Here is a 57,671-nt window from a genome sequence, read left to right on the forward strand (position 1 = left end):
TAAAAGCCTGTTCTTTAAGAACAGGCTTTAAAAAAACAGAAAGTAGGTTGATTTATGGATATAAGCAGAAGTGTAGATAATAGTTTAAATAGAACAGTAGAATTCCTAAAAGAATTAATAAAAATTGATACACAACAAGGTGAACCTATTTCACAATGTCCTTTTGGTATCGGACCTAAAAAATCTTTAGATAAAACTTTAGATTACTGCACTAGTTTGGGTTTTAGCGTTAAAAATATTGATAATTATATTGGATATGCAGAAATTGGAGAGGGAGAAGAATTAATAGGAATTCCAATGCATTTAGATGTAGTTCCCCCAGGAGATGGTTGGAGTGTAGATCCATTTTCGGGAGCAGTAATTGACAATGTTATTTATGGAAGAGGTGCCATAGATAATAAGGGGGCTGTATCTATGCTTATACATGTATTGAAAAACATAAAGGATATGTACCCTACAATTAATAAAAGAATAAGATTAATTTTTGGTACAAATGAGGAAACAGGTATGAAGTGTATCAAATATTATTTAGATAAAGGTGAAGAAATTCCAAGTATGGGCTTTACTCCAGATGCTATGTATCCAGTGGTTAATGGAGAAAAAGGAAGAGTTCATGTAAGGATAGAAAAAGAGATTAAAATTGATAAAAGTAAACCTTACATAATAGTAAGTGGAGGAACTAAAGAAAATGTTGTTCCGTCTTATTGTACTGCAAAGATTATTAATGGAATTATTTCAGAATTAACTACTAAAGGAGTAGCTGTGCATGCAAGTAATCCTGAAAAGGGAGAAAATGCTATATCTAAAATGATAATAAAGATAGTTAAAGATAATATGGATTTTCAGTATAGAGAAGATATAGAATTAGTTTCAAAATACCTTTGTAGTGACTATTATGGAGATGCATTGGGAATTAATCAATATGATGAGGTGTTCAAAAGCACTACTTTAAATTTAGGAATATTAAAAGTGAATGAAGAAAAAATCATATGTGAGTTAGATATAAGGTATGGTAAAAATATAGTTTTAAACAATATAATAGATAGATTCAAAAAGTTTTTTTGTAATGGTTGGAAAATAAAGATTATTGATCATAAAGACTTACATTATGTGGATGAGAGTAGTTTAGTACTTAAAAAGTTATTAGAAGCCTATGAAAAAGTAACAGATGAAAATGGATATACAATTGCTATGGGTGGTGGCACATATGCAAGTTGGTTTAAAGATATGGTGGCGTTTGGACCTAAGTTCTTAGAGTATAAAACTGGTGGTCATGGAGCAGATGAAAGAGTACCAATAGAGCATATACGAAAGAATATGGAGATATATACCTTGGCTTTAATAAAACTATTAGAATTGTAAAAGGAAAATAGAACTTATGTGCAAATATAATTAAGAATACATTAAAGGTAGGTATACCTGGAACTGGGAAAATAGGAATAAAAATAGCAGCTGGACTTGGTGGTGTTATTAAAACAATAAGGTTTTTGAGTTTGGAAATATTTATGTGTATTCTTTAAATAAAAGTTTATCTTTTAAGTGATAATTAAATATTTATTGATAAGGCTATGGCTTTAAAAATCATAGGCTTATTTTGATATTTTTTCCATTTTTGCAAAAATTATTATCCCTTTAAGAAAATTTCTTGAATTTTTTGAAATATTTCTTTATTAACTTAAAGTTAAAATTCTTTCTTCAAAGTAAATACTTAAATGAGCTAAAATTTGAGTCCAATTTCTAATTACCTTTGGTTCAAAATCTCCATTTCGGTCTCTTGGAATATTTAAAGTTATTTCTCCAAAATCTGATTTAACATTTTTATTTCTATATCCATTTCTAGAGTTTTAGTATTTTTATTCTTATTATCATACCTATCATAACCTAGATGCTCATCAAGCTCCGCTTCTAACATTTGATGAATTGTACTTGCAAATAAATCCTTTAACATGTCTTGAACATCTGTAGTTGTTTTAACATCATATTCTTCAATAAGTTTTTTTAATATTTTGTTTTTGTTAAACATAAAAAGTGTGCACCTTCATTTATATAGTGATATTTAATATTTTAATTATCATTACTTTTTAGAAGAATACACACTTTATTTTAAAGACCAAGTTAATATTAATTAATTTTATATTATAGAAATAAATTTTTCTAATGCTGGATTTGTATTGTTTTTATTCCATACAACTACAACCTCGATTCTATTTTGTACTTCATTTATAGGTACAATTGCAATATCCTGTTTTATCATAGTATCTACAACACAAAATGAAGGTAAAATGGATATACCCATGTTAGAGGCTACTAGTGACTCAATAGTATTAAAATCATTTGAACGTTGTACAACATTAGGTACAAATCCCGCTTCACGATATCTATTCTGTATCATGGATTTTTGCCCATACTCATCTCCTGTTTCCTTTACAAAAATAAACTTCTCATGTTGTAGCTCAATTAAATCAATAGAATCCTCATTGCAAAGTGGATGACCATGAGGCAAAAGAGCTACCAAAGAATATCTTTCTACAGTTTTATATTCAAAATCTTTTAATGGTTGATTCTCTGGATTAATAACAAAGGCAAGATCCATAAAATTATTTTTTACTAAGTTTAAAAGTTCAGTTATCTCGTTAGTACAAATTTCCATAGATATATTAGGGTATGTATTAGAAAATTCTTTTAAATATTGTTGGAATTTGTTTTTTTCATATCCTATTAAGATTCCAATACTCAAAGTTCCAAAAGAACCATGTGCAAATTGTTGTGTCTTTTCAATAGCGTCATTGATATTTTTTATTATAGTACGAGCCTCAGATAAAAAAACTTTTCCAGCTGGTGTTAGCTCAACATGTCGTTTACTTCTTGTAAATAGAGTCACATTTATTTTTTCTTCTAAAGCTTTTATTTGTTGTGTAACAGCAGTTTGGGAAATATAAAACTTTTCTGCTGTTTTGGTAAAACTTAGATTTTCTGCTACAGATATAAAATATTCCAATTGCTTAGTATTCAAATAATCACCCCTATTTAAACTTTATTGTTTGTAGACCTTATTCATATATAATTAAAACTTATTATAGTATAAGAAAATTTACTTTTAAATAATATTGGAAAATATTTGTATAAAAATATATGTTTTAGACATATTTCTATATTAGGTTTTATAAAATTATCAAAGATAGACTAACTACTCCATCCTCAACATAAGTAGGCTGGAAAGGTAGTTAACATGGAGTAGCTCAATAATAAGAATAACTTATATATTCCCATGAAAACGATATTGGATTTAAGTAAGTTTGTCTCATAAAATGAAAGTATAGCAATTAATAATATTTTAAATGAGAAGGGAGAAAAAATGGAAGATAAATTTTATGCAAAAGGAAAAGGAAATAACGGATATGTTAAAAATCTTGAAGTTTGTTCCTTTAATGACTTAGATGGAACTTGTGGAATGTTTCAGATGGCTCTGTACAAAAGAGATGAAAAATACTATTTATATGGATGTTGTTTTGGGGGAAGTAAAAAAAATGGAGTAATGATTAGTGATGTGACAGATCCTTATAATCCACAATTTATAAAACATTTTCAAATGTTAAATCTAAAAGAGTATCCTACAACAACTACTCCAAAAATTCAAATAGCAGATGATTTAATGATAGTAGCTATGAGTTGTGGAAGTGGACCAGGAGCACTTGTAGATCAAGCTAAATTAGCAAGTATTAAGTGTGAAGCAGGAATCAGAATATATAGTTTAAAAGAAGACCCTTTAAATCCTAAGTTTTTAGGTTACTGGGATTGTGGATTAAAGCATGTAATGGGTGTTCATAGATTTATGTACAATGGTGGAAGATATGTACATTTATCAAGTGATTGTGTTGGATTTGAAGGTCTGATTTATAGAGTTATAGATATAATAGATCCAACTAATCCAGTGGAAATAGGTAAGTGGTGGAGACCAGACCAATATGCAGATGGATATCCAGATAGAACTTTTGATGCAGGAGCACCTCATTGTCCAGAATTTATGGATAAAGGATGGCTTCATGGACCACCATTTGTAAGAGATGGAAAAGCATATTGTGGTTATGGAGGAGCTGGTTTAGTTGTATTAGATGTTGAAGATTTAACAAGACCAAGATGCTTAGGTGAATTACCATTTATGCCTGCATTTTCTAGTAAACTCGCAGGAGCAAGAACTCATACAGCACTACCATTACCAGGAAGAGATTTAGTTGTTGTGCAAAATGAGGGAGAACGTTTCCAGTTTTTTAAGCCAGAGAGTATTACAGATGTTCAAGCTATGAATAATATACATATGGTTGATGTTAGTAATCCAACAAGACCAACATTAATTGCTCAATTCCCATATCCTGAAGTACCAAAGGATTTCCCATATCCTAACTTTAATGTTGCAGGGCTAGGAAAACCAGGGCCATTTGGTCCACATAACCTTCATGAGCCAATGGATAATAAACCATGGCTAGAGCAAAGAGGAGATAGAGTATATTGCTGTTATTTCCATGCAGGATTAAGGGTTTATGATGTATCAGATCCATATTACATCAAAGAGTTAGCATATTTTATACCACCAAATCCAAATAAAACGCCAGAAGAATCTTATTTCCCAGGATTCCCTGGACCACGCTTGGCAGTAACAGAAGATCTTATTGTTGACGATAGAGGTTACATCATTATAGATGCCCTAGATGATGGATTCTATATATTAAAAATGAAAGAAGATTAATAAACACTAAAGAGGGAGAGTTAAAAATGAAAATACTAGGTATTTCTTTTGGAACAAAAAATGGAAATAATGACACCATGTGTAAAGTGGCACTTAAAGGTGCTCAAGAAGCAGGAGCTGAAGTAGAATTTATTCAAATGTCATCTCTTAACATTAAACATTGTACTGGATGTTGTGCATGTGTTAAGACTTTATTATCTGGAAAAGGTAGTATGTGTGTATTAAAGGATGATTTTGAATGGTTACTTGACAAAATGAAAGATGCAGATGGGATAGTAGTTTCAGACCCTATATTTGAGGAAGGAGCATCAGGTCTATTCCATACTATAATGGACCGTTTTGGACCAAGAGCAGATAGAGGAAATAATATTATAGGAATAAAAGTTGCAGAAGCTACAGGAGGAAAAACTCCAGACCCAAGAATGCTTAATGATAAAGTAATATCATTCATGGGAATAGGAGGGTCAGACTGGGGTACAAGAGTTCAATGTGAGCATGCTATGTTAGCATTAATACCAATGTGGAAAGTTATAGATAATGCTTGGTTCCCATGGGCAAAGGAATTAGTAATGGATGGCTCAAAACTTGCTCAAGTTCATCAAATAGGTTTAAACATAGTTGAAGCAGCAGAAGATTTTGAAAAAGCTTTATACAAAGGAGAAGAAGGAGTCTGTCCACATTGTAATAATAGATTATTCTACCTTGAGCCAGGTACTAAAAAATCAATATGTGCTCTATGTGGTATAGTTGGAGAATTAGATACTGCAAGTGGAAAAACTGTATTTAGTTTCCCAGAAGAGCAATTAGGTCATGCTCATGATACTTTAGCAGGTAAGTTTATACATGGTGATGATATTAAGAAAATGGAAGGTCATTATGCAGAAGTTCGTAAAACACCAGAATTTAAAGAAAGAAAAGCCGCTTACAATTTTATAGAACCATTAACCAAAGAAAAGCATGCTGAACTTTCATTAGGAGAATAATTAAAATATGAAGATTCATATTTTAATTAGTGTTGTAGGAGATTTATTATATGAATGAAAAGCCACACTTTAAACAAATTGGAATTATTAATATAGTAAATAATATCCAAATAGCACTTATCATATCGACTATAGAAGCAATTATTGCTTTAGTACCTGCATATTACAATGTTAGATTAGCTCCAGTGTTCATTGCTATGTTTATACCACTACACTTAATTTGTTTTGTAGTATCTATGATTGCAAATCCAATAACAATAAGGTTAGTGGGAATGAATCAAGCTATAGAAACTACTAATTATAATATAGGAAATGGATAGAAAGAAAAAAGAAATATTAACACTATCCATAGGGATTGCTTTACTACCTCCTTTATGGGCAGTGCTAGCACCTTATATAGGAATAAAAACTGGAGCAGTAGCATTAATTTGTGCAGGATTATATGTAACAAATGGTAATAAACGAAAAGATGGATTAAAAATAATGTTTGGTTTTTGGTGTGGAGATTTATGGGCAGTGTTGGCTATTATAATTATGGAATACATAAATCTCAACCCAAATCTAGAATTATTTTTAACACTTGGTATATTAGGTTTTTTTGCAGTTATAATTGCATCCTTATTTGAAAAAGTAATTTTCTTACCATCATGGCTTTGTGGTTGGGCCATAGGGCTAACTATTATGACAGGTGAAAGTATTATTAACTTACAAAGTCTTTGTATTCAAGTTGCTGTGGCTATGGCAGTAGGAGTATGGTATGTAGGAGCAGGCGTAGATTTATTTACTGTATGTATTTTGGAGAAAGATAAAAAAACGGGAAATTGAAAGCATATGAATATAATTTGATTATAGGAGAATGTTTATGGGATTTGAATTTAAAATAATGAGAAGTTTAATATATGTAGGACTTGCTAAGGAAGAGTATAGACCTAAATTAATGGACTGGTTATATCGCTACCATATTCCAGATAGTATTAGTAATTTTGGGCCATATTGTACTAAATATGCTTTTTATCAAGCATATCCTACACCAGATGAAGGCGAACGTTTTGGTGTACGTAAGATGCAATTAACAGAGCATTATTGGATTGTAGATGAACATATGCCTGAAATGGCAAATAGAATTATGACAGAATACATGCCTATGGATGTTCTCCGTTGGCAAGGGTGTATACCAGATGTGGAGAATAAAAAAGTTCATGAGAATGCAGAAAGTGGAGATGCAGGACGTGCAGTAGGTGGGGATAATGGATGTCCACCATTTATATTTGCTTTTATTCCAATAAACTGGGAAGAAGATTTTAGAGGAAAAGGACGTACTGTACAAGATGGACCAAACTATCGTTGGCAATTTATGATTAAGTACCCAGATGGAATTTCTAAAGAAGAAGGAGAAGGATGGTTCTATGATGAGGTAGTTCCATACTTTACAAACTGCTGTTATGTTAATCGTTTTGTAAGTAGTAAAATCATGATTAACTATGGAGCAACTGCCTTTGATCGTGTAGTAGAACTATGGTTTGAAGGAGAAGAAGAATGGTATAAAGCTGTGGTTGAGGGGACAAAATCATTTATCAAAAAGCCAGAATGGGCACAAGAAGAAGAGTTCCCATATTTAAAACCACAATTTAATATTGCCTCAGTATTCTTAGGCGATATAGCAACTATGGACGCATATTCACAGTATCGTGGATATATTCCAATGAGATAAAATCAAGAAGTTCCTTTTATGATGACAAATAGTTAAAATAATAAAACTGTTATCATGAAGGGAACATTTTTGTGTCTAGAAAAACTTTTGAAGTAAAAGTTAAATATGTGAGAGTGTATCTTAAAGGTAAAGAATCATTGTTAGATACATGTAGATAATATAATATTTACAACGTATCATATTAATAAGTTTATACTTGAGTTATGAAGTAAAAAGAGTAATTCCAAAGATTACAAATGGTATGATGATTGTGATACTTCAAGTTTTAGAAGGTGTTGGAATTGTTAATAGGAAGAAATTTAATGAACATGAAGAACTTATATAACAGTAGGAGGATACAATGTATACAATTGGACAGTATCTAAATTTTTAGGAATATCTAGAGACACGCTAAAATTTTATGAGGATAAAGGATTAGTAAATCCTAAGAAAAATGATGAAAATGGATATAGAAAATATAATCAGTTTGATATATATGATATTACAACAATAAATTTTTATAGAGAGATTGATATCGAAATTAAAAAAATTCAAGAAATAAGAAAAAGCAAGAGTATAAGCAATTTAGAACTTTTACTATAAGAGAAAGAACAAACTCTTTAAGAATGTAAGGGATAATCATATGCTAAGTGAGTGATATGATTATCTCTTATTTATTAATTGAATTTAAGTAAAAATTACTTGTAGATATTCTCTTAAGCTGGAGCCTAGTTTTAATAGGTTTTTCACAATAAAAATTTATAGGCTAATATTTACTTTTATAGTAAAATATAAAGAAATTATTAGAGTAACATTCAAGGAGGAATAGGTATGGTTTTATTAATTGTTGATACACAAAAACTAATAACAAATGAAAAATTATATAAATTTCATGAATTTGTAGTAAATATAGAAAGCTTAATTGATACAGCAAGAAAAAATAATATAGAAGTAATCTATGTCCGTCATGATGATGGAGTTGAAAATGAGTTGACTAAAGGTAAAAACGGATTTGAAATATATGAAAAATTTAAACCATGTGATGAAGAAAAAATCTTTGATAAAGAAGTAAATAGTGCTTTTAAGGGAACAGGCTTATTAGAATACTTAAAAAGTACTAGTGAAAAAAATATAATTATTGCTGGACTTCAAACAGATTACTGTATTGATGCTACTATAAAATGTGGATTTGAACATGGGTTTAATATAATAGTCCCAGCTTATGCAAATACAACTGTTGATAATTCATTTATGTCAGCAGAACAATCATATAAATACTACAATGAATTTATCTGGAATGAAAGATATGCAGAATGTATTTCAGTAGACGAAACACTTAGAAGGATGAAATAAATATAGATTATTACATAAGAAAAAACTTAACTTACTTAGTCTAAAATATTAAAATCATAAGGAACATAGACTGTGACATTTATATTTACATAAGTTGATTTCAAATTTAAGTTCCAACAAAGGATGTTAAATTCCAAATTAAAAATCAGACTTAACATATTAGAGTTATATATAAGGCACATCAATTTTATTTTGAATTAATGTGCTTTTTAGTTGTAGTAATTTATTCATAATCAATATAATTTTTATTATTTAAATCAATTTTTCTTGTGTTTCTTTATTTAAGAAACTCTTTTTTTATCTATAGAATCTATACATGTATTATAGTTTGTATTTTAGATAAGTTTAATTTTTGTCTTAATCTAAAACAAAAGTTAGACTTAAATGAAATTGAAAAGGCTAAAATTATCAAATAAAATAAATATTGTGGAGGTGATGAAAATCTAGTGATAATACAAAGACTAATCTTAACAAGAAAGTAGGGATTAATAGAAGTGGATAAAGAAATTGTATCAATTCTTCAGGTTTTATTAAATAGCACATTGATTACAGCTGACGAACTACAAGAAGAATCTAATGCATCAAAGAGGCAAATTACTTATAGAATAAATAAAATCAATGACATACTTAAAGTAAAAAAAGTACCACTTATATATTTAAGAGCTGATAAAGATATTATTGTTAAAAAAGATACAAAAGATGCAATTAGAGAAATCCTCGAAAAAAACTATTCTAAGAATACTTACTATTTTAGCAAAACAGAAAGACTTTTATATATGTATTTAATGCTTTTTATTAATCTGGAGGATATTTCAATTAATCATTTTATAGATTCTATAAAAGTAAGTAGGTCTACTGTAAATCTTGATTTTAAAGATTTGATACCAGAACTTGAAAAAAAGAACATTAAAGTTAAGAACAATCGTATAAACGGATATTACCTAGTCGGGAATGAGATGGAAATTAGAAGAGTACTTATTAAAAACATTATAGAAACTCTATCTAATGAGAAAAGTTCAAGAGTATTTGATATTTTTATTGAAGAGTATAAGTTAGATAGTTTTGAAGAAGCTAAAAAAATTATATTAAAGCTTGTAAAAAAATATGAAATTACTTTTGTTGAAGATAGATTAATAGAGTTTATATATATCTTTATCTTTCTAAAAGCAAGAATGTATTCAAATAGAATAGTTATTCAAGAAAATATAGATATTCCTAATATTGCAGTCATGAGTTCGATGAAGGAATACAAATTTGCTAGGGAGTTATTAGAAGTATATGAGAGTAAAGAGAAGATAAAATCTCATAATATAATGTATATTAGTGCTTGGATTTTAGGTATATCAGTAGGAAATGATGATGAAGATACAGAAGATAGAGCTGTTATTTCAAAAATTGTAAATAAAATGATGACAAATTTTGGATATTTAAGTGGAGTTTATTATATAAGTCAAGAAAAAATATTTAAGAGACTATATTCTCATTTTAGACCAGCCTATTACAGACTTTTATTTAAATTACCTATTTATAATCCAATTTGTGAAAAGGTAAAAGAAGAATATAGATTAGTTTATAGAATTGTGAGTAATGCAATGAAAGAGTTTTGTGGGCTATTTGGAGAAGACATTCAAGAAGAGGAATTGGCATATTTAACTATGCATTTTGCAACCCTTTTCTCAGATAAAAAAGAGTTTGATGGACCTAGAAAAAGGAGAGCATTGATAGTTTGTTCAAATGGTGTTGGCAGTTCAGCTATTTTACATGCAGAACTTACAAGCTTGTTCCCTGATTTGCATTTTCTACCAATACTAGAATTCTCTGAACTGGGAAATATTAGTGAATCTGTAGACATTGTGTTTACAACTAATTATAAGGCGGAGGGTTTAAAAACAGATGTGCCAGTGATTAAAGTTAGTCCTGTTATGACCCCAAAAGAAAAATATAAGGTTACACGTGAAGTGTACATTCAATTGGGTGATATTTTTTTAAGGCAACCTAAAATCGATGAGGTTATGGATATAATAAAAAAATATGCGAAAGTAACTTCTGAAAGTATGCTTTCAAGTGAGTTATTAGCCTATTTTACACAGATAGAAAATTTTACGTCTAAGGAAGGAGAAGGACCTATGCTAAGTGACATTACTAATGAAACGCTAATAAAACTAAGGATAAAAGCTAAAGATTGGGAGGAAGCTATTAGACAGTCAGCTTCTGTCTTAGTTGAAAATAATAAAGTAACTGAAGCCTATGTAGATGCTATGGTTAATTCAGCAAAAGCGTCTGGACCATACATAGTAATTACAAAACATGTGGCACTTCCACATGCTAGACCAGAAGCAGGGGCAAAAGAAATTGCAATAGGGATTGCTACTTTAGAAAATCCTGTTGAATTTGGAAATGATAATAATGACCCTGTAAAATATGTATTTTGCTTAAGTGCAATAGATAATAATAGTCATTTACGTGCTATGTCAGAGTTAGTTGAACTATTGGAAGAAGAAGAATTCTTTAGAGTTTTGGATAATGCTAAGGAAGCTAATGAAATTATTGATTTTATAAAAACACATGAATTATAAAAGGGGGATTTAATTATGTATAAAATTTTAATCGCATGTAGAGCAGGAGTTGGCTCAAGTTTGATGTTAAAAATAAAGACTCAACAAATTATTAAGGAAAATAATTTTCCAATTGAAGTAGAGCATGGTTCATTAGACTCCTTAAATGGATTCAATGGAGATGCTGTAGAAACATTAATTGATGTTGCTGAAGAGTTAAAAAATAAAAATTTGAAATTTGATATAATTGGAATTCACAACATTGTTGACCGTAATGAAATTAAAACAGCATTAGAAAAATTTCTTGCATCAAAAGAAAAATAAAATTTAATAGAATAAGGAGGGCTATTTATGGAGTTTATTATTAGTTTATTGAGTACGCCAGCTGTTTTACTTGGTGTAGTTGCATTTATAGGATTGATTCTTCAAAAGAAACCAGCTGTTGAAGTATTTACTGGAGCTTCAAAAACACTTATAGGTTTCTTGATATTTGGTATTGGTGCTTCAGCTATGACTGGAGCATTACAGAACTTCAATAAATTATTTCAACAAGGTTTTGGAATTACAGGTGTTATAGCTTCACCAGAAGCAGCTACTGCACTTGCACAAGGTACATATGGTTTTGCGGTTTCATGTACATTGATTCTTGGATTCATATTAAACTTAGTTTTTGCACGTATTACAAGATTCAAAAATATTTTCTTTACAACAGGTCATAGTTTATTCTTTTCTTGTGTATTAGTTTTGATTATGAAAGCACATGGATTCGATAACACAATTACTATTTTAGTGGGTGGTACTATCTTAGGATTTATGTCTGCTGCATTACCTCAATTCTGTCAACCATTTATGCGTGAACTGACAGGTGGGGATGAACAAGCTATTGGTCACTTCAACATGATTGGTTATGGCTTATCAGGTTATATTGGTCGTTTATTTTCAAAGCATAAAGAAGAAACAACAGAAACGATTAAATTTCCTAAGTGGTTATCAATATTTAGAGATTTCTTAATGGGTCTGTCTATAGTTATGTTAATCTTATTCTATGTAGCAACTTTAAAAGCTGGACACTCATTTACTCAGGAACTTGCTGGCTCAACACATTGGTTAGTATTCCCTCTTATAGAAGCATTTACATTCGTAGCTGGTATGTCAATATTAATGTCTGGTGTTCGTATGTTCTTGGCTGAAATAACTGCAGCATTCGTAATTATTTCAGAAAAATATATTCCAGGTTCACGTCCTGCATTAGATGTACCAACAGTATTTCCATACGCACCAAATGCAGTTATTATTGGATTTATCTCAGCATATGCTGCTGGTCTATTAGCAATTGTTATTATGGCATCATTTCCTAATATATTCCCTGTAGTAATTATTCCAGCTGCTCATATATGTTTCTTCTCAGGTGGTACAGCTGCGGTATTTGGTAATGCATCAGGAGGATGGAGAGGAGCTATTGTTGGCTCATTCGTTGTAGGATTATTTCTTGCATTCTTACCAGTTATACTATATCCAGTTTATGGAACACTTGGTATAGAAGGAGCAACTTTCCCTAATATTGATTATAACGTGGTTGGTTCAATATTACATAATATTTTACAATTTATAAAACCTATCTAAAACATATTAATATTATACAAGGATAATAGGTATTCCTATTATAATTTTAAGGAGGATAAATCTATGGTAGAAAATACATTACCTGTATTTCTAGAGAATCTATCTAATGAAGTTGCAACGTTCATTGCTTCAATAGATGAAGTATCTATAAACAAAGCATGTGATTTAATTTTCGAAGCAGAAAGAAGTTATGGACGTGTGCATGTAACTGGTATTGGTAAACCAGGTCATGTATCAGGGTATATTTCTTCATTACTTTCATCTACTGGAACACCAGCATATGTATTGCATGGTACAGAAGCAGTACATGGGTCAAGTGGTCAAGTACTTGAGGGTGATGTTGTTATTGCAATATCGAATAGTGGTGAAACTCAAGAATTAAAAGCAACTGTTGAAACATTAAAAGCAAATGGAGCAAAAATAATTGGGGTGAGTGGTAATGTTGATTCATACTTAAAAAATTCTTCTGATATATTCCTATTTGCAGGCGTTAAACAGGAAGGAGATTGCCTTAATAAGGCTCCTCGTGCATCAATTCTTGCTGAAACTATAGTATTACAATCATTAAGTGTTGCACTTCAGTACGCTAAAGGTCTTGATGCAAAGCAGTATTTAAAGTGGCATCCAGGAGGAAGTCTTGGAAAGTCTATTAGAGAGGGAATATAATTTTATGAAATATAAAGGTATTATATGTGCAATGATAACTCCATTTGATGAAAATCAAAATATCAATCCACACGCAACATGTGAATTGATTGATTATCTAATTGATAGAGGAATCTATGGATTATTTATTTTAGGAACTAATGGTGAATGTCATGTGCTTACAGATGATGAAAAGGTTGAATTTGCAAAGATTGTTATCAATCACACTAACAATCGTGTACCTGTTTTTGTTGGAACAGGAGGTAATTCAACTCGTGAAGTTATAAGTTTATCCAAGAGAATGGAAGAAATAGGTGCAAGTGCATTATCAATTATTACGCCATATTTTGTAACACCAACACAACAGGAATTAATTTTACATTATAAAACTATTGCTAATGCAGTTAACTTACCAATTATGATGTATAACATGCCAAGTAAGACTGGAATTAATATTGAACCTGAGTCAGTACATGAATTATCTAAGGTAAAGAATATTGTTGGAATAAAGGATAGTAGTGGTAAGCTTGATAATATAAAAGCTTATATTGAAATAACTAGGAATGAAGACTTTAGTGTATTTTCAGGTTCAGATTCCCTTATTCTTGATACTTTGAAATCTGGTGGGCAAGGTGCTGTAGCAGCCACAGCAAATTTTTTAACAGAGATTGATATTGCTATTTATAATAAATTCATGAAGGGTGATTTAAGAGCAGCTCAAAAAGCTCAAAATAGTATTGAAGAACTTCGTCGTATCCTAAAATTTGGGACTATTCCATCTGTTATAAAGAAAACTGTTGTCTTGAATGGAATTAATGTTGGGACTGCACGACTTCCTGTAATTGAGCCAATGGGAGAATTGCTTGAAGAAATTAAGCAAGTAGTTGAAAATTATAAAACTTTATTCAATAAAAACTGTGAGAATAGATAACACAGATAGTGACATCACATTGACATATAACTAATATAGTATTGTAAAATGGGATTGGAATTAATGAAGAATCAAAATGCTTTGATGAATGTAGAGGTGAATGGTATGAAAAAGATGAATATAACTAAAAGAATGGTAGAATGTGGAGCTCTAGCAATTGTAAGAGTGGAAACACTTGAGCGTGCATGTGAGATTGCTGAAGGCTGTATTAAAGGTGGAGTACCAGTTATAGAAATGAGTTATACCTTGAATAATGCTGGAGAAATCATTCAAGGGCTTAGCAAAAAGTATGGTAAAAGACTTTGTGTGGGTGCTGGAACAGTTTTGGATAGTGAAACAGCTCGTCATGCCATTTTACATGGAGCTCAGTTCATTATTGCACCGAATTACAATGAAGGTGTAGCAAAAACTTGTAATAGATATCAAATTCCTTACGCACCAGGGTGTACATCACTAACAGAAGCAGTAGATGCATTGAGTTTAGGAGCTACCTTTATCAAAGCTTTTCCAATATCAGATTTCTATGGACCTAAACTAGTAAAGGTATTTAAAACACCAATACCTGATATGCCAATATTGGCAAGTGGTGGAATTACTCTTGATAACTTGCATATATGGTTGGAAAATGGTGTTGATGTGTGTGGATTTGGTGGGTTATTAACCAAGGGTAGTGTTGAAGATATTGCTGAAAATGCCAGAAAGATTCGTGAAACAATTAAAAATATAAGAAAAGCTTAAAGTTAGAGCTGTTGATGAACAATTATAAATTGATGTGTAACAGCTTTTTTTTACGAAGAGTAGCTTATTTTCAAGAAATAAATTTCATTTAAAATTCCAAAAAAGGAGTTGAATTTAAAATTTGATTAGAAAAAAATCAATTTTAAGGCAACTCCTTTATTATTTTTTTATTTGAAATGTAGATAAATTCAGCAATGCAACTAATAGTTAACATGGTGCAACTATATAAGTCTTGTGAATAAATCAATAAATAAATATAATTTAAATTGAGATGAGGTGATTATGTTGAACTTGGGGGAAAGTTTAAAAAGACTAAGAAAAGAAAGAAATCTATCACAAGAACAACTTGCTGAAATGCTAAATGTATCTAGGCAAGCTATATCAAAATGGGAATCCAATAAAACATATCCAGATATAGAAAATTTAATACTATTAAGAAATCTATTTAATGTAACTTTAGATGATTTGATAGTTAATACAAATAAAACTGAAGCTGAAGATACGATTGTACCAGGTAAATTACCTACTGATAATATCGCAGATTATGATAAAAATGAGGAAGAAAATGACCCATCAGATAATTTAATTATAGGTGGTTTTATAATTGGCATCTCAATTGGATTTGTCACAAGTAATTTTATGTGGGGGATAGTTGGTAGTTTTATAGGTATGGGAATTAGTTATATACTGGACTATATAAAAAAATAGAATAAATTAAATTTTAAAAAAGTTAAACCTACAGATTTACTTTTAGTTGAAGATTGAGGTAGTTTTTCTGATGCTATATTAGATAATAATTATCTAGGTATAACCACTTACTTTTTAATTATTGATAAGAAAGAAAATAAATTTATTAAACAATTTTAGTACATTTACTGTAGTACACTTAAAAATAAAACTTTATAATAATGAATAATTAACATAGACCATATAAGATAATTACTTATGTGGTTATTTTTTAGTGAAGAAATTACTTATAGTATAGCAAATAACTATACTATAAGTAATAGATACAGTTTTTATGTGTATAGTATATAACATAGAATAAAAAACAAAGAATATATTTAATTGATATTAAAAAGAATTTAAGAATAGATAGTATCTCTAAGTTTAAAAAAATGAATATTAATATATAATTAACTCGAAAAACATATAGTTTTATAAGATAATTTAGAAGAATATTTAAAAATACGTATTAAAAATAGCAATGGTCAATCAGACTTGTAGAGTTAATACAAAACACTGTAGATAGTATATTTAAATTGATATGATTTTCTATTATTTTTTCCATAATTTCAATGGTTTTATCTTATTTTTCTATTTAGAAAAGGACTGATTTAAAGTTCAAGTTATGATATAATTTCATTAAAAGAAGGCAAATTTTAGATAAATATCAGAAAATTATGGTTAAGAAACAATAAGTTCCACCCTATATATAAAATTAATCAAGTTTTGTTTGCAATAAATCAAACCTATTGCCTAAATTAGAAGAAATCAATTTGTATAATTTTTGAAGTTGTAGCATTAGGGAAATCAACAATAGCCATACCTTTAGCATTCAAGCTGGACGATGTGTGAAAATTTAAAAGTTAAATAAAACAATATTGTAAATAAAATAATTTGACACACTGATTATTCACTTTTATCATTATGCTAATTAGCACAATAGATTAGAAGTGGGTATAAAGAGAGGAGGATAATTAAAAATGAAGCAAGAAGATACTGGGACACATCGAATGTGTAAAGAAGAGAAAGTAACAAATAATGAAGTTATTTCAGAGGACATGCTAAAAGCTATGGATATTGGAGTTAGTAAGCATATTTTAGATGATTCATTTACAATTATCTGGGGAAATACAGCTTTTTATCAGTTGTTGGGATATACAGAGAAAGAATTTTTGTCTCATTTTTCTAGTCTTAGACATTATTATGAAGATAATCTTTATCATTTTGAAGCTATGAAAAGTCATTTTTTAGATGCTTATCAGAATGGTAAGAAAAGTGTAGAATATCAAACTTGCATTCCAGTAAATCATGGAGAATATGTTTGGGTAATAATGACTGGTATATTAGTTGAGCCACAGGAGGATGGAAAAGCAATAGTCTATATCATATATTCAAATATTGATGAGTTAAAAATTAGACAGAATGAACTATATGAGATGGAAAAAGAAAGTACAGAGAGTTTTAAGTGGATGATGTCAGAGTATGCTGGAAATGTATATATAAGTGATATGGATACATATGAGTTGTTGTACGTAAATAAACAGTCATGTAATACTCTACAGGCATCAGCAAATGAGGTGATTGGGAAAAAATGCTATGAGGTAATTCAAGGTAGAACTTCCCCATGTCCATTCTGTACCAATTCATGTTTAAAAAAAGATGAGACATATGAATGGGAGTTTTACAATTCCAAGTTGAAGCGAACATTTATGATTAAAAATCGTATGATAAATTGGGAAGGACACAGAGCACGCATAGAGTTGTCTTATGATATGTACAGTTCTGAGTATAAACTTGCAAAAAAAGATCAGGAAAGAGAATCAATCCTGAAAACTATTCCAGCAGGAATGATTCGAATGGATGCAAGGGATTATCTTACAATACTCTGGTATAATGATATATTTCTGAATATGATTGAATATACAAAGGAGCAGTTTAAAGAGGAACTTAATAGCCAATGTTTATATTTATATCCTGAGGATTATAAGCGTGCGAAGATGATGGCGCAAGATTTAAAAGAGTCTGGAGATAATGTTGTATTTGAAGCAAGAGCATATACGCGCTCAAAAGAAGAACGTATATGGACTATCACTCTATGTTATATTAGTGGAGAAGACAGTTGGGATGGAATACCATCTTTTTATAGTGTAGGACTTGATATTACAAAAGAAAGAAAACAGATTGAGAAATTGCAATACATAGCAGAGAAAGATGCATTGACAGGAATTTATAATCGTGCTGAAACAGAAAAGCAGATTAAGGAATATGTTGAACAAAATTTAGATGCTATGGGTGCGCTATTTATGATTGATACAGATAATTTCAAACATATTAATGATACAGAAGGTCACATGATTGGAGACATAGTGCTCACAGAGATGGCATCAGGCATGAAAAAAATAATGCGCGATAGTGATGTTGTTGGCAGAATAGGTGGAGATGAGTTTGCAATTTTTATGAAGAACATTTCTTCAACTAAAGATGCAGAAAAGAAAGCAGAAGAATTGCTGTATATGTTCCGTCATCTATTTCAGAAAGAAAAAAGCTCTGTAAAAGTAACCTGTAGTATTGGAATCTCTATATATCCGAAAGATGGTAATACATTCAAGGAAATGTATACAAGAGCTGATAAGGCTTTATATCAGGCAAAAAGTTTGGGTAAAAACAATTATGTCATCTATAATCATGATGCCTTTAAAGGCTTGGAAGAATTGAATTACTCTTCTCTTGGGACAGCTATTGATTCAGAAAAAAAATACGTCGAATCTTCTGATAATCTTACACGTTATATATTCCGTGTCCTTTATCAGACCGATAATATAGACCAGACGATTAATATGATACTTGAAATTATTGGTAAGCAGTTTAATGTGAGTCGTGCTTATATCTTTGAAAATTCAGAAGATGGTCGATACACTTCTAATACTTATGAATGGTGTAATGAGGGAATCATTCCTCAAATAGAATACTTGCAAAATGCTGATTATGAGGACTATGGAGATTATGAAAAACTCTTTGAAGATGATTCTGTTTTCTATTGTCGTGATGTACATACATTAAGTCCTGAATTAGAGGAATTGTTTTCTAGTCAAGACATACATTCCACACTTCAATGTGCATATAGAGAAGATGAGGTATTCAGAGGATTTGTTGGATTTGATGAATGTACTGGTCTACGTCTATGGACACAAGAAGAAGTCAGTACATTAGCTTTGATTTCTCAAGTTCTATCAATATTTTTGCAACGTAAGAAAAAGAAGAAATTAAATCAACAGATGCAGCAATACCAGGCTATTATAGATAGTATTGATCAATGTATTTATGTTGTTGATAAGGAAGATAATTTGTTATTGTATGGAAATAAAAGATTTAAGAGTACATATCCTAAATTACATATTGGGCAGTATTGTAATTATGACTCTATAGATATTAATAAGACTCTTATAACATGGAATCAAAAGGAAGCATATTTATGTGTCAGTATGATTTAGTAGTAAAAGAAGTACTATGTTGGACATAAATTAAATTTTACTTTAGACAAAATATTTTCGTTGACTATAGGAAATATTAGAGTTCTTATTTAAGGAATTAGGTAAATTTTGTAATGATATTGAAATATCAATTTATAAAAAATAGTATTAGTTTTAAAAGCAGTTGATTATAACAGATTGACTGTTTTTTCTTTTATAAATATTTAAAACTATAAGTACAAGGCTATATTTGTCAATATAAGTATAATGTGGTATCATATAGGCTCAAAAGAAATTTTATATATTTAAAAATAAAATTAAAAATAATAAATGGAGGACATATGAATATGGAAAATTTGCCAAATTGCCCGAAATGTAATTCAGAATATACTTATGAAGATGGAACTCTTCTAGTTTGCCCAGAATGCTCTCATGAGTGGACTTTAGAACTAGATACAGAAGAAGATACAAACATTATTAAAGATGTAAATGGAAATGTGTTAAATGATGGAGATGCTGTGACAGTAATCAGAGACCTTAAAGTAAAAGGAAGTTCATCATCTATAAAAATAGGAACAAAAGTAAAAAGTATACGTTTAATTCATGACCCATCTGATGGGCATGATATAGAATGTAAAATAGATGGTTTTGGAGCTATGAAACTAAAGTCTTCTGTTGTCAAAAAAGCATAGTATAAAAAATTTGTGGTATTTATGAAATAATCTATATAGCTATTATACAAATATAAATTTAAGACTTTAATGTAGTAATAGAAAATTCATTAGGAGGGTAACGTATGTGTTATTTTTTAAAAGGTGAAGAACAAGATTATTATGTAAATAAAGTAATGGAAGAAATGAAAAAAGTAGTACCTATAGTATACAGATGCTGTGAAGATAGTGAAGATGGAGAAGCAGTAGTTGGGTGTGACGAAAATGGGGAAGCAAAGTTATGGATAACATTTGGCCCAAATGAAAGATTAGAAATGGATAAACACATAGAAAAAGGTACATTACTAGAATATATTATTGGTTAAGAAAGAAATCTTATGATTTCTTTCTTTTTTTGTGACAAATTTAGATTATATATTTAAAAAGAAAATTAATGATGCAATACAAACATCAATTCACATTGGAGAATAAAAAGCGAAAAATTTTTAGTTTATTCTGCAATGTGTAATATTAGACTATTGTGGATGCAAAAACTATTGGCATGAAAAAGGCATTGTCACAAATATTAATATTGATAGATTACTGTATACTATTGGAATAAAGGACACTTTAACTTATAATTAAGAAGAAGTAATTTTGTATAAATAGTTTAAAAATGACTTGTTAATAAATATTAATTTATATTATAAAATGTAAAAATAAAAGGAGAGTAAATATGAAAGCTATACATAGAGATACATATAATAATCAATTATTTAAAGATTTAAAAATTGATTGTGAAAAGTGCTTTGGACTTTGTTGTGTGGCACTTTATTTTTCTGCTTCAGAAGGTTTTCCTGCTGATAAGGAATCAGGTAAGCCATGCACTAACTTACAATCAGATTTTAAATGTTCTGTACATAAAAATCTTAGAAATCAAGGATTTAGAGGCTGTACTACGTATGATTGCTTTGGTTCGGGTCAAAAGGTAGCACAGGTAACATACAAGGGAAAAAACTGGATACAAGAGCCAGAATTAGCAAACCAGATGTTTGAAGTATTTTTAATTATGAGGCAGTTACATGAAATGTTATGGTATCTTAAAGAAGCATCTACATTAGATATACCTAATTCAATCAAAGAAAAACTCAATCTAATAATTGAAGAAACTGATGAGCTAACTAATATGAGTCCAGAACAACTAATAGATTTAGATATAATATCACATCGAACAAAAGTTAATTCATTATTGTCACAAGCTAGTGACTTTGTACTAGAAAAAGCTAAATCCTTTGTAAAGACTTCTAATTTTAAAAATAAGAAAAAATTAAGTAAAAGTATAGATTTAATAGGAGTAGACCTTAGAAAAACAAATTTAATAGGAGCAGATTTAAAAGGTAAATTTCTTATAGCGGCTAATTTAAGGGAAACAGATTTAAGTGGTGCTAATTTGATAGGGGCAGATTTAAGAGACTGCGATATTAGAGGGGCAAATCTTAAAAATAGTGTATTCCTTACACAATTACAGATTAATACTGCAAAGGGAGATTCTAATACGAAGTTACCAGATACACTAGTACATCCTAAATACTGGGATAAATAATTAAATTATTACATAACTTTACAAAATATGAACCTTTTTGACTCCAGTTCATAGTATATATTAGAGATTCTTTAGAGGAATTTCTTAATATATAATATAATAGGAGAGATATAAAAATGAGTTGTCAAAATTGTAAATGTGAAAAAAATTATATGTATGAGGATTATAAATATAATAAGTGTAATAAGTGCTATAATGACTATGAAGAAATGACACATGTCCATGAATACTCAGAAAGTGTTAAATTAGCAGAAGAATGTGAAGATAGACATAATCATCGTGCTGCAGGAGTTACAGGTGAAGTTATACCAATAAATGGCGGAACAAATCATGTTCATAAAATAAATGATAATGTAGATTTTCTTGACCATTTCCACAAGATATGTGTTACAACAGGTCCAGCAATTAATATACCAGGAACTAATAAGCATGTTCACTTAGTATGTGGAAATACTACTGTTAGTGATGGTCATTGCCATAAATTCCTTTTTACTACTCAAATAGAAGCACCTTTAGTATAAACTAAGGTAAATTATTGTAGCAAATTTATTGAATGTAAGTAAAGTATAAAAGTGTATTATATACAATGTTTAAACTTAATGAGGACTATGATATTAGCTTTCATAGTCCTTTATAACTTCTATCTTTGATAAAAAAGAATATTCATTTATAAGTATCAGAGGCATTTTAACTAGTATTCAACAGTGAATTTATTTGCCCAAAATACATGATTATAAATTATAATAAACTATTTACAAAATAAAATTTTATTGTGATTATACTTAACATAAGGTTGTACTATGTAATTAAAATATACTATGGAGAGGAGACTATTATGAGCTCTGAAATAGTTTTTGAAGTTAAACAAAGGAGTGCAAAAGAGCTTCAAGAGATGTTACAAATTTGGGAATCATCAGTAAGAGCAACACATGATTTTTTGACAAAAAAAGATATTGAATCTTTGAAGCCAGTAGTTAAAATTGGTTTGACACAAGTAGAAACTATGGTTTGTTTAAAAGTTGATAACATGATTAAAGCTTTTATGGGAATAGATAAAGATAAAATTGAAATGTTATTTATAAAAGATGAATATAGGGGTAATGGTATTGGAAAAAAACTAATATTATATGCTATAGATAAATACAATATAAAATATGTTGATGTAAATGAACAAAATAAAAAAGCAGTGGGATTTTATATTCACTTAGGATTTAAAGAGTTTGATAGGTCTGAAATAGATGGGCAAGGGAATCCATTTCCAATATTACATATGAGGCTAAGTTAATATAGATATAGTTAAATGAAAAAATATGCATATGAAAATATAAATATGCATATAGAGAATTATACAACTTAAATAAAATTGTAATTGTCCTAATCTATTTGGGTAAATATGATACTATATTTGCTACAGAACTTACAAATGATAATACACTAAAATATGACTGTAAAGAAGGAAGAAAGTTATATTTAGTTATTGTTTGATATGTCCAATAAAATAATATTATAAAATGATAGACCTTATAATTTTAATTCTATCAATTAAATTTGAAAATAATTTATTTTATTTTCTATAGATTCAGCACTATATTAAATATATAAGCAAATACAAGTTAATAGTAAAAAGCACTTTCTTAAGAAGAAGAAAGTGCTTTTTTATTTGTGAATAGTTGTAAATATAATAATTTGAGAGATATTAAATTATAAATTATTAAAAGATAATATATATTTAAGTGATTTACAGGTTAAAATATAATAAAAAGATTAAGGGGATATCATGAAAAAGAAAGTTTTAAATAATTTTATAAAATTGGTGAAATATAACTGGAGTACATTAATTCTATTTGAGCTATTTCATAAAGGATTAGCTTTGTTGATTATATTACCATCAATCAAACTTGTATTAAGTAGTTCTATGAAAAGTGCAAATATAGTGTATTTAAGTACTGATAACATAGGAGAAATATTAACGAATCCTCTATCAATAATATTAGCCATACTGTCAATTATAATATTGGCGTTTTATATGTTTTTTGAATTTACTTCAGTGATTATTTGTTTTGATAAATCACGAATTTCTGAAAAAATTACTTTGTTTAAACTTATTAAATTATCCTTAAGAAAATCTATAAACATATTGAATCCTAAAAATATATTATTATTTGTGTTTGTATTACTAATAGTTCCATTAACGAATATAGCCCTAACCTCAGGCTTTATAGGGAAAATAAAACTTCCTGAATATATATTGGATTATATAAGTTCTAATATTGTTCTGAATATAATTTATATGGTTTTAATTTTAATATTATATATATCAGTCATTAGATGGATTTTTAGTATACATGAGGTAACTCTAAATACAAATAGTTTTAAAGAAGCAAGGAAAAAAAGTGCTAGCCTTACAAAAGGAAAAGCAATAAAATTAATACTTTATTCCTTAGGATTATCTCTAATAATTACTGTTATGGGGTATATAATTTATCATGTTATTATTATATTGATAGGAATATGGACTAAAAATTACACAAATGCAAACTTTTTAAAAGATATATTTATTAGTAGATGCATTATGTTTAATGATTATGCAGCATTTATTTCATCAATAGCTATATTTATAATTAGTACTGGATTTATTTCTGCATTTTATTATGAATATAATGACATTTGTGTCTATAAAAAGAATCTAGAAAAACAAAAAAACTCAATAAAGTCAGTATTAAAAGTTACTTTGAAAATAGTAGTAATTTTATTTATCTTACATATTGAGTCAATGATGTACTCTTTAAATAATGATATTTTATTTAATACTTCATTTTTTTACAACACAACAGCAACGGCTCACAGGGTTTCAGCGTTGGTTGCTCCAGAAAACACTATAGCAGCATTTAAAGAAACCTTCATAACTCAAGCTGAATATGCTGAAATTGATGTTCAAGAAACTAAAGATGGAGAGTTGATTTTATTTCATGACTCTAATTTTGAAAGAGTCGCTGGTGTAAATAAAAATGTTTGGGAAGTGAATTATGATGAAATTAAGACATATGATGTAGGAAGTCATTTTAGGTCAGATTTTGCTGGGGAGAAAATACCAACTCTTGATGAGGCAATGAAGTATTCTAAAGGCAAAATAAAATTGCTAATAGAAATAAAGCTTAATGGTCATGAAAAAACTGATGTAGAAAAAAGAGTATTAGAGCTAATTAAATCAAATAGAATAGATAATCAATGCGTTTTAGCATCCATGAATAAAAATGTATTAAAAAGGGTTAAAAAATTAAATCCCAATATGGTAACTTGTTATTTAACAGCAGTTGCATATGGGAATTTTTATGACTGGGACTATGTTGACATATATGGAATAGAGTCCACCTTTATAAATAAAAAGGTAGTAGATAACATACATCAAAAAGGAAAACAAGTTTTTGTATGGACTATTAATAGCAGTAAATTAATGAAAAAAATGATTATTTTAAATGTAGATAGTATAATTACAGATAATCCATTTTTAGTAGATGATGCAATTTATTGGCAGAAAAATGGATTCATAAATAGAGTAGCTAATTATTTATTTAGGCATGATTCTGATAAAGATATAATTGAAGTGTATTAGACTAAAAAATGTGCAAATTGCAAAATAATAATATATTTATTTTATAATATTTTTAAATAACCGTATCATAGTGAAGAGATACGGTTATTTTTATTTGTTAATAACTTTGTGTCTGTAATCATTTCCCCATTCATGCATTGAATTTAGAACTGGCTCAAGACTATAACCAGTTTCTGTTAGAGTATATTCTACCTTTGGAGGAACTTCTGGATAAACTTTTCTAGTTACTAAGTCACTTTCTTCCATAGACCTTAAGTTTGATGTTAAAACTTTTTGAGTTATATCTCCAATAGATTTTTTGATTTCACCAAATCTTTTAGTACCATCTAATAGCTCTCGTATAATTAATACCTTCCATCGATTACTGATGAGTTGTAAAGTAATCTCTACAGGACATTCAGGTAAATCTTTTTTCATAAATCACAACATCCTTTCTTTAATAATCTTCTTTAAAGTATTATATCATTTTAGGGAATATGTATAAAAATTTCTTTTAAATATATAAGTATTAAAAAAATAAACTGTGCCAATAGTTTCTATTAGGTAACTATAGTACTTTAAAGTGCTTACTATACAATAGATACTAATGAGTTTATTATATTATTAAAGAAATAAAAAATACAACAAATTATTTTAGGGGGTAGATGAAATGAATGAAGTAGTAAAATTTTTAAAGGAAAATCCAGTTCAATATTTTGCAACAATAGGAGCGGATGGAAAGCCAAAAGTTCGCCCATTCCAATTTATGATTGAAGAATGTGGAAAATTATATTTTTGTACAAGTAATGAAAAAGATGTATTTAAACAAGTTAAAAAAAGTCCATATGTAGAAATAACTACGTCAACTCCTGAATTTGCTTGGATAAGACTATGTGGAAAAGTCATATTCTCAGACAATAAGGATATAAAGAAAAAAATAATTGAATCTAGTGAACTTGTTAAATCAATCTATAAGAATGAAGATAATCCTACTTTTGAAATATTTTATCTTGAGGACGCTAAGGCTGTAATCTCAGATTTTTCAGGCGAGCCACCAAAAGAATATAGTATTTAATACAAAAAAATAATTAATATCAAGAGCTAGCAATATTATTTTAACAACATTAAAATAGAATTTAAGTTAGATGATAATATTATCCTTATTTTAACATAATTAATTTTAAGAAATAAAATAAATGTTTAAAAATCTTATACAAATCCATCACATTACAAATAGATAAGAGAGTCATATTATATGAAATTAAATGATTCTCTTGTTTATTTGTATAAGTTTATATATTGACATTGACGCTACGTAATTCTATATACTTTATTTTAAAGGAGATGATAAAAATGAATATTGTAGAGGTACGCTCAGATAAAATATATAAAAAAATAATGAATGCACCTGCAAATAAGAAAGAGGATATATACAGATATGAGTTGATGAAGCCTTTTGAGTTTAAATGGATGTGTATAAATGTTCCAATCACTGCAAAACAAGAAGGTGGATATGATGTAATTATGGCAAGTGATATGATGGGGGTTTTATCTCCAAAAGATATTAATGAAAGTCAAATAAATAACATAGATATTCTATCCAATGACAAACTTTGGAACAAGTGTAAAGAAACTATTGAAAGTTCCATAAAGCCTTTTATAAAAGAGGGGTATAAATTGAACACTGAGGAGTATAAATTTTCAATATTATTAGCAAATCCAGAAAACCCTTATACAATATTAAGTGATGGATATTTTGGTGATGGTGGAATTCCAGGATATATATTTTTATCAATAGTCCCAAATGAGTATACTATTAATAGGTTACCAGCAGCACTAGCACATGAATGTAATCACAATATTCGATTTCAATTTATAAATTGGAGTAATAACATAACTTTAGAAGAAATGATGATAAATGAAGGTCTTGCAGAAAACTTTGCAACATGGATGTTTGGGGATGATATGGTAGGGCCTTGGGTTAGTAAAACTGACATTGAAACACTGAATAGCTATATAAAGCCAATAATCAAAAGTGGCTTAAAAGAAACTGGATTTCAAAATATAATATCATATCTTTATGGTGATGATATAGCTAAAATGCAAGGATATTTTCCAGTAGGACTACCTTATTGTGCAGGATATGCCTGTGGTTACTATATGATTAAGTATTATTTAGAAAAAACAAACAAGTCAATAGTGGAGGCTACTTTATTACCATATAGTGAAATCATAGAGGAAGTAAGGAAATTTTGGGATTAAATCTATAAGTTGCATAATCTAAAAAAGATTATGCAATTATTCTATTTTTGAGAAAAATAAATTGACAATGATTTGTAAAAAATATACAATAATATATATAAAGAAATATTTCAATGATAAAATTTTGAAGATTTCATATCTAGTGTATCTAATACTACATGCTAGTTTCTTATTACTTATCTAAATATTATGTATTTCATAGTTACCTGTAAACTTACTATAAAAATATGAAATACACTAAATAATCGACTGAAAAATGAAATATTAATTAAATAAAATTCAAACTATAAAGATTAAATGAATATAATTAAAGTAAACATATGAGATTGAGTATAATAATCAACTTTTAATAGATTGTTAAATTTTAATTATACTTTGCACAATATAACTTATATCATATTGATACTTAAAGAATCAGTATAATTATAGATATAATTTAATCTGTAAAATTTATATGAAATGGAGATGATGCTATGACAGAATTGATGATTGTAAGTGGATTAGTACTATTGATTTGTATAACCTCAAGTAAGGTATTATATAAATTTGGAGTACCAATATTATTGATTTTTATCTTATTGGGTATGTTATTTGGGTCTGATGGAATGGTAGGAATCTATTTTGATAACTATGAGTTAACAAAACAATTATGTTCTATTGGATTGATATTTATAATGTTTTTTGGAGGATTTGGAACAAACTGGAATATGGCTAAACCAGTTGCAGTACCTTCTATACTGATGTCTTCATTAGGTGTAATAATTACAGCAGGTGTTACAGGTATATTTTGTTACATGGTAATAGGAACTACTTTATTTGAAGGTTTGTTAATTGGAGCAATTGCAGCTTCAACAGATGCTGCATCTGTATTTGCAGTATTACGTTCTCAAAAACTAAACCTAAAAGGTTCTCTTGCTTCATTATTAGAAGTTGAAAGTGGAAGTAATGACCCAATAGCATATATGTTAACATTAATTATTTTGACATTGATGAATAATTCTGGTGTAGAACTTATTATTCCAATGGTAATAAAACAAATAACTTTTGGGTTGGCAATAGGATTTATATTGGCAAAATTATCTGTTTATATTTTGAGAAATTCAAATTTTGAGATAGAAGGATTTTATACTATATTTATTACAGCTATTGCGTTACTTTCTTATGCACTTAGTGAATATGTTGGGGGAAATGGATATTTAAGTGTATATATTTCAGGTATTATTATAGGCAATAGTAAGATACCTCATAAAAGGAGTCTAGTTCATTTCTTTGATGGAATTTCATGGATTATGCAAATAATGTTATTCTTTATGTTAGGATTGTTATCCTTCCCTTCAAAACTACCAAGTGTATTTGGTATAGCAATGGCCATATCTGTATTTATGATAATTATTGCAAGACCATTAGCCACATTTATAACTCTAGCAAAATTTAAATTTTCAAACAGAGAAAAATTGTTTATATCATGGGTAGGTCTTAGAGGTGCTGCATCAGTAGTTTTTGCAATTTATGCAGTTACTCAAGGAGTAGTCATAGAGAATGATATATTTCATATAATATTTTTCATAGCGTTACTTTCAGTAGGACTACAAGGTACGTTGATACCAACTGTAGCAAGGAAGTTAGACTTAGTTGATGATAATACACCTGTATTAAAAACATTTAATGACTATGATGGTGAAATTAGTTCTAAACTTATAGAAGTAAATATAGATGATGATAATAAGTGGGTTAACAAGAGTATAATGGATTCTAATATACCAGAAGAGATATTAATAGTTATGATAAAACGAAAAGAGCAGGTTTTAGTACCTAAAGGGTCAACTGTTATAAAAAGAGGGGATATTTTAGTATTAAGTGGAGACAAAATTGAAGAATTAATATAATTATAATTTATTTAATATTGACTTTGACCTAAGGGTAAGGTTTAAACTTAAATTAATCAAATCTAATGCGCAGGTGATGAGATGTTTTCTATAGGAATGTTTTCTAAAATAAATAAAATAACTACAAAGACATTAAGGTATTATGAAGATATAGGGCTGTTAGAGCCAGAATACGTAGACGAATTTACAAAATACAGATACTATACAACAGAACAATTGCCAAAATTGCATCAAATAATCACCTTAAAACAAATGGGCATATCACTAGTTGAAATAAAAGAAATAATAGAAAAGCCTGAAGAAGTGGAAAGGATTTTAATAAACAAAGAAAAAGAGATATTAGATGTAATGAGGAATGAAGAATATAAGCTTATTAAACTACGTAATTACCTTAAAAACTTAAAAGGAGAAGTCGATATGAATAATGTAATTATTAAGTCTCTACCAAAAGTTAAAATTGCTTCTATGAGAAAAGTATTAAAGAATTATGATGAGCTTTTCAATTTGTTTCCAAATGTAATGGCTGGAGAAATGATGAAATCAGGGTGTACATGTATGGTTCCAGACTATTGTTTTAATATATATCATGATGGTGAATATAGAGAAACAGATATGGATGTTGAGATGTGTCAGGCGATAAATGACCTAAAAGAAGACACAGATTTATTAAAATTTAAAGAAATAGACGAAGTTGAAAATGCAGTTTGTATATTGCATAATGGACCATATTCAACATTAGGAAAAACTTATGCAGATGCATTTAAATGGATACAAGATAATAAATATGAAGTAATAGGGCATTTTAGGGAATCTTATATAGATGGTATATGGAATAAAGAAAATGAAGAAGAATGGTTAACAGAAATCCAGATACCTGTGAAACATATTTTATAGTAAATTAAAATAATATATAAGTAATTAAGTAAGGTCTGTCTAAATAAAAAGATAGACCTTATTTTTATATTTAATATATTTTACTAGATTTTTATGTATTAAAATATGTAATTTTAAATAGAGTTTTATACAACTAAGCTTGGAAAAACTGGTCTAACATAAGAAATACAATTAATTGTTTAATTTTAATTAATTAATGATAGGATATGAAAATATACAACTTTATAAATAAAATATATTGATATTTTATTTATAAAGTTGTATATTTTCGTTGAGGTGATAAAGTGGAAAAATATAAAGTATTAACTGATAAAGTAAAACAAGTATTTAATGGATTTTATATTGATTATGAAAATGAAGATTTACCATATATAGATTTAGATAGGACTGACAAGATAATACTAAATGAAAGGTATTTTAAAATAGATAGTTTTCCTAAAACGATGGATAAGGAATCTCCACATAGTATCCTTGATGTATTTTGGGATTTAGATAAAGTAAAGGATAAGTATTTTATACAGGAAAATAAGTTTTTAAGAGCACTATTAATTATAATGAGTTACAGTAAAGAAATAATAATTGTAAGTGAATATTTTGTAAGTGAAAATAAAAAACATATAAAAAGAGTACTAAGTAAAAAGGAGAGTACATATCTAGAACAATTAAGCGATACCTTATTTGATTTTAAAGAAATAGGGTATAATTACTATATAATTGATGCTCTTATGAAGTTGGCACTAAGAGAAAGAGTTTATTTCTCTATATATATGTTGGATTTGGGAATAGGATTAGAAATAAATGGATTATTTAGCAATGTATATATAGGGTTAAATGGAAGTATAGATATAGTTAAGTATATTTGCAATGTAGAGGGCTTGTATGTAAGATAGATTATCAATTGTATAAAATAGTAATTTTAAGAATAGTAGGTGATTGTATGGAAATATTTGCAATAGGTCATTCAAATTATCCATTTGATAAGCTTATTAATATGATAAAAAAATATAATATAAACTGTGTAGTTGACATTAGAGAAACACCATATTCTAAATATAATATTCAGTATAATAGGGAGGCATTCAATGAATCCCTGAGAAAGGCTGGATTTGTATATATATACATGGGCAAGGAATTTGGGGCAAAAAGAACTAATAAAGATGTATATACAAAAGAAGGTTATGCAGATTTTGAAGAGGTAATAAAGGAAGAAGTATTTTTAAAAGGAATCGAAAGATTAAAAAAGGGATGTCAAATGGGTTATAAAATAGTTTTATTAGGTGCAATGCAAGAGCCTATAAGGTGTCATAGAAGTATTTTACTAGGAAAAATATTAAATAAAGAAGGTTTCAATGTAAAATATATAATGCATGAAGGACATTTAGCATCTCAAGAAGATATAGAAGAGTCATTATTAGATAAGTATTTTAGTGATAGAAAACAACTGAGTATTGATAATTTATTAGGAAATGCATTAACAAGAGAAGATATGATACAAGAAGGCTATAGATTAGCTAATAAAGAAATAGGATATAGAACAGAAAAAATAGGTAAGTAAAATATATGAACTACCCAAAAACTTAAACACCATTTGATAAGAAAAATTATTATAAATTTGTAACAGTTAAACATGATGTACTAGCTAAGGTTTTTATGTTAAATTAATATCATTATCTAAAAGGTTACATTGTTTTAAATAGCACATCATGTTGTACTGTTAAAAAATAAAATCTCTAATATTACCATAATCAACTGTTCTATTAAGAGTAGGATGGCTAGATATAAATCTAACTGTAATTTTTGAGTTTAATAAACAAGGATTCGAAGTTAAAAACACTCTGTCTCCATTGACAATAGAAGTAATAGCCACTGGTAAAATATCAACAAATGTATCATATCTACTTTTAGCAATTTGATAAGGATAGTTTCCTACAAAAACAAATAGATTTAAGTCATATATATCATCAACGAACCAAGCCCATTGACCATAAACTTTGTCAATACTTACTGTACCTAAACCAAGTGTATCAAAGTATGTTGCTATAGTTAAATAAATATTTTCCATGTTTTCTAAGTATGAAACAGTATATCTTCTGAAACGTATAGGTGCTGTGGCAGAAATAGGGTAAACCATATTTACATTTAAATTATTCGCATTCAAATTAACCAAAGTATCACATCCTAAAAATAGTCTATAAGATACAATATTTAAATTGATGTGATTTTGTTACAGATATCTTATAAGATTTTATAAATGATTAGAATTAGGATACAAAGTGAATTAACAAGCCTAATAAGATATTCTACACTAATAGGTACAGGTTGGTAATAGTGTCAAATTGTTATTACAGGACTTATATGTGATAATATTATGAAATTGTTATTATTGTACAATAGTGGTACAATATTATCGAAATACAGTGATTGCGTTTGATGTCCAGCTATATTAACTGGTTAATTTAACTCATAAATATTTTAAATCTAGTATCCATAAAGAATAATAAACATAAGATAATTATAAAGATATACTGTGTTCAAATGATATTAAACAAGATTTATATTATTTGAATACAGTATATTATAACGTTGAAAATACAATTCTAAACCTTATGATATCAATTCATAGTTTGATAAACTAATTAAAAATTAAATTTATATAAAGAGGGAAAAGAGGAAAAGGAATGTTTATAAGGAAGAATGTTATAAGATTAGCAATTCCTATAATGATAGAGCAGACATTTGTTATGCTTTTAGGGGTATTTAATACAATGATGGCAGGTCATATTGGGGAAGAGGCTGTATCTGCAGTTGGAATGGTTGATTCAATCAACAATATATTTATATCTGTATTTGCTGCGCTATCTGTTGGTGCTACTGTTGTTGTAGCTCAACAAATAGGGAAAAGAGATAATGAAAAAGTAAATGAAACTATCAAGCAAGCATTAATATCTGGTGTAATATTATCATTTACAATAACAGTATTAATGTGGATTTTTAGAACAGGTGTAATCAATTTGTTTTATGGTTCAGCAGAAGAATTGGTAAAATCAAATGCAAAACTATACATAGAGTTTACATTATTCACCTATCCATTTATTGCAACACAGCAGATAGCAAATGGTATTCTAAGGGGTTGTGGAGATGTAAAGAAACCTATGTATGTGACTATGTTTATGAATATAGTAAATGTAACATTAGGATATATACTTATATATGGTGTTGATTTAAATACTTTAGGAATAAATTTACAGACACCTTCTTATGGCATAACAGGAGCAGCTATGTCTATTGCCATAGCCAGAATAATCGGATGTATAGTTATTGTAAGGGCTTTGTTTAAAGGGAATGAATTTATATCTATAGGTAAAATATTTCCATTTAAGATTGATGTTGAAACTCAAAAATCTATATTCAATATAGGTATACCAGCAGGGGTTGAACAATTACTTTTTAATGCAGGTAAATTGATTGTTCAAATATTTATAGTTACTATGGGAACATCAGCGATTGCATCAAATGCAATAGGAATGTCAATTGCATCTATTATAAATGTAATTGGAAATGCATTGGCCTTGTCTGCTACGACTTTGGTGGGTCAATATATAGGACGGGGAGACATCAAAGGGGCTAAGAGTACTTTATTGTATCTAACTAAATTTGCAACGGTTTGCTTATTTGCAGTAGGTGCTATATTTATACCAATTGCACCATGGATTTCAAGCATGTATACTCAAAACTCGAATGTAATTGATGTATCAACACAATTGATTCGAAGTGATTGTTTAGCTATGGTAATATGGCCTATATCCTTTGTATTATCAGCAGGGCTGAAAGGTGCTGGAGATACTAGATATACAATGATGACAGCCGTAATAGGAATGTGGATTTTTAGAATTTTTACAGGTTACGTATTAGGGGTTGTATTAGAATTTGGAGTGCTAGGAATTTGGATAGGTATGTATACAGATTGGCTTGTTAGAGGAACATTATATTGTTTGAGATTAAGAGGAACGAAGTGGCTAAAACACAAAGTTGCATAGAATATATAAAATCACTTTTAGATAGTAAATTCTATTTAAAAGTGATTTTTTATTTAGAGAATATCATAATTATAAGTATGATATATAGAAAAATTAAAATATGTAAATTAAGTATATAATTATATGGACACTATAAATTATATACTGTAGAGAATTACATAATTTGGCGACAAATATTAGAAATATATATCTATATTTAATAATATATATGGGTATATTATTAAATATAAAAAATATTAGATATTTATTTAATAATAAAGGTGGGTATTTTTATGATAAATAAAATAGGAAAAATAACTCTCTATGTAAATAATCAAGAGGATGCAAAATTGTTTTGGACAGAAAAATTAAATTTTGTGGTAACTTATGAAAAAGAAATGGGTCCAGATATGAAATGGGTGGAAGTAGCACCAAGTAAAAATGAATTTACAACATTTGTATTGTATGATAAAAATCTGATGATGAAGCAAAATCAAGATGTAAATTTATTGCATCCATCAATAATTTTAAGTACAAGAGATATTCATGGAACTTATGAACAGATAGCAAAGAATAAAGTTGAAGTAGGGGAATTAATGGAGATGCCTTATGGAAGAATGTTTTCTTTTAAAGACCAAGATGGAAATTCTTACTTAGTCAGAGAAGATAAATAATTTTGTAAAGTGTTAAATTTACTCAATATCTGATATAATTAGATACAATAATTATTATAATTTAGTATTAAACGATAATTATATAATTAAAAATCAATTGTAAAATTTGAGTAGAGGTGATAAAATGTTTAAGAAAATGGCAGTACTAAAAGATATAGCAACTAAAATAGGACGTAAAAAAGCGTATGAATTATTAGAAATGGTTGAAGGTAATGACGCTTTTGTAGCTGAAGTAAAAATAAAAAAGAATGGGATTGAATCTAAAAAAGAAGAAATCATGTTAAAAGATAATCAAAAAATAATATTAGAGTATATAGAAGGTTAATTTTTAGATACATATATAATTAAATAATACTGATTTTTAAAGATGAGTTATGAAAACTCATCTTTTTTATTTTTTCATAACTTTGTTTTATATTTAATATATATTTTATCCCTTAGAGTTGCTGAGATATAAAAAGTACTGATATAATAAAAGAATGGATATAAATGTAATATTTTACAGAAAAGAGGGGTATTATGCTTGAAATAAAAAATCTTTCCTTTAATGTTGAGTCTAACAATGAGGAGCTAGGAATAATAAATGATGTTAGCCTTTCATTTGAAAAAGGCAAACTTATTGTTATCACAGGACCAAATGGTGGAGGAAAATCCACAATTGCTAAGCTTATTATGGGAATTGAAAAAGCCACTAGCGGTCAAATACTTTTAGATGGAGAAGATATAACTAATCTTAGCATCACAGAAAGAGCAAAAAAAGGAATAGGATATGCATTTCAACAACCACCAAGAATAAAAGGTATGACAGTTGAAAACCTGCTTACTCTTGCTCATGGAAAACCATTGTCTACTGATGTGTGTTGTCAATATCTTACAGATGTTGGATTGTGCTCAAAAGACTATTTAAATCGTGAAGTTGATAACTCTCTTTCTGGAGGGGAAATGAAAAGAATCGAGATAGCAACTCTTTTTGCTAGAGATTTAAAGGTTTCTATATTTGATGAACCTGAAGCAGGTATAGACCTTTGGAGTTTTGGAAAGCTTAATGAAAGTTTTAAGAAAATTCATGGGGAATCTGACCAAACTATAATCATAATTTCTCACCAAGAAAGAATACTAGAGTTAGCTGATGAAATAATTGTTTTACAAGATGGTTCAGTAAAAAGCCATGGAACAAAAGATGCTATATTACCTGAAATCATGTGCCAAGTTAATTCAAACTGTGAATTAATGAAAGATATGAATTAATTAGAAAGGAAGGCAAATTAAATGAACAAAATAGACTTAAATCTTTTAGAAAAAGTTGCTGAACTTCGTGGAACTCCATTAGGAGCATACAATATACGTAAAAATGGACAAGGTATAGAAAGACATTCAACTGAAAATGTAACTATAGCTCCAAAGACTGATAAACCTGGAATTGATATTATAGTAAAACCAAACACTAAAGGAGAAAATGTTCATATACCAGTAATAGTAACAGAAGCTGGTGTACAAGACATGGTTTATAATGATTTTGAAATTGGAGAAAATGCAGATGTTGTTATAATTGCTGGTTGTGGTATACATAATTGTGGTAATGATGACAGTGAACACAATGGAATACATAGATTCTTCTTACATAAAGGAGCTCGTCTAAAATATGTGGAAAAACATTATGGCGAAGGTGATGGAGAGGGAAAAAGAATTTTAAATCCAGTTACGATTGTTAATATGGGTGAAGATTCATATTGTGAAATGGAAACAATTCAGATTAAAGGCGTTGATTCAACTAAAAGAGAAATGGATGCCACTTTAGGTAAAGGAGCAAAGATAGTTGTATTTGAAAAGTTGTTAACTCATGGAAATCAAGTTGCAGAATCTAATATGAAGGTTATATTGGAAGGTGAAAATTCTTCTGCTCAAGTAATTTCTCGTACAGTTGGTCAAGACAACTCTAAACAAAAATTTAATCCTTGTGTTATTGGGGATTCTCTTTGCTCTGCACATGTTCAATGTGACTCAATAATTATGGGAAATTCTCAAATTAGTGCTATACCTGAAATTGCTGCAAACCATCCAGATGCTCTTTTAGTACATGAAGCAGCAATTGGAAAGATTGCAGGAGACCAAATTTTAAAGATGATGACATTAGGACTTACAGAAGAAGAAGCAGAACAACAAATACTAAATTGTTTTTTAAAGTAAGTCCAAGTTTTTATTTAATTTAATATAATTAATATAGTATAATATAATGAATAAGTCTAAAATTTTTTTATTTTTAGACTTATTTTCTTTATGTAAGATAAAACTATTAGAGAAATTATACTGTAATTAGGATGTGGAATAAATGAAAAACTTACTTATAAGAAATGGCACAATAATATCTCCAAAAGATGGTATCAAATTTGAGAAAAGAGATATCTTGGTTTTACATGGAAAGATATGTGATATTGGATTAAATCTTAAAGAAATGATAAGAAAAGAAAAAATACTCATAAACAAAGAGTTTGAGATAATAAATGCTAACAACATGTATATTTCTCCTGGATTTATAGATGTTCATACCCATTGTTATAAGAGAAAATTACCTACAGGTATGGATTCTGATTCAATTGGAATTGAAAAAGGTTCAACAGTTATATTTGATGCAGGTACAGCAGGTCCTGTAAATTACTACGATTTTAAGAAAAAATATATGGATGAATGTAAGACTGAAGTGTATTCATTTTTAAATGTAACTAATGAGGGATTAAATATATTGAATGAATCAACATCTTTAGATGTTATAAATTTTGATAACATTGAGTCTATTGTAGAAAAAAACATGGAAAAGATAAAAGGTATAAAAGTAAAAGCAAGTAAATTTCAATCTAGTACAGATGGTATAGATATAATTAAGAAGTCAAAGCAAATTGCAGAAAAATTAAATTTACCATTAGTGGTATATATAGGGGAGTATCCATCATATATAGATGAAGTAATGAATATTTTGGGAAAGGGAGATGTAGTTACGCCTGTATATGGAAATAGCACAAATGGAATATTTAATGAATCTGGCAGTTTGAGAGAATCTGTATTAAATGCAAAAGATAAAGGTGTATTATTTGATGTATGCCATGGATTAGAGCAGTTTGATTTTGAAGTCTTTAAAAAAGCAGTAAATCAAGGATTAGAGCCAGATTTAATAAGTACAGATATGCATATAAAAAATATGAAAGATATACATTATTCTCTTTTAAATGTTGTAAATAAAATCATGGAACTTGGTATACCTCTAGAAAAATGTATAGAAAAAGTAACTGAATATCCAACAAAAGTTTTTAATTTACAAGGAAGTCAAGGTAGGATAAAAATTGGTGGAGAAGGTGATTTTACAATATTTACAATAGATGATAGTGAAGAAATTATAACAGATTATAATAATAATGAACTAATGCTAAATAAAAAATTGAACTTACAATATACTATAAAATCATGGATGAAAAGTAGTGAAGTTTATAGACATTCGTATGATGGCACTGTAATAAATTAAGTTATATTGAAAAAAAAGGAAAAATATGTTTAAATTAGTATATATTGGATAAATATGTAATGGAACAATAATTATAATTTTAGGGGAGGTATTTTAGTATGAAAGCATTTGTTGATAAAGATGTATGTGTAGCTTGTGGAGCGTGTATAGGAACATGTCCAGACGTTTTTAGTATGAGTGATGAAGGACATTCAGTTGCAATTGAAGGAGAAATACCAGCAGAATTACAAGATTTATGTAAAGAAGCAGAAGAAGGATGTCCAGTTTCAGCTATAACAGTTAAATAAGACTGTTTAGATTTAGTTTCAAGACAACATATAAGATTTGATTATTATTTAAGCTATAGTATTAGATTAAGATTCTATTACTATAGCTTTTTAAAATATATAAACTCAAAAGATAATATATTATTTTTATAAAAAGTGGAGGACTTATATATGAAGAAAAATTATGAAATAGTGCTGTTTGACCTAGATGGAACACTTACAGACCCTAAAGAAGGAATAACAAAGTCTATTCAATATTCTTTAAATAGTTTTGGTATAGAAGAAGAATTGGATAACTTAGAACAATTTATAGGGCCACCCCTACATTCTACTTTCAAAGACTATTATAAATTTGAAGATGAAAAGGCAACAGAAGCTATTGAAAAATATAGAGAATACTTTTCTGACAGAGGAATATTTGAAAATAAAATCTATAAAGACATAAAGGAGACTTTAAAAATACTTTATGAGAATGGGAAAACATTATTATTAGCTACTTCTAAACCAACAGTTTTTGCAGAAACCATACTTAAATATTTTGGTATAGATAGTTATTTTAAATATATCGCAGGTAGTAACCTTGATGGTACAAGAGTAAATAAAAATGAAGTTATAGAATATGTGTTAGATTTGTGTGGTGTAACAGATAAAGATAAGGTCATTATGATTGGTGATAGAAAATACGATATAATTGGAGCTAATAAAATAGGTGTAGATTCTATAGGGGTATTGTATGGATATGGTTCTTTTGATGAAATTAGTAAGAGCAATCCTACCTATATTGTCGAAAGTGTTAAATCTATAAAAGATATTTTGCTATAAATATCTTTTATAGACAAAAACAATACAAAATGGTGTAGCATATTTAAAAATATGATATTATAATTAAGGAAGCCATTTAAAAAAGAGGAGGATGCACTTGAAATGAAATCTATTTTAATCATGGGTGGAAGCGACTTCATAGGTTCTGCACTTGCTAAGCGTTTAATTAAATGTGGGTATCAAATAGATATACTTACGAATGGTAAAAAGGAAATAGATTATAAAGGATTTAGAGAGCACTTAATTTGCGATAGAAAAGTACGCAAAGATATGGAAAACATTATCAATGGAAGACAGTACGATTACATATATGATATGACAGCATATACAAAAGAGGATGTTGGTAATCTTATTGATTTTGTGAACTTAGATAGCTTAAAAAAATACATAGTATTGTCAGCAGGAGCCGTATACAAAGATAGTGGAAGAAATGTAAAAGAAGATAATGAAAAAGGTGAAAATGAAAACTGGGGTAAATATGGACTTAACAAAAAAGAAACAGAAGATTTTGTTATAAATAGTTCTATACCATATATAATTATTAGGCCAACTTATATATATGGTGAAAATAATAATTTGTATAGAGAATACTATTTCTTTGAAAAAATAGAAAAAAACGAAAAAATACCAGTACCTAAAGGAAAACAAGTAAGCAATCAATTTATATATATTGGGGATTTAGTAAAAGTGTTAGAAAGTGTAATGAAAAATTCTCATGTGAGAGAAGCGTATAATGTAACAAATCCACAGTTAATATCTTGGGATGAACTTATATATACATGTGGAGAAGTTATTGGGAAGGAACCTATTATAAAATATGTAGACATGGAAAAAGTTGAGTTTAGAGAGAGAACTTACTTCCCATTTAGAAATATAGACTTTAATCTAGATATAAATAAGCTTATTGAACATGGTCTTTATATACCAAATGTTTTATTAAAAGAAGGCCTTACAACAACATATAAATGGTTCTTAGCCAATAAACCAAAATTACATGATAGAAAAATGGATAAAGTTGAGTCTGTAATGCAAATAGTTTAAGATAATAAATAAGTAGGTAGATACTTTGAAATTAAAGATAAAGCGTTTTTTAAAATTTTTTATATTGATATTTGTTTTAATTTTTATATACTCAGTTGCAATAGAACCGAGTCTATTAATTGTGAAAAAATATAATATAAATGAAGATGGAAACATGATTAAAGAAGATATAGTAAAAAATGAGAATGAGATTATAAAAGTAGTTCAGATTTCAGATACTCAAATAGGCAGTTTTTATTCGACTAATAAACTTAAAAAAGTAGCTAATAAGGTGAATGCCTTAAATCCAGATATATTAGTATTTACTGGAGATTTAATTGATTATTCTAATAAAAATCCAGATATAGATGAAATTACAAAGATTTTATCTAGTATGAATGCAAGGTTAGGAAAGTTTTCAGTATTTGGTAATCATGATTATATGTATAAACTTCCTAGGTATTATAGACAAATTATGAAAAACTCTAACTTTCATCTTTTAGTTAATGAAAATAAGAAAATAAGACTTGAAGACAATAAGTATATTAATATACTTGGAGCTGATGAGATATTAAATGGTAATCCAAATATACGAGATTTGGAAAGCAAAACTGATTATAATAGTTTTAATTTATTATTAGCACATGAACCAGATTTGGTAGATATGCTCAATAAAGATACAATGAATTTAGTTTTATCTGGACATAGTCATGGTGGTCAAATAAGGTTGCCTTTCAAGGGTGCTTTAGTTACTCCTCCATATGGAAGGAAATACACTAAAGGATTTTATGATATAAAGGGAAATCATCTATATGTGAGTTCTGGTCTTGGAAGTACAAAGTTGCCATTTAGATTTTTTAATGTACCAGAGATAGTCGAATTTAATATTCTAATCTAGTATAAAATATTGTTTTTATGAAATATAGAGGGATAGAAATTTTAAGAATAAATTGAGTTAAGAATATAAAAAGTTTAAGTTATAGTTAATACATTTATTAGAATTGATAATAATATTAATAACTATTAAAATATAGATATAAAAAATAATAAAAATATAAAAGATTATAATATAGCAAGATTGTATCAATTATAAATAGAGAGTATTTATAATTAATACAATCTTGTGTTTCTTTATATAAAGATATTAATTTTTATACAATGTATGAAAATGATTTAATGTTATATTTAAATTACTTTAAATAAATATTTTTTATATTTTCCTTATCCCATATAAAAAGTTTTTCTGAATTATTTAAAGCTCCAAATACATTTCTTTTAAAATCTGGCATTTCTTTATTTAAATTCGCAATAAGGTTTTTTATGTATTCTCTCCTAGTATGGCCATTTGCAGGACATGGGTTTGCTATGATAGGATAGTTACACTCCTTTGAAATCTTCTTAGTCATATATTCTTCTATGTAAATCATTGGTCTTATAACAGTTAAATCTTGTCTATCTAAGTATGTTTTTGGCGAAAAACAATTAACTCTTCCTTCATAAAACATAGACATTAAAAATGTCTCAATAGCATCATCCTTATGGTGTCCAAGAGCTACTTTGTTGCACCCAAGTTTCTTTGCGTTGTCATTTAAAGCACCTCTTCTTAAATTAGCACATAGTGCACAAGGATTTTTTTCTTTTCTTATATCAAATACAATTTCTTTTATATTAGTTTGAAATTCATAAAAAGGTACATTTATTTCCTCACATAATTTGTTTAATGGTGAGTTATCAATTCCACCAGTATTTAGAGTTACAGCTATTAATTCAAACTTTTGTGGAGAAAATCTTTGATAATTTTTAAGTATATGAAGTAATGTCAAACTATCTTTTCCACCAGAAAGGCCAACTGCAATTTTATCATTTTCTTGTATCATATCAAAGTCTTGTATAGCCTTACGAGCTTTACTAAGAAGTTTTTGCATAGACATTTTTAGCACCATCCTTTATTTGAAAATATAAACTTAAGAATAACTTAAGGTTTACTTATAAAATACTTAAAACTTATACTCTAAAATTAACGTTAATAAACATAACGAAGGAGACGATTCAACCATGAAAAAATTAAAATTGATGTTAGGCATTATAGTAGTAGTATTTATAAGTATGTTTATAGTTAAAGATAAAATTCTGAAAGATGAAGAACCAACTGGAGCTGCTCAATTTGCTTCATCTCAAGATGTTGAAACAGATTCTCAGAAAAAAAATCACTCAAATAGTATAGCAGATAATATATTATTGGTAAACAAGACAAATGAACTTAGTAAAGATTATATGCCGAAAGACATTACTAAGGTAAATATAGAATTTGTTCCAGAAGCTACTGAAGAGGAAAAACAAATGGCAGGAGAACCTGCAAAAGCAGTAGAAGACTTAGTTAGACAAGCTAATGAAGAAGGAATACAGTTTTTAGGGTCTTCAGCATATAGGTCTTATGAGACTCAACAAGATACTTATACAAGAAGAGTAAATTCTCAAGGTCAGGAAAAAGCTGATGCATATGTAGCAAAACCTGGACATAGTGAACATCAATCTGGACTGTGTATTGACTTGACAAATCCAGAGAGATGGTTTGTTGGAAGTACAAAAGAAGCTATATGGTTGGCAGAAAATGCTCATAAATTTGGATTTATAATAAGATATCCTAAAGGTAAAGAAGATATAACAGGTACAGCATATGAGCCATGGCATATTAGATATGTGGGTAAGGATGTTGCTGAGGAAATTTATTCAAAAGGGTTAACCTTGGAAGAATATTTGCAAAACAAATAATAAAACAACATAACATAAATTGTATGATATTACTAAATGTAATATAAATAAATTTGATACTAGACTACTTTAAGTATAGTATAATTTTAGATGAGTAAAAACTATATTAAAGTAAGTTAGGATGTGAAAAAGTGAAAGATACAATTCTTGTTGTGGATGATGAAAAGGAAATAAGAGACCTTGTAGAGATATACCTTTTAAATGATGGATATAATGTAATTAAGGCTAAAGATGGACAAGAAGCTTTAGATATTTTAGAAAAAGAAAATATTCATCTGATGGTATTGGATATAATGATGCCAAAGATGGATGGGATAGAAGTTTGTAGAAGAGTTAGAGTAAGTTTAAATATACCAATACTTATGTTGAGTGCCAAATCAGAGGATATGGATAAGATACAAGGAATAATGACAGGTGCAGATGACTATCTAACAAAGCCATTTAATCCACTTGAACTTACTGTGAGAGTAAAAGCATTACTTAGAAGAGCGTATTATTTTAGTGGTACTAACAAAGAAAATAAAGATGTCATAGAAGTTGGAGTGGTATTAATAGATAAGGAAAAGCATAGTGTAACAGTAGCTGGAAAGGATATATTTTTGACATCGAGAGAATTTGATATCTTGTATTTACTAGCAAATAATAAAGGTAGAGTATATAGTACAGAAGAGATATTTGAAAAAGTATGGAAAGAACAATACTACCAATCTAACAATACTGTAATGGTTCATATGAGTAGGATAAGAGATAAAATTGAAAAGTATACAGATGGAGAAAAAATAATTCATACTGTATGGGGGGTAGGATATAAAATTGAAAAATAAGAGTGTATTAAATTATATGTTTCGTCCTATAGTAGACTTTATAATAAGCTGTATTATAACCCTAATTATTATGTTAACAAGTGCATATATAATAAAGATATTATATATAAGAACTACTTTATCTACAATTAATTACTTTATGCTTAGTTTAAGAAATATTAGATCTGTTATAGGAGACAGCACATTATATTCAGTTTTATTTCTGACAGCATCATTATCAATTTATTCATTAATGTCATACAAGAGAAATAAAAAACTTGTAAATTTTCTAAAAGATACTGATAACAAAAATAAAAAACTAGAAATTATCATGGATGCTGTAAACTCAATGGAGGAAGGCGATTTAGAAAAAAGTATAGATATTGAGTATGAGTCAAATGGATTAAGTGATAAAAAAATTGATGAGATTGATGAACTTGCAAATAAAATCAATAGTATAGTTTATCAACTTAGAAATATAACTGTTGAAGAAAGACAGGCTCAACAAACTAAGACAGATTTAATAACAAATGTTTCACATGACCTAAGAACTCCTTTAACCTCAATAATGGGTTATCTAGGATTGATAGAAGATGGTAAGTATAAAGATGAAGTTCAGTTGATGTATTATGTTAATATTGCATATGAGAAATCAAAAAGTTTAAATATACTTATAAATGATTTATTTGAACTTACAAAAATGCAAAATAATACAATAAGATTAAAAAAAATAGACATAAACTTGGTAGAGCTATTAAGCCAAATAGTATCTCAACTTGGATTTTATTTTAAAAAAGAATTTATGGTTAGTAGAGTTAATTTCAATGAAGAAAAATTAATTATAAATGCTGACCCAAATAAATTGGTGAGAGCTTTTGAAAATCTTATAACTAATGCTATGAAATATGGAAAAGAAGGAATTTATGTGGATATAGTAACAGCAAAAAAAGGAAATATGGCTATTGCAAAAGTTATAAATTATGGAGAACCCATTCCAGTATTAGATTTACCAAATATATTTGATAGATTCTATAGAGTTGAAAAATCAAGAAATAGCAATGATGGAGGTTCTGGATTAGGTCTTGCAATTACAAAAAATATTGTGAATTTACATGGTGGGGAAATTACTGTTTCAAGTAATATACATCAAACTGTATTTGAGGTACAACTACCAATAATACAAGAAACTGTGTAATAAGATAAAAGTATGATTTAGATACACAAATATTTATAGCATAAAGTGTTTACAAAAATAAAAAAGTAATATATAATTTAAGTCAGTTTAATAAGATACTTATCAAGAATTAGGGGAGAGAGTTAGCTCAGCGATCCTATACCAACCTTTTATTAGGTGGTCCTGCTAACAACGATGAGATGATTGGAAATAATATACTCTTCTTATCAATAGTGGATAGGGGGAGTTTTTTTATAGATTTAAAGTAATAAATTTTTAAGTGATGATGGAGGATTCAAAAATGGAAAAAGTAGAAAGTTTTAAATTAGATCATACAAAAGTTAAAGCTCCTTTTGTGAGAAAGTGTAGTGTACTTGATGGAGTTAAAGGAGATAAAATAACTAAATTTGACTTGAGATTTTTACAACCAAATGTAGAAAGCTTTGGAACTGCTGCTATGCATGGTTTAGAACATTTATTAGCAACTTATTTAAGAGAGACATTAGATGGAGTGATAGATTTATCTCCAATGGGGTGCAGAACAGGATTTTATTTAATATTATGGGGAGATATAGATGCTAAAACAGTTAAAGATGGCTTAGAAAAGGCATTAAAGAAAGTAATTGAATCTGATAAAATGCCAGCTGCTACAGCTTTAGAATGTGGAAATTATAGAGACTTATCTTTATTTGGAGCAAAAGAATATGCAAAAGATGTTTTAGATAAAGGATTTTCTCTTAATATATATGGAGAATAATGTAATTGAAAGAGAACGTATAAGCATAAATCAAAGTGAGGTTCTAAGGTATTTACAATATAAAGGACAAGAAATAGATAAAGAACTTAAAGAAACTATTGATGAATGTATAGAAATAGCCAAAAACAAGATAAATCCTAGATATATATCTAGGATTTATCCTATCAAAATAAATAAAGATAAGATTGTAGAACTAGAGGGAACAAATTTAACCTTAAAAAGTAAGGATATATATGAACTTCTAAAAGACTGTGATGAATGTGTAATTATGGCAGCTACTTTGGGAATAGAGGTAGAAAAGGAAATAAAAAGATACTCTTACTCAGACTTAACAAGAGGACTAATAATTGATTCATGTGGAACAACAGCAATAGAAGAAGTATGCGATATTGTTCAAAATGATATAGAAAAGGTTTTTTTAAAACAAAACAAATTTATAACTATGCGATATAGCCCAGGATATGGGGACTTACCAATAGAGAAAAATATAGATATATTAAATGTTTTAAATGCTCAAAAACAAATAGGACTCACAATTACATCAAATGGGATTATGATACCAAGAAAATCAGTAGTAGCTATTATAGGCATTTCTAATTTGAAAATAGATAAATCAAAGAAAGAAAAATCGTGTGAAAATTGTAAAAACTACAGAAATTGTACATATAGAAAAGGAGCGAATTCTTGTGGAAATAAGACAATATCTAAAGGATAATATATTAATATTTGATGGTGCAATGGGAACAATGCTTCAACAAAAGGGGTTAAAAATAGGTGAAAATCCAGAAGTATTTGGTCTTCAAAATCCAGAAAAACTTATAGAGATACATACATCATATTTAGAAGCAGGATCAAATGTAATTCTTACAAATACTTTTGGGTGTAATGAATTAAAATTAGATAGTGAATATACAGTAGAAAAAGTTATCGACAATGCTATTTTAGTGGCTAGAAAAGCTATAGAAAATGTAGATAACACTAAACCTAGATATGTAGCACTAGATATTGGTCCTATAGGAGAAATGTTAGAGCCTATGGGAACTTTAAGCTTTGACAGAGCATATGAGATATTTAAAAGACAAGTATTACAGGGAGTTAAATCTGGAGCTGATGTAATAGTAATAGAGACTATGATGGATTTATATGAAGCTAAAGCAGCCGTTTTAGCGGCTAAAGAGAATTCTGACTTACCTGTTTTCTGTACTATGACATTTGATGAGAGTGGGAGAAGTTTTACTGGATGTATGCCAGAAAGTATGGTTGCCACAATAGAAGGTCTGGGAGTTGATGCAATAGGAGTAAACTGTTCATTAGGTCCTAAACAGCTTTTGCCAATAGTCAAAAAAATTGTGTCAAGAGCTTCAATACCTGTAATGGTTCAAGCAAATGCAGGTTTACCAAATATAGTTGATGGAGAAGCTATCTATGATGTTGATGCAAAGGAATTTTTTGAGGGAGTCAAAAAATTTGTTGAAGCTGGAGCAACTATAATAGGCGGGTGTTGTGGCACAAATCCAAGCTTTATAAAAGAAATATCTGAAAATATAAGTTCTGTTAAAAAGGGAAGTACCGAAAAGATTGATAAATGTGTAGTTTGTTCGCCCTCAAAATTTGTGGAAGTAGAATCACCTACAGTTGTCGGAGAAAGATTAAATCCAACTGGTAGAAAATCTTTACAAGAAGCTTTAAAAAATGAAAATTTAGATTATGCAATAAATTTGGGGTTGGAACAAGTAAGTGCTGGTGCACAAATATTAGGCGTGAATGTTGGTTTGCCAGAAATAAATGAAAAGAAATTAATGCCAAAGTTGATAAAAGAGATTCAAGCAGTAGTAGATACACCATTACAAGTCGATTCTTCCAATGTAGAGGCTTTAGAACAAGGTCTTAGATATTATAATGGTAGAACAATTGTAAACTCTGTAAACGGCAAAGAAGAGTCCTTAGAAAGCATATTACCAATAGTTAAAAAGTATGGTGCATGTGTGGTTGGTCTTGCATTAGATGAAAAAGGTATACCTAAAAGAGCTGAGGAAAGATTTGAAATAGCAAAAAAAATAGTTGATAGAGCAGTTTCTTATGGAATAAAACCAAAAGATATATTTATAGATTGTTTATCACTAACTGTTTCAGCACAACAAGAGGAAGCAATAGAAACTATAAGAGCCATAACAATGGTTAAGACATTAGGGGTAAAAACTATACTAGGTGTTTCAAATATTTCATTTGGACTTCCAAATAGAAAAGCACTTAATGCTTCTTTTTTAACGTTAGCTTTAGGAGCAGGGCTTGACTTAGCAATTATAAATCCAAACGAATATAGTATGATGGAGGCTATTAATTCTTTTAGAATCTTAAATAATACAGATAAAGGCTGCGTAGATTATATAAATCAATATAGTAATATGAATAATTCAAAACAGTCTGATTCCACTATTAAAGCTAATAAAGACTTATCACTAGATGTTTTAGTTGAAAGGGGATTAAAAGAAGAAGCCAAAAATGAAACGTTGAATCTTTTAAAAGAGAAGGATGAAAATTATATATTAGATAAAATTTTAATTCCAGCTCTTGATAGAGTAGGAAAGAAATATGATAGTGGAGACATCTTTTTACCACAACTTATTCAATCAGCAGAAACAGTGAAAACTGCACTAAATACAATAAAAGAAACCTTAATAAGTAGAAGTAGTGATAATGTATCTAAAGGAAAAATAATAGTTGCTACAGTAAAAGGAGATATTCATGATATTGGAAAAAATATAGTAAAAATAATGCTAGAGAATTATGGATATGAAGTTATAGACTTAGGAAAAGATGTTCCAATTGAGGAAGTAGTAGAGGTTGCTAAAAAAAGAGATATAAAGTTAGTAGGGTTAAGTGCACTTATGACTACAACTGTTCAAAGTATGAAAGATACAATTCAAGCATTAAGAGATAATGAAATAAATGCAAAAGTATTTGTAGGTGGTGCTGTTTTGACAGAAGAATATGCTGAGGAAATGGGAGCTGACTATTATTCAAAGGATGCAAAATCTGCTGTTGAGATAGCAAAGCTAAATTTTTAGCATGTAAATCGAAATAAAGGTTTTACTAAATAGGATATTTTATATATAATATAAATATAAGTTTTAGAAACTTATGTCCAAAATAATAGGAATTAATCTATAATAATGAGATTAATTAATATAAAAAAATATTTATCATCAACATTAAAAAGGGCTGGGAAGTCTGGTATAACTTCCGTCAGCCCTTTTTAGTATAAAAACACTTAAAAAGCCCAATTGCCATCTTTAAAAATCTGTATATGTTTTCCATCATGAGTTTCTCCGACAATATCCATATCTGAAGAACCAACCATAAAGTCAACATGTGTTAGACTATCATTTACTCCATACTCATCTAATTCTTCATCTTTCAAATCATTTCCACCATCTAAGCAAGTCTTATATGCAGAACCAATTGCAAAGTGGCAAGAAGCATTTTCATCATATAAAGTATTATAAAAAATAATATTTGTATCAGATATTGGAGAGTTATATGGAACAAGAGCAACCTCTCCTAGATAATGAGAACCCTCATCTGTTTCAATAAGTTTCTTTAATGTTTCTAGTCCCTTTTCAGCAGAGAAATCTACTATTTTACCATCTTTGAAAGTCAAAGAGAAATTATCAATTATATTTCCTCCATAAACAAGGGGTTTAGTGCTGTATACAGTTCCATTGACCTTAAACTTGTGTGGCATTCCAAAAATCTCTTCAGTTGGAATGTTAGGATTAAAACTTACTCCGTTAGGGTCTTTAGATGCTCCACTTAACCAAATATGACCTTTTGGTAAATCTAAAGTTAAATCAGTTTTTGAAGATTTATACTTTAAAGTTTTAAAATTACTTTCATTTAAAAAATCCATTTTAGACTTTAGATTTTCATTATGTTCTTTCCATGCTTTTATAGGGTCTTGTCCATCAACTCTTGAACACTTAAATATGGCATCCCATAATTTATCTATTGCTTCATCTTCTGATAAACTTGGAAATACTTTTTTTGCCCAATCTTTTGTTGGTACAGAAACTATACTCCATTTACATTTATCTGTTAGCGTATAAGAACGCCACTCTTTTAAAGCCTTTCCAGAAGCTTTTTGAAAGTTAGCAACTTTCTCAGGGTCAACATCTTTTAATAAATCAGGGTTTTGAGCATATACTGATAAAAATGCTCCACCTTCTTTAGCTATATCTACATATTGATCTGCTGTCCATTTTGGAAACTCATGAAATGCTTCGTTTGGAGCATATAAATATTTAATGAGAGTACTTTCTTCATCAGACCATTCTATATATACATTTTTAGCTCCACATTTATATGCTTCCCTCAGTGCATTTCTTGCAAAATCAGCACATTCGATTGGTGATTTTATAAGTAAAGTTTGATCTGGCTGTATGTTAACTCCGACCTTAATTGCTAACTCAGCATATTTTTCTAAATTTTTATTGAAATCCATATCTATCCTCCTGTATTTTTAACATTAAATAACTTATAAATATTATATCATTACTTAGATTTTGGGTCATATTTAAAATATTTATACTTAATAGACTGAGAAATAAAAAATATGTATTTTAATTAAAATAGATTGTTTAGATATATAATTGTAACTAAGACGTTATTTTTTGTTGATAATAGTATTAAAGTAGAAATAAAAATACTTTTTTAGTGAAAGGCTATACAAGAATACCGAAAAAAACTTATAATATAATAATGAGATAGATATTTATAATGAAATAAAAAATTTTCTGGCAAAGCTTATATATGTTTAAATATAGTAGTTTTATATATTATGAACAGAAGATTTCAGTTAGGAGGGCATAAATGGAGCTTTATGAAGCCATTTTTTATAGAAAATCTGTAAGAAATTTTTCCAGTACAAAACTAAAAAAGCCATTAATGGAAGAAATAAAAAGAAGTTGTAAAAATTTAGAATACTTAAATGAAGATTTAAATATTAAAGCACATGTTGTTGATAGAGGTCATATAATACACTTTTTAATGGGGAAAGAGTGTAAAGTAAAAGCACCTCATTATATAGTAGTCACATCAGATAAGGGAAAAGACTATTTACAAAATATAGGTTTTGCTACTGAAGGTATAGTATTACGTCTTACAACATTAGGAGTAGCTACTTGTTGGCTGGAGTCCACATTAAAAAGAGAAGATATCTTGGAATTTGTAGATATTGGAAACAAAGACCCAAGAGAAGATGAAGAAGACGATTTAGATTATTTAGCTGGAATAAAAACAGAAGAAGAAGATGAAAACAAAATAGAAAATCCATATATAATAATAGCTTTTGGATATCCGGCAAAAAATGAAGATTTATTTAGGACAAGATATGCTAGACCTGATAGAAAACCAGTAAAAGATATTATAAATAAAATAAATAGAAATAGAAAATGGAAAGAAATATTAGAATTTACAAGAAGAGCTCCATCTGTGAAAAACTCTCAACCTTGGTATTTTCACAAAGATGAACGAGGTCTTCATCTATTTGAAAAGAAACCTAAGAAACATTGTGAATATATGAATAAGGTTAGCTTAGGTGTAGGTTTAAGACATTTTGATATAGCATGTATAAAAAATAAAATAGATGTTTCATATGAAAAACTTCCTATAAAGAATAAAATAGGAAAATCATATTTTATAACTGTAGTTGAACATGTAAAACCAGAAGAAGAAGAAACTCAAGATGAAAATTTAAGTTTGGAAAAAGAAGAATCACAAAATGAATAAAATTTTGAGAGGGGATAGTAGACATGTATAAGTGTGGGAAATGTAATCTTAGAGGCTGCTCAGATGGAGATATGGATAAGCTAATGAAGATATGCCCAACTAGGGAAGTTGAGTTACAAGAAAAAGCAAAAAAACTTTATGAAGAGGAAGAAAATAGAAAAATAGCTTATAATGCTGGATTAATTGAAACAGAGGGATACTGTCAATATACTAGGTTAAAAGAGATTATAGAGTTTGCTAAAAAATGTGACTATAAAAAAATTGGTATAGCATTTTGTATTGGTTTAAAAAGAGAAATGCAAACAGTACAAAAGGTATTTGAACATCATGGATTTGAAGTGTTTTCTGTTATATGTAAAAATGGAGCGATTCCTAAGACTACAGTTGGATTGAAGCCATCACAAACAATATCAAAATGTAAAGATGAAATAATGTGTAATCCAATAGGGCAAGCTTTATTTTTAAATGAGGCTAAAGTTGACCTTAATATAATTCTTGGATTATGTGTTGGTCATGATACATTAGCCATGAAATATATGGAAGCTCCTATAACAACTCTAATTGTCAAAGATAGAGTAACTGGGCATAATCCAGCTGCTGCTATATATAATGCAGAGTCTTATTTTGAAAAAAAATTATTTGATAAAGATGAAGAATAATTCAAAGACTTATTGACATAAAAAGCAATTAGTGGTTTAATTATAAAAAAGATGAAACTTTAAAATATCCTTAAGATACATAAAGTTATATAAATAAAGAAAAAATATTATGACTAAATTCCTTAAACTAGTCCAGAGAGACTAAAGGGTTATAGATAGTGTTAATATATAACCTCTAGTAAATCACCTAGAGGTTTTTGATGAGTATAAAATAAAAAATTTAAATATAATAAAGTCTTTTAAACTAGTCCAGAGAGACTGGGAAAGATATCTCATAGCTAATTAATATCAAAGTTATGTATAGATAAAATCCTTGTGCCTCTTTTGGTGTAAGGATTTTTTTATGAGGATTTAGGCTTTATTAAAAAGGAGATATAAAAATGATAAATGGTAAAGAGAAGCTAATAGTTGCAATTGATACTGACGAATTTGATAAAGCTAAAGAACTAATAGACAAATTGGAAGATAGTGTAGATATATTTAAAGTAGGACTAGAACAATATGTGGCTACAAAAGGAAAGACAATAGACTATTTAAAAGAAAAAGGTAAAAAAATATTTCTAGACCTTAAATTCCATGATATTCCAAATACTATGAAAAGTGCAGTAAGAGCTGCAGTAAGAGATAATGTTTGGTTAATGACAATTCATGTATCAGATATGGAAGGGATGAGACAATGTGCACTAGTTGCTAAAGAAGAAGCAGAGAGATTAAATATAGAAAAACCTTTGGTGGTTGGAGTAACAGTTTTAACTTCATTAAGCAACCAAGACTTACAAGATATAGGATGTAATATGACAACAGAAGAATTGGCTATAAAGAGAGCTAAATTAGCAAAAGAATCAGGAATAGATGGAGTTGTTTGCTCAGCTCAAGAAGTAGATAAGATAGTAGAGGCATGTGGAACTGATTTTATAACAGTTTGCCCAGGGATAAGACCTAAGTCAGCAGAAGTTGGAGACCAAAAAAGAGTTGTTACTCCATCAGATGCAATAAAAAGAGGAGCTCATTATTTAGTTGTTGGAAGACCTATAACAAAAGCAGAAAGTCCAAGAGAATCAGCTATTAATATTGTAAAAGAAATAGAAAATGCTTAGATAAAACATTTGGGAGGTAGCTTATATGAAGGGGAAATTAATTTTAGAAGATGGAACAGTATTTGAAGGAAAAGCATTTGGATATTTAAAGGAAGCTGTTGGTGAAGTTGTGTTTAATACTTCAATGGCAGGATATGGTGAACTACTGACAGATGCAACTTATTATGGACAAATAGTGACAATGACATATCCACTTATAGGGAACTATGGAATAAATTTAGAAGATGTTGAATCAAATAAAGTACAAGTAAAAGGACTTATAGTAAGAGAAAAAAGTGACAACCCAAATAATTTTAGATGTGAAATGGATATAGACACATATCTAAAGCAAAACAAAGTAATTGGACTTGAAGGAATAGATACAAGAGCATTGACTAAGATTATTAGAAATAATGGAACAAAAAAAGGTATTATAACTTTAGAAAATGTATCATTACAAGAAATTCAGTCTAAATTAACAGAGTGTTGTAATAAAGATTCTGTTAAAAGTGTTACAAGAAAAGAAATTGAAAATATTAAAGGGACTGGTGTTAAAGTCGTAGTTGTAGACTTTGGTGTTAAAAATAGTATATTAGACTCACTGAAAGCTTGTAACTGTGACATAATGGTAGTACCAGCAATGACTACTTCAGAAGAAATTTTAAATATAAACCCTGACTTGATATTATTATCTAATGGACCAGGTAATCCAGAAGATATAAATGATATAGTTGAAAATATAAAGAAATTAGTAGGCAAAAAACCACTAGCAGGAATCGGTTTAGGACATCAAATTTTGGCATTAGCATTAGGTGGAAAAACTTCAAAACTTGCATTTGGACATAGAGGAGGAAATCATCCAGTTAAATGTTTAGAAACAGGAAAAGTATTTATAACTTCTCAAAATCACGGATACAATGTTTCAGAAATGCCAGAAGATACAGAGATAACTCATGTAAATTTAAATGACAATACTATAGAAGGAATGAGACATAAGGAATTACCAATATATAGTGTTCAGTACATTCCAGAATACACAACAAAAGAAGATTTAGATTGTATATTTAATAAATTCTTAGCATTAATATAGATTTAGTATTATTTACAGATAGTAAAAACCATTTAGATAAGGAGAAAAATTTATGCCTAAATTAGATAGTATAAAGAAAACTTTAGTATTAGGGTCAGGACCAATAATAATAGGTCAAGCGGCAGAATTTGACTATTCAGGAACTCAAGCATGTCAATCTTTAAAAGAAGAAGGAATTGAAGTTGTATTAATAAATAGTAATCCAGCTACAATAATGACTGATAAAGAAGTGGCAGATAAAATATATATAGAACCATTAACAATAGAATTTATAGAAAAAATAATAGAAAAAGAAAGACCAGATAGCTTACTTGCAGGTATGGGTGGACAAACAGGATTAAACTTAGCAGTTGAGCTTTATGAAAAAGGCATACTAGATAAATATGGAGTAAAAATAATAGGTACTTCAGTAGAATCTATTAAAAAAGGTGAAGACAGAGATATATTTAGAGATGTAATGAAAGAAATAAATCAACCTGTAATAGTTAGTGATATAGTTACAGATTTACAAGCAGGTCTTGATTATGCACTTACAATAGGGTATCCAGTAGTTGTAAGACCAGCATATACATTAGGTGGAACTGGTGGAGGTATCGCTGATACTGAGGAAGAATTAAGAGAGATACTTTCACATGGATTGCAATTAAGCCCAGTTGGACAAGTATTAATTGAAAAAAGTATAAAAGGTTGGAAAGAAATAGAATATGAAGTAATAAGAGATTCAAAAGGAAACTGTATAGTTGTATGTAACATGGAAAATATAGACCCAGTTGGAGTTCATACAGGAGATAGTATAGTTGTTGCTCCAACACAAACTCTAAGCAATAAAGAATGTGCGATGCTTAAAAAAGCATCTTTAGATATATTAAATGCAGTAGAAGTTCAAGGTGGATGCAATGTTCAGTTTGCATTAAACCCACATAGTTTTGAATATGCAGTTATAGAGATAAATCCAAGAGTTAGTAGATCATCAGCATTAGCATCAAAAGCTACAGGATATCCAATAGCAAAAGTTTCATCAAAAATAGCTTTAGGATATACTTTGGATGAAATAGAAAATGCAGTAACTAAAAAAACTTATGCTTGTTTTGAGCCAACTATAGACTATGTAGTTGCTAAGATACCAAAATGGCCATTTGATAAATTTAAAAAGGCAAATAGAAAATTAGGAACTAAGATGATGGCAACTGGTGAAATAATGAGTATAGGAAGTAACTTTGAAGCTGCTATTCTTAAGGGAATAAGATCACTAGAAACAGGAAAATATTCATTAGTTCATGCTCCATCAGAAGAGAGAAGTATTGAAGCGTTGAAGAAAAGAGTTGTAGTACCTGATGATGAAAGATTGTTTGATTTAGCTGAAATGATAAGAAGAGGCTATAAAGTAGAAATGATAGAACAAATCACAGGAATAGACAAATGGTTTATAAATAAATTTAAATGGATAGTTGAGCAAGAAGAAAAATTAAAAGTTATGAAGATTGAAGACTTAACTAAAGATTATCTTCTTGAGTTAAAGAAAAAAGGATTCTCTGATAAAGGTATATCTGACTTAATGAAGATAAGCCCAGAAAAATTATACGAATTAAGAAGTCTATATAACATAAAACCAGCATACAAAATGGTTGATACATGTGCAGGAGAAATAGATGCGATATCTCCATATTATTACTCAACTTATGAGCAATATGATGAAGTAGTTGTAAGTGATAAGAAAAAAGTAATAGTGTTAGGCTCTGGACCAATAAGAATAGGTCAAGGTATAGAATTTGACTATTGTTCAGTTCACTGTGTAAAATCTTTGAGAAAGATGGATATAGAAACTATAATCATAAACAATAACCCTGAAACAGTAAGTACAGATTTTGATACATCAGATAAACTATATTTTGAACCATTAACAGAAGAAGAAGTTTTAAGTATAATTGAAAAAGAAAAACCAGAAGGTGTAATACTACAATTTGGAGGACAAACAGCTATAAAACTAGCTAAGTTCTTACATGAGAAAAATATACCTATATTGGGAACTGATTTTGATGATATAGATGCAGCGGAAGATAGAGAAAAATTTGATGATTTATTAGAGAGATTAGATATAAATAGACCAAAAGGAAAAGGTGTATGGTCACTTAATGAAGGTATTGAAGTTGCTAATGAATTAGGTTATCCAGTATTAGTTAGACCATCTTATGTACTTGGTGGTCAAGGTATGGAAATAACTTACAATGAAGAAAAATTATCTCAATACCTACAGGATGCATTTGATAGAGACCATAAGAATCCAGTACTTATAGACAAGTATTTAACTGGTAGAGAAATAGAAGTAGATGCCATATGTGATAAAGAAGATATATTAATACCTGGAATAATGGAACACTTAGAAAGAGCTGGAGTTCACTCTGGAGATAGTACGACAATGTATCCAAGCCAAAATATATCTGATAAGATAAAAGAAAAGATAGTAGAATACACTAAAAAAATAGCTTTAGACCTTAATGTAATTGGTATGGTTAATATACAATTTATAGAATTCCAGAATGAATTATATATAATAGAGGTTAATCCTAGAGCCAGTAGAACAGTACCATATATAAGTAAAGTGAGTGGGGTACCAATAGTTGATTTAGCTACTAAATGTATGTTAGGAGCTAAATTAAAGGATTTAGGATATGGTACAGGAGTTTATAAAGAGCCTAAACTAGTATCAGTAAAAGTGCCAGTATTCTCAATGTCTAAATTAGCTAAAGTTGAAGTAAGTCTTGGACCTGAAATGAAATCTACAGGAGAAGTTTTAGGTGTAGGAGAAAACCTAGAAGAAGCTCTATATAAAGGATTCTTGGCTGCAGGTAGACATATGTCTGACGAAAGAGGAGTAGTACTTGCTACTGTTAATAAT

General features: G+C 28.6%; 55 protein-coding genes and 2 pseudogenes (1 of these 57 cut by a window edge). 50 read left to right on the forward strand and 7 right to left on the reverse strand.

The genetic code is table 11. The features are described from left to right. The first annotated feature begins 54 nt into the window (after positions 1–54). On the forward strand, positions 55–1,362 hold the full coding sequence (locus JJC01_01340; GenBank protein UDN58543.1) for a M20 family metallopeptidase: 1,308 nt from the start codon (positions 55–57) through the stop codon (positions 1,360–1,362). Between the two features lie 308 nt (positions 1,363–1,670). Here JJC01_01340 and JJC01_01345 read toward each other — a convergent pair. From JJC01_01345 to JJC01_01355, 3 genes and pseudogenes are all read right to left on the reverse strand, one after another. Continuing rightward, positions 1,671–1,841 (reverse strand): annotated as a pseudogene (locus JJC01_01345) (transposase). Next, positions 1,790–2,023 carry a transposase gene (locus JJC01_01350; GenBank protein UDN58544.1) on the reverse strand — a complete coding sequence of 78 codons (234 nt, stop codon included), beginning with the start codon at positions 2,021–2,023 and terminating at the stop codon, positions 1,790–1,792. The pseudogene JJC01_01345 and the gene JJC01_01350 overlap by 52 nt, the downstream one beginning before the upstream one ends. Before the next feature lie 108 nt (positions 2,024–2,131). After that, positions 2,132–3,013: a LysR family transcriptional regulator gene (locus JJC01_01355; GenBank protein ID UDN58545.1), complete on the reverse strand. Its 882-nt coding sequence runs from the start codon at positions 3,011–3,013 to the stop codon at positions 2,132–2,134. A 342-nt stretch (positions 3,014–3,355) separates the two neighbouring features. On the opposite strand from JJC01_01355, the gene JJC01_01360 reads away from it, so the two are divergent. The 22 genes and pseudogenes from JJC01_01360 (at position 3,356) to JJC01_01465 (ending at position 25,324) form a co-directional block, all read left to right on the forward strand. Further along, positions 3,356–4,744: a hypothetical protein gene (locus JJC01_01360; protein ID UDN58546.1), complete on the forward strand. Its 1,389-nt coding sequence runs from the start codon at positions 3,356–3,358 to the stop codon at positions 4,742–4,744. 26 nt (positions 4,745–4,770) lie between these two features. Continuing rightward, a complete protein-coding gene (locus JJC01_01365; GenBank protein UDN58547.1) occupies positions 4,771–5,727 on the forward strand; it encodes an NAD(P)H-dependent oxidoreductase in 957 nt (318 codons plus the stop codon). A gap of 50 nt (positions 5,728–5,777) precedes the next feature. Continuing rightward, a complete protein-coding gene (locus tag JJC01_01370; GenBank protein UDN58548.1) occupies positions 5,778–6,047 on the forward strand; it encodes a hypothetical protein in 270 nt (89 codons plus the stop codon). Further along, positions 6,040–6,552, forward strand: a complete 513-nt coding sequence (locus JJC01_01375; GenBank protein UDN58549.1) for a DUF1097 domain-containing protein — start codon at positions 6,040–6,042, stop codon at positions 6,550–6,552. Before JJC01_01370 ends, JJC01_01375 begins: the two co-directional genes overlap by 8 nt. 31 nt (positions 6,553–6,583) lie before the next feature. After that, positions 6,584–7,438 carry an acetyl-CoA hydrolase gene (locus tag JJC01_01380; protein UDN58550.1) on the forward strand — a complete coding sequence of 285 codons (855 nt, stop codon included), beginning with the start codon at positions 6,584–6,586 and terminating at the stop codon, positions 7,436–7,438. Between the two features lie 196 nt (positions 7,439–7,634). Continuing rightward, positions 7,635–7,763: a winged helix-turn-helix transcriptional regulator gene (locus JJC01_01385; protein UDN58551.1), complete on the forward strand. Its 129-nt coding sequence runs from the start codon at positions 7,635–7,637 to the stop codon at positions 7,761–7,763. Between the two features lie 15 nt (positions 7,764–7,778). Next, positions 7,779–8,017: pseudogene (locus JJC01_01390) on the forward strand (MerR family transcriptional regulator). 231 nt (positions 8,018–8,248) lie between these two features. Continuing rightward, complete coding sequence (locus tag JJC01_01395; GenBank protein ID UDN58552.1) at positions 8,249–8,770, forward strand: cysteine hydrolase; 522 nt, start codon at positions 8,249–8,251, stop codon at positions 8,768–8,770. Positions 8,771–9,264: 494 nt separating this feature from the next. Then, a complete protein-coding gene (locus tag JJC01_01400; GenBank protein UDN58553.1) occupies positions 9,265–11,346 on the forward strand; it encodes a transcription antiterminator in 2,082 nt (693 codons plus the stop codon). A 15-nt stretch (positions 11,347–11,361) separates the two neighbouring features. Further along, entirely contained in the window at positions 11,362–11,649 is a 288-nt protein-coding gene (locus JJC01_01405) for a PTS sugar transporter subunit IIB (protein UDN58554.1), read from the forward strand. Between the two features lie 27 nt (positions 11,650–11,676). After that, on the forward strand, positions 11,677–12,948 hold the full coding sequence (locus JJC01_01410; GenBank protein UDN58555.1) for a PTS transporter subunit IIC: 1,272 nt from the start codon (positions 11,677–11,679) through the stop codon (positions 12,946–12,948). A gap of 63 nt (positions 12,949–13,011) precedes the next feature. After that, positions 13,012–13,614 (forward strand): SIS domain-containing protein, encoded by a 603-nt coding sequence (locus tag JJC01_01415; protein ID UDN58556.1) that lies wholly within the window; start codon positions 13,012–13,014, stop codon positions 13,612–13,614. Between the two features lie 4 nt (positions 13,615–13,618). Then, complete coding sequence (gene dapA, locus JJC01_01420) at positions 13,619–14,524, forward strand: 4-hydroxy-tetrahydrodipicolinate synthase (GenBank protein ID UDN60105.1); 906 nt, start codon at positions 13,619–13,621, stop codon at positions 14,522–14,524. A gap of 105 nt (positions 14,525–14,629) precedes the next feature. Next, a complete protein-coding gene (locus tag JJC01_01425) occupies positions 14,630–15,262 on the forward strand; it encodes a ketohydroxyglutarate aldolase (GenBank protein UDN60106.1) in 633 nt (210 codons plus the stop codon). 282 nt (positions 15,263–15,544) lie between these two features. Next, positions 15,545–15,970, forward strand: coding sequence for a helix-turn-helix transcriptional regulator (locus JJC01_01430; protein UDN58557.1), 426 nt, complete (start codon positions 15,545–15,547; stop codon positions 15,968–15,970). A gap of 998 nt (positions 15,971–16,968) precedes the next feature. Continuing rightward, positions 16,969–19,479, forward strand: a complete 2,511-nt coding sequence (locus JJC01_01435; protein ID UDN58558.1) for a diguanylate cyclase — start codon at positions 16,969–16,971, stop codon at positions 19,477–19,479. A gap of 326 nt (positions 19,480–19,805) precedes the next feature. Further along, entirely contained in the window at positions 19,806–20,150 is a 345-nt protein-coding gene (locus JJC01_01440) for an alkylphosphonate utilization protein (GenBank protein ID UDN58559.1), read from the forward strand. Between the two features lie 104 nt (positions 20,151–20,254). Then, complete coding sequence (locus tag JJC01_01445) at positions 20,255–20,494, forward strand: hypothetical protein (protein ID UDN58560.1); 240 nt, start codon at positions 20,255–20,257, stop codon at positions 20,492–20,494. Between the two features lie 350 nt (positions 20,495–20,844). Then, entirely contained in the window at positions 20,845–21,711 is an 867-nt protein-coding gene (locus JJC01_01450) for a pentapeptide repeat-containing protein (protein ID UDN58561.1), read from the forward strand. Between the two features lie 116 nt (positions 21,712–21,827). Beyond that, positions 21,828–22,232 (forward strand): YmaF family protein, encoded by a 405-nt coding sequence (locus JJC01_01455; protein ID UDN58562.1) that lies wholly within the window; start codon positions 21,828–21,830, stop codon positions 22,230–22,232. Positions 22,233–22,546: 314 nt separating this feature from the next. Continuing rightward, positions 22,547–22,996, forward strand: a complete 450-nt coding sequence (locus JJC01_01460; protein ID UDN58563.1) for a GNAT family N-acetyltransferase — start codon at positions 22,547–22,549, stop codon at positions 22,994–22,996. Between the two features lie 492 nt (positions 22,997–23,488). Continuing rightward, positions 23,489–25,324: a glycerophosphodiester phosphodiesterase gene (locus JJC01_01465; GenBank protein UDN58564.1), complete on the forward strand. Its 1,836-nt coding sequence runs from the start codon at positions 23,489–23,491 to the stop codon at positions 25,322–25,324. Between the two features lie 90 nt (positions 25,325–25,414). On the opposite strand, the gene JJC01_01470 is transcribed toward JJC01_01465, so the two are convergent. Beyond that, complete coding sequence (locus JJC01_01470; GenBank protein ID UDN58565.1) at positions 25,415–25,741, reverse strand: helix-turn-helix transcriptional regulator; 327 nt, start codon at positions 25,739–25,741, stop codon at positions 25,415–25,417. Between the two features lie 232 nt (positions 25,742–25,973). On the opposite strand from JJC01_01470, the gene JJC01_01475 reads away from it, so the two are divergent. The 6 genes from JJC01_01475 (at position 25,974) to JJC01_01500 (ending at position 31,900) form a co-directional block, all read left to right on the forward strand. Then, positions 25,974–26,378 (forward strand): pyridoxamine 5'-phosphate oxidase family protein, encoded by a 405-nt coding sequence (locus tag JJC01_01475; GenBank protein ID UDN58566.1) that lies wholly within the window; start codon positions 25,974–25,976, stop codon positions 26,376–26,378. Positions 26,379–26,656: 278 nt separating this feature from the next. Further along, complete coding sequence (locus JJC01_01480; GenBank protein ID UDN58567.1) at positions 26,657–27,565, forward strand: DUF2268 domain-containing protein; 909 nt, start codon at positions 26,657–26,659, stop codon at positions 27,563–27,565. Between the two features lie 473 nt (positions 27,566–28,038). Further along, a complete protein-coding gene (locus tag JJC01_01485; protein ID UDN58568.1) occupies positions 28,039–29,451 on the forward strand; it encodes a potassium/proton antiporter in 1,413 nt (470 codons plus the stop codon). 81 nt (positions 29,452–29,532) lie between these two features. Next, positions 29,533–30,345 (forward strand): MerR family transcriptional regulator, encoded by an 813-nt coding sequence (locus tag JJC01_01490; GenBank protein UDN58569.1) that lies wholly within the window; start codon positions 29,533–29,535, stop codon positions 30,343–30,345. 284 nt (positions 30,346–30,629) lie between these two features. Beyond that, complete coding sequence (locus JJC01_01495) at positions 30,630–31,235, forward strand: hypothetical protein (GenBank protein ID UDN58570.1); 606 nt, start codon at positions 30,630–30,632, stop codon at positions 31,233–31,235. A 47-nt stretch (positions 31,236–31,282) separates the two neighbouring features. After that, on the forward strand, positions 31,283–31,900 hold the full coding sequence (locus tag JJC01_01500) for a DUF488 domain-containing protein (protein ID UDN58571.1): 618 nt from the start codon (positions 31,283–31,285) through the stop codon (positions 31,898–31,900). Between the two features lie 159 nt (positions 31,901–32,059). Here JJC01_01500 and JJC01_01505 read toward each other — a convergent pair whose 3' ends face one another. Then, positions 32,060–32,512 (reverse strand): hypothetical protein, encoded by a 453-nt coding sequence (locus tag JJC01_01505; protein UDN58572.1) that lies wholly within the window; start codon positions 32,510–32,512, stop codon positions 32,060–32,062. 511 nt (positions 32,513–33,023) lie between these two features. Between JJC01_01505 and JJC01_01510 the strand changes: the two genes are divergently transcribed. The 10 genes from JJC01_01510 (at position 33,024) to JJC01_01555 (ending at position 41,555) form a co-directional block, all read left to right on the forward strand. Then, positions 33,024–34,382: an MATE family efflux transporter gene (locus tag JJC01_01510; protein ID UDN58573.1), complete on the forward strand. Its 1,359-nt coding sequence runs from the start codon at positions 33,024–33,026 to the stop codon at positions 34,380–34,382. Positions 34,383–34,654: 272 nt separating this feature from the next. Further along, the gene (locus tag JJC01_01515) at positions 34,655–35,035 is read left to right on the forward strand and encodes a VOC family protein (GenBank protein UDN58574.1); all 381 of its coding nucleotides are present in this window, start codon (positions 34,655–34,657) and stop codon (positions 35,033–35,035) included. A gap of 124 nt (positions 35,036–35,159) precedes the next feature. After that, complete coding sequence (locus tag JJC01_01520) at positions 35,160–35,360, forward strand: hypothetical protein (protein ID UDN58575.1); 201 nt, start codon at positions 35,160–35,162, stop codon at positions 35,358–35,360. 194 nt (positions 35,361–35,554) lie between these two features. Further along, the gene (locus JJC01_01525; protein UDN58576.1) at positions 35,555–36,283 is read left to right on the forward strand and encodes an ATP-binding cassette domain-containing protein; all 729 of its coding nucleotides are present in this window, start codon (positions 35,555–35,557) and stop codon (positions 36,281–36,283) included. A 21-nt stretch (positions 36,284–36,304) separates the two neighbouring features. Beyond that, positions 36,305–37,222, forward strand: coding sequence for a SufD family Fe-S cluster assembly protein (locus JJC01_01530; protein ID UDN58577.1), 918 nt, complete (start codon positions 36,305–36,307; stop codon positions 37,220–37,222). Positions 37,223–37,364: 142 nt separating this feature from the next. Further along, positions 37,365–38,549, forward strand: coding sequence for an amidohydrolase family protein (locus JJC01_01535; protein UDN58578.1), 1,185 nt, complete (start codon positions 37,365–37,367; stop codon positions 38,547–38,549). Between the two features lie 98 nt (positions 38,550–38,647). Then, entirely contained in the window at positions 38,648–38,836 is a 189-nt protein-coding gene (locus tag JJC01_01540) for a ferredoxin (GenBank protein UDN58579.1), read from the forward strand. A 150-nt stretch (positions 38,837–38,986) separates the two neighbouring features. Further along, the gene (locus JJC01_01545; protein ID UDN58580.1) at positions 38,987–39,637 is read left to right on the forward strand and encodes an HAD family hydrolase; all 651 of its coding nucleotides are present in this window, start codon (positions 38,987–38,989) and stop codon (positions 39,635–39,637) included. Between the two features lie 102 nt (positions 39,638–39,739). Then, positions 39,740–40,678 carry an SDR family oxidoreductase gene (locus JJC01_01550; protein ID UDN58581.1) on the forward strand — a complete coding sequence of 313 codons (939 nt, stop codon included), beginning with the start codon at positions 39,740–39,742 and terminating at the stop codon, positions 40,676–40,678. 25 nt (positions 40,679–40,703) lie between these two features. Then, entirely contained in the window at positions 40,704–41,555 is an 852-nt protein-coding gene (locus JJC01_01555) for a metallophosphoesterase (GenBank protein UDN58582.1), read from the forward strand. A 292-nt stretch (positions 41,556–41,847) separates the two neighbouring features. On the opposite strand, the gene JJC01_01560 is transcribed toward JJC01_01555, so the two are convergent. Beyond that, complete coding sequence (locus tag JJC01_01560) at positions 41,848–42,588, reverse strand: tRNA 2-thiocytidine(32) synthetase TtcA (protein ID UDN58583.1); 741 nt, start codon at positions 42,586–42,588, stop codon at positions 41,848–41,850. Positions 42,589–42,712: 124 nt separating this feature from the next. Between JJC01_01560 and JJC01_01565 the strand changes: the two genes are divergently transcribed. From JJC01_01565 to JJC01_01590, 6 genes are all read left to right on the forward strand, one after another. After that, entirely contained in the window at positions 42,713–43,429 is a 717-nt protein-coding gene (locus tag JJC01_01565; GenBank protein ID UDN58584.1) for a M15 family metallopeptidase, read from the forward strand. A 131-nt stretch (positions 43,430–43,560) separates the two neighbouring features. Continuing rightward, positions 43,561–44,253 carry a response regulator transcription factor gene (locus JJC01_01570; GenBank protein ID UDN58585.1) on the forward strand — a complete coding sequence of 231 codons (693 nt, stop codon included), beginning with the start codon at positions 43,561–43,563 and terminating at the stop codon, positions 44,251–44,253. Between the two features lie 16 nt (positions 44,254–44,269). After that, the gene (locus JJC01_01575; GenBank protein UDN60107.1) at positions 44,270–45,427 is read left to right on the forward strand and encodes a GHKL domain-containing protein; all 1,158 of its coding nucleotides are present in this window, start codon (positions 44,270–44,272) and stop codon (positions 45,425–45,427) included. A 280-nt stretch (positions 45,428–45,707) separates the two neighbouring features. After that, positions 45,708–46,163: an S-ribosylhomocysteine lyase gene (locus JJC01_01580; GenBank protein ID UDN58586.1), complete on the forward strand. Its 456-nt coding sequence runs from the start codon at positions 45,708–45,710 to the stop codon at positions 46,161–46,163. Next, the gene (locus JJC01_01585; protein ID UDN58587.1) at positions 46,153–46,878 is read left to right on the forward strand and encodes a Vitamin B12 dependent methionine synthase, activation domain protein; all 726 of its coding nucleotides are present in this window, start codon (positions 46,153–46,155) and stop codon (positions 46,876–46,878) included. Before JJC01_01580 ends, JJC01_01585 begins: the two co-directional genes overlap by 11 nt. Then, on the forward strand, positions 46,850–49,231 hold the full coding sequence (locus JJC01_01590) for a homocysteine S-methyltransferase family protein (GenBank protein ID UDN58588.1): 2,382 nt from the start codon (positions 46,850–46,852) through the stop codon (positions 49,229–49,231). The genes JJC01_01585 and JJC01_01590 overlap by 29 nt, the downstream gene beginning before the upstream one ends. Positions 49,232–49,434: 203 nt before the next feature. Here JJC01_01590 and JJC01_01595 read toward each other — a convergent pair whose 3' ends face one another. Further along, positions 49,435–50,664: an aminopeptidase gene (locus JJC01_01595; protein ID UDN58589.1), complete on the reverse strand. Its 1,230-nt coding sequence runs from the start codon at positions 50,662–50,664 to the stop codon at positions 49,435–49,437. 368 nt (positions 50,665–51,032) lie between these two features. On the opposite strand from JJC01_01595, the gene JJC01_01600 reads away from it, so the two are divergent. From JJC01_01600 to carB, 5 genes are all read left to right on the forward strand, one after another. Then, complete coding sequence (locus tag JJC01_01600; GenBank protein ID UDN58590.1) at positions 51,033–51,950, forward strand: hypothetical protein; 918 nt, start codon at positions 51,033–51,035, stop codon at positions 51,948–51,950. Between the two features lie 23 nt (positions 51,951–51,973). Then, on the forward strand, positions 51,974–52,609 hold the full coding sequence (locus tag JJC01_01605; GenBank protein UDN58591.1) for a DUF1847 domain-containing protein: 636 nt from the start codon (positions 51,974–51,976) through the stop codon (positions 52,607–52,609). Between the two features lie 380 nt (positions 52,610–52,989). Further along, a complete protein-coding gene (gene pyrF / locus JJC01_01610; protein UDN58592.1) occupies positions 52,990–53,706 on the forward strand; it encodes an orotidine-5'-phosphate decarboxylase in 717 nt (238 codons plus the stop codon). Between the two features lie 25 nt (positions 53,707–53,731). Then, the gene (gene carA, locus JJC01_01615) at positions 53,732–54,775 is read left to right on the forward strand and encodes a glutamine-hydrolyzing carbamoyl-phosphate synthase small subunit (GenBank protein ID UDN58593.1); all 1,044 of its coding nucleotides are present in this window, start codon (positions 53,732–53,734) and stop codon (positions 54,773–54,775) included. A 52-nt stretch (positions 54,776–54,827) separates the two neighbouring features. After that, positions 54,828–57,671 carry the 5' portion of a carbamoyl-phosphate synthase large subunit gene (carB, locus tag JJC01_01620; GenBank protein ID UDN58594.1) on the forward strand. 363 nt of this gene lie beyond the right edge of the window, so only the first 2,844 of its 3,207 coding nucleotides appear in the window; it begins with the start codon at positions 54,828–54,830; its stop codon lies off the right edge, out of view.

The sequence above is a fragment of the Clostridioides sp. ES-S-0010-02 genome, from assembly GCA_020641055.1.
GTDB lineage: Bacteria > Bacillota > Clostridia > Peptostreptococcales > Peptostreptococcaceae > Clostridioides.

Bases quoted from the DNA above. Each gene is read 5' to 3' on its own strand.
- JJC01_01340 (UDN58543.1), top strand. From the start codon at position 55: ATGGATATAAGCAGAAGTGTAGATAATAGTTTAAATAGAACAGTAGAA.
- JJC01_01350 (UDN58544.1), bottom strand. From the start codon at position 2,023: ATGTTTAACAAAAACAAAATATTAAAAAAACTTATTGAAGAATATGAT.
- JJC01_01360 (UDN58546.1), top strand. From the start codon at position 3,356: ATGGAAGATAAATTTTATGCAAAAGGAAAAGGAAATAACGGATATGTT.
- JJC01_01365 (UDN58547.1), top strand. From the start codon at position 4,771: ATGAAAATACTAGGTATTTCTTTTGGAACAAAAAATGGAAATAATGAC.
- JJC01_01370 (UDN58548.1), top strand. From the start codon at position 5,778: ATGAATGAAAAGCCACACTTTAAACAAATTGGAATTATTAATATAGTA.
- JJC01_01375 (UDN58549.1), top strand. From the start codon at position 6,040: ATGGATAGAAAGAAAAAAGAAATATTAACACTATCCATAGGGATTGCT.
- JJC01_01380 (UDN58550.1), top strand. From the start codon at position 6,584: ATGTTTATGGGATTTGAATTTAAAATAATGAGAAGTTTAATATATGTA.
- JJC01_01395 (UDN58552.1), top strand. From the start codon at position 8,249: ATGGTTTTATTAATTGTTGATACACAAAAACTAATAACAAATGAAAAA.
- JJC01_01405 (UDN58554.1), top strand. From the start codon at position 11,362: ATGTATAAAATTTTAATCGCATGTAGAGCAGGAGTTGGCTCAAGTTTG.
- JJC01_01410 (UDN58555.1), top strand. From the start codon at position 11,677: ATGGAGTTTATTATTAGTTTATTGAGTACGCCAGCTGTTTTACTTGGT.
- JJC01_01415 (UDN58556.1), top strand. From the start codon at position 13,012: ATGGTAGAAAATACATTACCTGTATTTCTAGAGAATCTATCTAATGAA.
- dapA (UDN60105.1), top strand. From the start codon at position 13,619: ATGAAATATAAAGGTATTATATGTGCAATGATAACTCCATTTGATGAA.
- JJC01_01425 (UDN60106.1), top strand. From the start codon at position 14,630: ATGAAAAAGATGAATATAACTAAAAGAATGGTAGAATGTGGAGCTCTA.
- JJC01_01430 (UDN58557.1), top strand. From the start codon at position 15,545: ATGTTGAACTTGGGGGAAAGTTTAAAAAGACTAAGAAAAGAAAGAAAT.
- JJC01_01435 (UDN58558.1), top strand. From the start codon at position 16,969: ATGAAGCAAGAAGATACTGGGACACATCGAATGTGTAAAGAAGAGAAA.
- JJC01_01440 (UDN58559.1), top strand. From the start codon at position 19,806: ATGGAAAATTTGCCAAATTGCCCGAAATGTAATTCAGAATATACTTAT.
- JJC01_01445 (UDN58560.1), top strand. From the start codon at position 20,255: ATGTGTTATTTTTTAAAAGGTGAAGAACAAGATTATTATGTAAATAAA.
- JJC01_01450 (UDN58561.1), top strand. From the start codon at position 20,845: ATGAAAGCTATACATAGAGATACATATAATAATCAATTATTTAAAGAT.
- JJC01_01455 (UDN58562.1), top strand. From the start codon at position 21,828: ATGAGTTGTCAAAATTGTAAATGTGAAAAAAATTATATGTATGAGGAT.
- JJC01_01460 (UDN58563.1), top strand. From the start codon at position 22,547: ATGAGCTCTGAAATAGTTTTTGAAGTTAAACAAAGGAGTGCAAAAGAG.
- JJC01_01465 (UDN58564.1), top strand. From the start codon at position 23,489: ATGAAAAAGAAAGTTTTAAATAATTTTATAAAATTGGTGAAATATAAC.
- JJC01_01470 (UDN58565.1), bottom strand. From the start codon at position 25,741: ATGAAAAAAGATTTACCTGAATGTCCTGTAGAGATTACTTTACAACTC.
- JJC01_01475 (UDN58566.1), top strand. From the start codon at position 25,974: ATGAATGAAGTAGTAAAATTTTTAAAGGAAAATCCAGTTCAATATTTT.
- JJC01_01480 (UDN58567.1), top strand. From the start codon at position 26,657: ATGAATATTGTAGAGGTACGCTCAGATAAAATATATAAAAAAATAATG.
- JJC01_01485 (UDN58568.1), top strand. From the start codon at position 28,039: ATGACAGAATTGATGATTGTAAGTGGATTAGTACTATTGATTTGTATA.
- JJC01_01490 (UDN58569.1), top strand. From the start codon at position 29,533: ATGTTTTCTATAGGAATGTTTTCTAAAATAAATAAAATAACTACAAAG.
- JJC01_01500 (UDN58571.1), top strand. From the start codon at position 31,283: ATGGAAATATTTGCAATAGGTCATTCAAATTATCCATTTGATAAGCTT.
- JJC01_01510 (UDN58573.1), top strand. From the start codon at position 33,024: ATGTTTATAAGGAAGAATGTTATAAGATTAGCAATTCCTATAATGATA.
- JJC01_01515 (UDN58574.1), top strand. From the start codon at position 34,655: ATGATAAATAAAATAGGAAAAATAACTCTCTATGTAAATAATCAAGAG.
- JJC01_01520 (UDN58575.1), top strand. From the start codon at position 35,160: ATGTTTAAGAAAATGGCAGTACTAAAAGATATAGCAACTAAAATAGGA.
- JJC01_01525 (UDN58576.1), top strand. From the start codon at position 35,555: ATGCTTGAAATAAAAAATCTTTCCTTTAATGTTGAGTCTAACAATGAG.
- JJC01_01530 (UDN58577.1), top strand. From the start codon at position 36,305: ATGAACAAAATAGACTTAAATCTTTTAGAAAAAGTTGCTGAACTTCGT.
- JJC01_01535 (UDN58578.1), top strand. From the start codon at position 37,365: ATGAAAAACTTACTTATAAGAAATGGCACAATAATATCTCCAAAAGAT.
- JJC01_01540 (UDN58579.1), top strand. From the start codon at position 38,648: ATGAAAGCATTTGTTGATAAAGATGTATGTGTAGCTTGTGGAGCGTGT.
- JJC01_01545 (UDN58580.1), top strand. From the start codon at position 38,987: ATGAAGAAAAATTATGAAATAGTGCTGTTTGACCTAGATGGAACACTT.
- JJC01_01550 (UDN58581.1), top strand. From the start codon at position 39,740: ATGAAATCTATTTTAATCATGGGTGGAAGCGACTTCATAGGTTCTGCA.
- JJC01_01560 (UDN58583.1), bottom strand. From the start codon at position 42,588: ATGTCTATGCAAAAACTTCTTAGTAAAGCTCGTAAGGCTATACAAGAC.
- JJC01_01565 (UDN58584.1), top strand. From the start codon at position 42,713: ATGAAAAAATTAAAATTGATGTTAGGCATTATAGTAGTAGTATTTATA.
- JJC01_01575 (UDN60107.1), top strand. From the start codon at position 44,270: ATGTTTCGTCCTATAGTAGACTTTATAATAAGCTGTATTATAACCCTA.
- JJC01_01580 (UDN58586.1), top strand. From the start codon at position 45,708: ATGGAAAAAGTAGAAAGTTTTAAATTAGATCATACAAAAGTTAAAGCT.
- JJC01_01585 (UDN58587.1), top strand. From the start codon at position 46,153: ATGGAGAATAATGTAATTGAAAGAGAACGTATAAGCATAAATCAAAGT.
- JJC01_01595 (UDN58589.1), bottom strand. From the start codon at position 50,664: ATGGATTTCAATAAAAATTTAGAAAAATATGCTGAGTTAGCAATTAAG.
- JJC01_01600 (UDN58590.1), top strand. From the start codon at position 51,033: ATGGAGCTTTATGAAGCCATTTTTTATAGAAAATCTGTAAGAAATTTT.
- JJC01_01605 (UDN58591.1), top strand. From the start codon at position 51,974: ATGTATAAGTGTGGGAAATGTAATCTTAGAGGCTGCTCAGATGGAGAT.
- pyrF (UDN58592.1), top strand. From the start codon at position 52,990: ATGATAAATGGTAAAGAGAAGCTAATAGTTGCAATTGATACTGACGAA.
- carA (UDN58593.1), top strand. From the start codon at position 53,732: ATGAAGGGGAAATTAATTTTAGAAGATGGAACAGTATTTGAAGGAAAA.